Source organism: Clostridium aciditolerans, assembly GCF_016316925.1.
Lineage (GTDB): Bacteria > Bacillota > Clostridia > Clostridiales > Clostridiaceae > Clostridium_AM > Clostridium_AM aciditolerans.
Map to the genome: position 1 here is coordinate 1 of NZ_JAEEGB010000043.1, position 43,766 is coordinate 43,766.

Sequence of the window (43,766 nt, forward strand, 5' to 3'; positions counted from 1 at the left end):
AAGCTTCCAAATGACAATAGACGATATATTCGCTGTTGGTAAGGGTGTTCTTATAGGAAGACCAGAATAATAAGAATAAATACTTGATGTTAATTATTAAGACTACCGTTTTCTAAGCGGTAGTCAACAACTATAGGTGTACATATTAATAAATATTAAAAATAAACTATTTAGAAAGACAGGTGTAAAAAATGAAAATAGTTGACGTTATTTGTGCAGAAGGAAAAACTGGATTTTATTTTGATGACCAAAGAGCAATAAAAAAAGGAGCAAAGCATGATGGATTTACATATGTAGGAGAGCCTGTAACAGACGGCTTTACTAGTGTAAGACAGGCAGGAGAAGCTATATCTGTTATGTTAGTGCTTGAAGACGGTCAAGTAGCATACGGAGATTGTGCTGCTGTTCAATATTCAGGAGCAGGCGGAAGAGACCCACTATTTTTAGCAAAAGACTTTATACCAGTAATAGAAAATGAAATAGCACCAAAGCTTATAGGAAGAGAATTAAACAGCTTTAAAGCTCTTGCTGAAGAGTTTGATAACATAAAAGTTAACGGAAATAGATTACACACTGCTATAAGATATGGAATATCTCAAGCAATACTTGATGCTGTAGCAAAATCACAAAAAATAACTATGGCTGAAGTTATAAGAAATGAATACAATCCAGAAGCTGAAATTAAAAGAGTGCCAATATTCACACAATCTGGTGATGATAGATATGATAACTCAGATAAAATGATCATAAAAGGTGCAGATGTGATGCCTCATGCACTTATAAACCACGTAGCAGAAAAGCTTGGATTAAAGGGTGAGAAATTATTAGACTATGTAAAATGGTTAAGAGATAGAGTGCTTCAATTAAGAACATCAGAAAATTATAATCCAATATTCCATATAGATGTTTATGGAACAATAGGAATGGCATTTGACTGTAATACAAAAGCTATGGCTGACTATTTAGGAACTTTAGAAGAAGCTGCTAAGCCATTCCAATTAAGAATTGAAGGACCTATGGATGTAGAAGATAGACAAAAACAAATGGAAGCAATGAGAGATTTAAGAGCTGAAATTGATAGCAGAGGAATAAAAGTTGAATTAGTTGCAGATGAATGGTGCAATACTGTTGAGGATGTTAAATTCTTTACAGATAATAAAGCTGGACATATGGTTCAAATCAAAACTCCAGATCTTGGAGGAGTTAACAATATAGCTGATGCTATAATGTACTGTAAAGAACATGGTATGGGAGCTTATTGTGGAGGAACTTGCAACGAAACTAATAGATCTGCTGAAGTTACAACAAACATAGGTATGGCTTGTGGAGCAAAACAAGTACTTGCAAAACCAGGAATGGGTGTAGACGAAGGCTACATGATAGTTAACAACGAAATGAACAGAGTACTTGCATTAATAAATAGAAGAAACAAATAAGCAGATTTTTAGTTATGAAAAGGCGGTTTTAGAAACTGCCTTTTCATATATAATTAAGGCATCTTCAAAAAATAACTAGTCAGTATGCTAGTTTATTTTCTTTCAGATGCCTAAATCTAAACTTCATGAAAAGGAGAATAGTTTAATTATGAGAGAGATAAATGTATCAGAGGTAACAAAGGCAGTAAAAAAATTATGTATAGACGCAAATTATTATCTTTCAGCGGATGTTAAAAATAAGATAGAAGAGGCTGCAAAAAATGAAACATGGGATATGGCAAAAGGTATTCTAGATAAAATTCTTACTAATGTACAGATTTCTAAAGATGAAGATATGCCGATTTGTCAGGATACAGGAATGGCATGCGTTTTTGTTGAAATAGGTCAGGATGTACATTTAGCAGGTGGAAGTATAGAAGATGCAATAAATGAAGGCGTAAGACAAGGATATGAAGAGGGATACCTAAGAAAGTCTGTAGTAAAAGACCCTTTAGATAGAGTTAACACAAAGGATAATACACCTGCAGTAATATACTATGATATTGTACCAGGAGATAAATTAAAAATTATTGTAGCACCAAAGGGATTTGGTTCTGAAAATATGAGTCAGTTAAAAATGTTAAAGCCTGCAGATGGGCTAGATGGTGTGAAGGAATTTGTTCTTAAGGTAGTAAAAGAAGCAGGCCCTAACCCATGTCCACCAATAGTTGTAGGAGTTGGGATAGGTGGAACTTTTGATAGAGCTGCTAATCTAGCTAAAAAAGCACTTATTAGACCTTTATCAGAGAGAAATAGTAATCAATTCTATGCAGACTTAGAAAATGAACTATTGGAGAAAGTAAACTCCATTGGTATAGGACCACAAGGATTCGGTGGGAAAACTACTGCTCTTGCAGTAAATATCGAAACATATCCGACACATATAGCAGGGTTACCTGTGGCAGTAAATATAAATTGTCACGTTACAAGACACTCAGAAGTAATACTATAAGTAGAGTGAACAATCTAAATTGGAGGGATAGCAATGGATAGGAGAATAACAACTCCACTAACAGAGGAAAAAGTTAAGGAGTTGAAAGCTGGAGATAGCGTTTTAATATCAGGAATTATATATACTGCAAGAGATGCCGCTCACAAGAGATTAGTAGAACTTTTAGACAAGGGGGAAAAGTTACCTGTAAATGTTGAAAACTCAATTATATACTACGTAGGCCCAACCCCAGCAAAGCCAGGCCAGCCTATTGGATCAGCAGGTCCGACTACTAGCTATAGAATGGATTCCTATGCACCAAGACTTTTAGAAATTGGTTTAAAAGGCATGATAGGAAAGGGATTGAGATCAAAAGAAGTTGTAGAATCTATGAAAAAGAATAAGGCTGTTTATTTTGCAGCTATAGGAGGAGCAGCTGCGTTAATGGGTAAATCCATAAAAAGTGCAGAAATAGTTGCTTACGAAGATTTAGGTTCTGAGGCAATAAGAAGACTTGAGGTAGAGGATTTACCTGTAGTTGTAGTTATAGATTCAGAGGGAAACAACCTTTATGAGATGGGACAGAAAGAATATCTTAACTCAGTAAAGTAAATTATAATTAAGAATTGATAACTATTTCATGTTGTTATCAATTCTTAATTTCTGATTATCAATGTTAGGAGGATTTAGAATGAGAATAAACAAAGTGGCTAAAGCCGGAACGCTTGAATCTAATGATATAATGATTATGGTTATGCCTAATGAAAAAGGTGGAGTAGAGCTCCAGCTTGAAAGTATTGTTATAAAACAGTTTGGAAATCAAATAAAAAGCACAATATTAGATAAACTTAAAGAAATGAATGTAGAAGATGTAGTTATAAAGGCACAAGATAAGGGTGCATTAGACTATACAATTAAAGCAAGAGTGCAAACTGCTATAGAAAGAGCTGTATAAATTTTTATTGAAGTTCGAGGTGATATAAATGAAAAAATTAAGAAGAACTATGCTTTTTATGCCTGGAAACAATCCAGGAATGCTTCAAAATGCATCAATTCTTGGAGCTGATTCTGTAATACTTGATTTAGAGGATGCAGTAAGTCTTACAGAAAAGGATAGCGCAAGAATCCTTGTAAGAGAAGCGATTAAGGTTTTAGATTATTCAAAAGTAGAATTAGTTGTAAGAGTAAATCCTCTTGATACAGAATATGGTTTAAAAGACATTGATACAATAGCAAGAGTAAAGCCGGATAGTTTAATGATTCCAAAAGCTACAGAAGAACAAATACAAATTATAGACAATACACTTTCAAAGATAGAAAGTGAAGAAGGATTTGAGCAGGGAATAATAAAGCTTATACCAATTGTAGAAACGGCTTATGGATTAGAGAATGTATATAGCATAATTAATTCTTCAAAAAGAATAGTTGCTGTTCTTTTAGGAGCAGAAGACTTAACTTCTGACTTTGGAATAAAAAGAACCAAAGAAGGAGAAGAAATATTCTATGCAAGAAATAGAGTTTCAACTGCATGTAGGGCTGCCAGAGTAGATGCTATAGATACTCCATTCACCGACACGAATGATTATGAAGGTCTTGCTAAGGATACAGCTAAGGCAAAGAGTGTAGGATTTACAGGAAAAGCATCTATAAATCCAAGACAAATTGATACCATACATTCAGTTTTCGCACCAACAGAACATGATATTAAGCACTCATTAAGAGTACTTGAAGCAAGAGATGAAGCAAAAGAAAAAGGCCTTGGAGTTTTCTCATTAGATGGGAAAATGGTGGATGCTCCTATAATAAACAGGGCAACAACAATTGTTGAGCTAGCTAAAATGTTAGGACTTATTTAGTAATTAATTTTATAAAGAGAGGGATTAGCATGAAAAATGTACTAGGAAGAGAGATTCCTGATTACATAGAAGGTTATGGAGAAGTAAAGCCTTTTCAGGGAGCCTTTGCAAACTACGGCACTAGAGAAAAAGTAGGTGTAAAGGTAAGCAGTGTAAAACCGGGAGAAGAAAAAGTATTAAATAGTATTGATGAGGCATTAGACAAGATTGAATTAAGAGATGGAATAACTATATCTTTTCACCATCATTTAAGAAACGGTGATTTTGTACTTAATAATGTAGTATACGCTATTGCAAAACGAGGAATAAAAGATATAACTATTGCTGCAAGCTCAATATTCCCAGTTCATGAGCCTCTTGTTGAGCACATGAAAAATGGAGTAGTAACAGGAATAGTTGCAAACTACATATCGGGACCTGTTGCTAGGGCTATATCTGATGGATATTTAAAGAATCCAGCAGTTATGATGACTCATGGAGGAAGACCTAGAGCAATCGAGAGCGGAGATTTACATATAGATATAGCATTTATTGGCGCACCAACAGCGGATACTTACGGAAACATAAATGGAGTATATGGAAATGCTGCCTGTGGATCACTTGGATATGCAGTAGCAGATGCTGAGTATGCTGATAAAGTAATTGCGATTACAGATAATTTAGTGGCCTATCCTGCATGTCCAATAGAAATAAGTCAAATTTATGTAGATTATGTTGTGAAAGTTGACTCTATTGGGGATCCAAAGGGTATAGTATCAGGTACTACAAGAATAACTAAAGATCCTGTAGGACTTAAAATAGCTAAGATGGCAACTAAGGTTATAGAAGCATCAGGGCTTGTTAAGGATGGTTTGTCATTCCAAACAGGAGCAGGTGGAACTTCTCTTGCAGTTGCAGCGGAACTTAAAGAATTGATGAAAAACAAAGAAGTAGTAGGAAGCTTTGCTGCTGGTGGAATAACTGGCTATATAGTGGATATGCTAAAAGAAGGATTATTTAGAAATCTATTTGATGTTCAATGTTTTGACTTGGATGCAGTTGAATCATATAGAGATAACCCTAAGCACCAGGGTATGTCAGGCTCTATGTATGGAAATCCTCATAATAAAGGCGCTGTAGTAAACAACTTGGACGTAATGATACTTGGAGCTACTGAAATAGATACTGACTTTAATGTAAATGTAACTACAGGTTCAGACGGAGTTATAATGGGTGGATCCGGTGGACATAGCGATACAGCAGCTGGATCAAAACTGGCTATTGTGGTTACAAACCTTATAAAAGGAAGACTTCCAATTATAAAAGATAGAGTTACTACAGTAACTACCCCAGGTGAAAGTGTTGATGTGGTTGTTACTGAAAGAGGTATAGCTGTAAATCCTAATAGAAAAGATTTAATAGAAAAATTAAATAATACAAATTTACCAGTTATGACTATAGAAGAATTAAAAGGATTAGCTGAAAAAATGACAGGGAAACCAGAAGCTATAGAGACATCAGATGAAGTTGTGGCTATAGTAGAATATAGAGATGGAACAGTTATAGATGTAGTCAGAAAACCAATAGCTTAGGAGCATGTTTATATACCTTAAATTAAAGGAGAGAAAATAGATGTTTGATTTAAAACTCCAGAAAATAAATTTAAAGAACCAATATGAGAAAAATGAGGTATATAAATTCTTAGAAGAGTTTGGATTAACTTTAGACAAGGATGTAGACTATACTATTGTTTTAAGAGATATAAATGATAATATTCAAGCAACCTGTTCTAAAGCTAAAAATGTTTTTAAATGCTTTGCAATATCAGAGGATATAAGAGGAGAGAATGTAACTTCTTCTCTTATATCTAATTTAATAGATAAGCTTTTTGAAGAAGGAATTTTTCATAGCTTTATATTTACAAAGCCAGACAAAGTTAAAGTCTTTAATTCACTTAACTTTAAAACTATACATGAAGTAAAAGACGCAGCACTATTAGAATATGGCATATATGATATAAATAAATCATTAGATGATATGGCAATAAAGTATAGCATAGATAATTCTATAGAAAAGGGAGCTTTAGTAATGAATTGCAATCCCTTTACAGAAGGTCATAGATACCTAATTGAGCAAGCATCAAAAAGTTGTGAAAAGGTATTAGTATTTATTGTGGAAGAAGATAAATCTCTTTTTTCATTTAAACACAGATATGCTATTGTGAAGGAAGCGGTAAAGGATTTAGAAAATGTAACAGTTATTCCAGGCGGTGAATATATTATATCTTCTGCTACCTTTCCTTCGTACTTCATAAGGAAAGAAGACGAAAAACTAAAGGCTTATGAAAGTATAGACTGTGGGATATTCGGAAAATACTTCTGTAGTAAATTCAATATAATAAAAAGATTTGTAGGACAGGAACCTTATTGCAATGTTACTAATACTTATAACCAAACTCTAAAGGAGATTATGCCTCAGTATAAAGTAGAACTTATTGAGTTGGAAAGAAAAAAATATGATGGATATTATATAAGTGCGTCTAAAGTTAGAGAACTTATAAAAAACGATAAAATAGAAGAAGTAAGAAATATTGTACCAGAAGCAACCTGGAACTTTTTAAATTCACATGAGGGAAAGGAGATAGCTGGGAGAATAAAGAGCAGCAATTCCCCGCATTAACTATGAAGGAAGATAGTACTAAATTAAAAAACGAAGTAGACATGATAAAAGATATGCTAACATTTATAGACGCTTCTGTAGATTCAGAAGCGTTAAATGATTATACAATAAGATATACTAAGCAATATATACCAGAGGATATACTTGCTGAAAGAGAAGAAAGGGTTTACGTGCAGGAAGAACTAATAAAAAAATATAGTTCTTCTCTTATTTGTATTAGAGTAAACTATCCAGGGGTAATTAAAAATGACTATGTTTCAATTGGAATAATGAAAATTTTATGTGATATGGTTATCAGGGAGTTTAGAAATCACATTTTATATAAAAAGTTTAATATAACGGCTGAAGGCCCTATATTTACATTAGTTGTAGATGAATTAGCCATGGATATTAAAAACAGGACTGTAGGTATTGAGGAGAATCACCCACTAGGAAGATTTGTTGACATAGACGTATATGATAAATATAATAGAAGTCTAAGTAGAAAAGACTTAGGACTAGATAGAAGAAGCTGTTACATATGTGACAACTATGCACATATATGTGTGAGACAAAGACAACATAGTGAGAAAGAAATTAAGGACTTTATAAAAAACAGTTACAAGAGTTTTTTATAAACTACAAAAACTATACAATAGATATATAATTATTATATTGGTGATATCAAATTACTGCATTCAGGAGGAAAATAGATTGGGATTCAGAGATAGGAATAGTAGTTTATTTGGAAATGTTGCTATAAGAACTAAAATAATTATATTTTGCGTTTTAATCTTGATAGCAGGAGGAATAGTTTGCAAAGAAGCAATTAACAATAGCAATGCTAATAGAAGTATTATAGAAAAACAAGATAGCAAGACAGATAATACTCCATCGGCAACTATCAAGGGTTCTGATAGCTCACAAAATACAAAGAATGAAGCTCAAAAAATTCAGGAAGAAAAAAATAAAAGACTAGAAGAACTGTACGAGCAAAGTTCAAAAGCCTTTAGTGAAAAACGATATGATGACACTATAAGCACGGCAGATGATATTATAAAGGAAGATGCGAACTTTTATAAAGCCTACAATATAAAAGGAATTGCTCTGTGTTATAGGGGAAATTATGAAGAAGGTATAAAGAATATAGATAGATCACTGGAGTTAAAACCAGACTTTGGATATGCAAGATTTAATAAAGCACTAGCATACGAACTAAAGGGTAACTATGATGATGCTTTGAGTTGGTATGATAAGGATTTAGAAATTGAAAACTATATATGGAGTTACTATGGTAAGGCTAGCATATATGGAAGAAAAGGGGATGTAGAGAATACAGTAAAATACTTAAAGATAGCTATAAGTATGTCTCCAGAAATTAAAAAGTTTGCTAGTGATGAGGAAGATTTTAATCCAGTAAGGGACTCTAAAGAGTTTCAGGATTTAATAAAGTAAAAATAATCCCCAAGGATTTTTAAACATTGGGGATTATTTTCTTTTGTAGCTGTGGATAAAATTAAATGCTTTCAATGTTAATATTATATTTTTTACACTTTAAAGCTACAGTTCTATGGGTTATGCCTAAAGCCTTACCAGCTTTGTTATAGCTTTTATATTTTTTCATAGCAAGAGCTATTATTTCTTTTTCATAATACTCTAAGGGATGAAGTTCTCCATTTTTTAAATTTATTAAACTAGACCGTTCTGGGCTTGTATTTACAATATAGAAAGGTAAATCTTTCTCTGTTATTATAGTATCATCACACATATTTATTGCTCTTTCTATAATATTTTCAAGCTCTCGTATATTACCAGGCCAATGGTATTCTTGAAGGTGTATTAAAGATTTATTATCTATACCTGATACACTTTTATTTAACTTATTACTTATCTTATGAATAAAATGTTCTGCTAAAAGATTTATATCTTCTTTTCGTTGTCTTAAAGGTGGGAGCATAATACTTATAACATTTAATCTATAATATAAATCTTCTCTAAAGTTATTTTGTTCTATCATTTTTTCAAGGTTTCTATTAGTAGCAGCGATGATTCTTACGTCTACAGTTTGAGTGGTAAGCCCACCTACGCTTTCAAACTCTCTCTCCTGCAACACTCGTAGAAGTTTAACTTGCATTGAAAGGGGCATATCTCCTATCTCATCTAAAAAAATAGTTCCCCCATTTGCTATGTTAAATTTACCTGGTTTACTTTTTATTGCCCCAGTAAAAGCACCTTTCTCATAGCCAAAGAGTTCGCTTTCAAGTAGATTTTCAGGAATAGCGGCACAATTTACTCTAACAAAAGGCATATCTTTTCTGATGCTGTTGTTGTGAATAGCTTTTGCTATAACCTCTTTCCCTGTACCACTTTCACCACGTATCAATACTGTAGATGTAGATTGGGATGCTTTTTGAGCTATTATAAGACAATCCTTGAGAGAGCTGCTGCATCCTATAATAGAATCAAATGAACTTACGAGTTCAGTGTGTCTTTTTAACTCCTCTTTGTAATAATTTAATTCTTCTTCTGATTCTTCTAGCTTTTTTACAATATCTTTTAATTCATCTACTGCCTGAAAAACACCTAAGGCCCCTATAACTTTATTATTAGAAAATATGGGGGACTTACTGGTGATAACAAGACGATTGTTTATATATTGAGTTTCACCGACTTTACGTTTTTTAGATAAGACAATATTAGTAAGATCAGTAGTTGGAAGAATATCCTTAACATACCTTCCAATAACATCATTTGCTTTTTTATCAATAATTTTTAAGGCATAATCATTCATAACTGTAATATAGCCATCAATATCTATAACTAGTATACCCACTGGTATGTTTTCAACAATCTGTTCATATGCAATAGTATTTTCTTCGATAATATCGTCAATTTTAGATAGAACAGAGTTATTGGTAGCCATGTCCTTGGTGATAAAGTTACAGAGATCAATTACTGATTTTTGCCCATTTATCGAATCTTCTTTACATGAGATTTCTATTATTTCATCTTCTCTTATCTTTAAGGAAATTAACGCTAACATACTTATAGCTAAAGGTTCTTTAGAAGATAAGTTTCGTATATAAAGATTTACGCCGTATTTGCTTTTGAGTTCAGCAACCTTGTGAACTATCATTGCAGCTATCCTTGTATGAATTCCATTATGAATAGGAACAGTTATACTATTTTTATACATAATTCCCCCCTATTTGATAAAAAGTATCATATACATCGGAAAAGTTGATAAAAATTATCAATAATATATTAACCTATATAAATCAATAAGTCTAGAATTTTTATAAGGAATTTTTGGCAAATTTTTATTAATGTATATGTTTACGTTGATAATTTTTATCAAATTATTTTTCTGCAAATTTTTTAAATTTATAATATTAATTTAAAAAATTATTTATAATATGTAGTTTAGATTGAGAAGAATAAAGGCATATACAATATAAAATAGAAAATAATATTCTTGTAATGAAATTTTTGAATCTTTGGCATAGGAATTGCTTAAATAATATTGATATTGAATTTAAGATTACTTGGAATTAAGAGCTGAATTTAAATAGATAATTATTTATTTTGAGGAGGAAGAAAAATGAAAATAGGTATTGCAGCTTCAAAAGGATATGCTATAGGTACAGTCGTATTAAAAGAAGAAAATGAATTAAACATAGAAGAGAGAGCGGTAGAGAATGTAGAGGCTGAAAAGGCGAGATTTAAAAAAGCTCTAGAAGCTTCTAAGGAACAGCTATTAAATATAAAAGAAAAAGCAGCAAAAGAAATGGGTGCAGATAAGGCGGCGGTTTTTGAAAGTCATGCGATGTTATTAGAGGACCCAGAATTTGCAGGTGCTGTTGAAATGGGAATAGAGAGTAATAAAATCAATGCTGAAAAAGCACTTCAAGATGTTGTAGATATGTACGCTGGAATATTTGCAGCTATGGAAGATGAATATATGAGGGAAAGAGGCGCTGATGTAAAAGACGTTGGAAAAAGAGTTCTTGCAAACTTACTAGGTAAGATATCAGGAGATTCAGATTTAATGGCAGATAATACAGTAGTTGTTGCACATGACTTAACACCATCTGATACTGCTCAGCTTGATAAGAGCAAGGTTGTAGCTTTCTTAACTAACATAGGTGGAAGAACTTCACATAGTGCAATAATGGCAAGAACTTTAGAAATTCCAGCTGTAGTTGGATTGCAAGATATAACTTCATCAGTAAAAAATGGAGATACCATTGTTGTAGATGGTATCGAAGGAGTTGCCATAGTAAATCCAGATGTTGAAACGATAAAGAAATATGAAGCAAAAAAAGAAGCTTTCAAAAAAGAAAGAGAAGAACTTAAAAAATTAGTAAGCGTTAAAACTGTTACTAAGGCTGGAAAACGTATTGAAGTTGCAGGAAACATAGGAAAGCCAGAAGACGTCCATCAAGTGCTAGCAAACGGTGGAGATGGAGTAGGTTTATTTAGAACTGAATTTTTATATATGGATAGAGATGATATGCCAGGCGAAGAAGAACAATTTGAATCATATAAATATGCAGTAGAAAAAATGGAAGGAAGACCAGTAGTCATAAGAACACTTGATATAGGTGGAGATAAAAAACTTCCATATTTACCGCTTCCAGAAGAAATGAATCCATTCCTAGGTTATAGAGCTATAAGAATTTGCCTAGATAGAAAAGATATATTTAAAACTCAATTAAGAGCATTACTTAGAGCTTCAGCCTTTGGTAATCTTAAAATAATGTTCCCAATGATAGGATCATTAGAAGAGTTCCTAAAAGCTAAAGAGATTCTTAAAGAGTGTATGGAAGAGTTGAAAAAAGAAGGAAAAGATTTCAATGAAAATCTTGAAACAGGAATAATGGTTGAAATACCTGCTGCAGCAGTTTGTGCAGATGAACTTGCTAAATATGTAGACTTCTTTAGTATAGGAACTAACGATTTAATTCAATATACTTTAGCAGCAGACAGAATGAATGAAAAAATATCATACCTTTATAATCCAATGCATCCTGCAGTATTAAGACTTATAAAAATGACTATAGAAGCAGCGCATAAAGAAGGTAAATGGTGTGGAATGTGTGGAGAGATGGCTGGAGATGAAAAAGCTATAGCTACATTAGTAGAATATGGATTAGATGAATTCTCTATGAGCGCATCTTCCATGTTAAAAGCAAAACAGTTGATAATGCAAAATTAATTATATAGTTTACTTAACTTAACAAAAATAAAATCTAAGCCTGATTTTTATCTAGCTTAGGTTTTATTTTTGTTAAAATATCAACTCTAAGGTCTAATTTTAGTATATAATATAAAATATAGAAGTAAAAATATTATTATTTGTACTGTATAAGGAGGAATTTATATGAAGAACTTGAAAATAAAAATATGTGTACTATGCTCTGTATCAGTGATATTAGCTTTTGGACTTACTGCCTGTTCAAATAAACAAGATAAATCTGCTGTTGTAAACAATGAGACACCAGTACAACAAAATAATAATAATCAAAAACCTAATGATAGCCAAAACAACTCTAAAGAAACAAAAAATAATGCAAATACTATTACTACCCAAAATGCTAATGTACCTAAAATTGTAAAACAACAAGCGTCTAAAGAAACTAAGATAAATTTTAATACACCATGGGTAACTAGCAGCAATGGAAATAATGCAGCTTGCATAGAGGGAAGGGGCGCAGAGGCATTAGAAGAAGGTGTAGGAAAAATATTTGTAAAGAATAATAATGGAAATATATTTAGCTTCGAAATAGCGGATAATCAAAAAATTTCACCAAGATATATAGAATGGGTAGATAATGAAAACTTAATGGTAATAATAGGTTCTGCTCACGGTACTGTTTCTAAAGGTGGAAATTTATATTTACTTAATGTTACTACAGGGAAATTATCACTAATTTTCGAAACTCCAGATAAAAAACAACAAATTATGTCAACGAAAACGAATGGTAATAATATAAATCTAAAGGTAAATGTTTATGATGATGACAACTATAATAAATCACATATAGAAGATTGGACTATTTATTCTTTTGATATAAGCTTAAATAAACAAATGGAAGTAAAAAGCTCTACAGGAAAACTTATATATACAATTAATGGAGCTAACCAGTAGATAAACCAAGGAGAATAATAGATGGACAAATCCAAAAAAGTATACATTAAAGCATTAGAAAAATATAATAATGGATATATTGATAAGGCTATAGAACTCAGTGAAGAGAGTATTTCGTTAGATATAAAAAATGCTGCAGCTATTAATTTAAAAGGTCTACTTTATTATCTAAAAGGTGATTTAGACACTTGTCAAAGGCTTTGGAAAATGAATTATCAACTAAACAAAGACGGAGTTTCGGAAAGATATTTGAGCGATAGCAAAAAAGATAGCGAAAGACAAAAACTTTATTGTGAATCTTTAAGGCTTATTAAGGAATTAAAAATAAATGATGCTTTAGAAATTTTGGAGCAGTGTTCGCAAAGTGATTATAATTATATAAATGTAAATAATTATATAGCAACTTGTTGTATAAATAAGGGTGATTATGATAAAGCACTTTCTCACATTGAGAAAGTGCTAAAAGTTGACAAAAATAATGATATGGCTAAAGGAAACAAGAATGAATTAAGAAAATTAGGCATGGTTAACTCAAAAGTAGATACAAAGAAAATAGCATGCGCGCTGGGTGGAATAGCATGTATATTAGCTTTCACTTTAGTATCAATTAATTTTGCAAAACATGATACTATAAGCAGGTTATTTATGAATATAAATAATATTAAAAGTACTTTTAAAAATAATAATAAACCAAAAGAGACTAGTAAGGGTGCCATAAAAGAAAGTGATGTAGCAAAAAATAATACAACAAGTATCAAATCAGAAACTCAAGTATTTCCGGCAGATAATATAAAAAATGATATTGAAAACAAAAATTTTGAGAATATATATAATGAATACATGAATTGGAAAGATAAGAGCCTATCTATCAATGATAAGCTTACTATATCAAAAGCTTATGAATTATTACTTCAAGAAGGCATAAGTTACTTTTATAATAAAGGTTCTGAATATATTAATGCAAAAAATTATTTAGAAGCTAAGGAATATCTTTTAAAGGCTTATAATTTAGGGGGACAAAGTTATTTGTATTCTCATATAATCTATATGCTTGGAAGTAGCTATGAATTATCCGGTGATGCTGAAAATGCTATAAAATATTATACACAATATGACGAAAATTTTAGCAATGGAGATTATGAAGAAACTATTCTTTATAACTTGGTAATAATATATAAAGATGTAGATAAAGATAAAGCAAAGAGTTACAGCCAAAAACTTATAGATAAATATCCGAACTCTATTTATAACAACTCTATAACAAAGGGGCTAGTAAGTAATTAGGCTAGTAATATTTTAATTTTATAATATTAATAAATATTTTGCTCATACATATAATTAAAAATAAAGAATAGACTAACTATGTAAAACAATATAGTTTATTTATTTGGATAATAATTATTAAAAACCATTGACTATGCTTTTTATATAGGATAAAATTAATATATAGCATACCTAATAGGGGTATGAGCGGAGGTGGAACTATGATAAAAGAAATTAAAGACGAAAATTTTTCTAGCACCATTGAAAGTTCTTCAACGCCTGTAGTTGTAGATTTTTGGGCTTCTTGGTGTGGACCGTGCAAGATGCTTGCTCCAGTAATAGATGAAATAGCTTCAGAACTTGATGGCAAGGCTCAATTCTTCAAATTAAATGTTGATGATAATCCTGTTACATCAACTCAGTATAGAATTTCAAGTATACCAACTGTAATGGTATTTAAAGGTGGAAATATAGCTGAGACTATAGTAGGATTTAGGCCTAAGGAAGCTATAAAAGATTTGATAGAAAAACATATATAAACTTATTTTTATCAATTGACAGAGGACAATTGACAATTGACAGAGAAGGAGGATTTTTCTACGTTACACTACGAAAAATCTTTAATTTATAATTTAAGTCTATGTTTCACATTAGCGAAACATGAACTTGAAAATATAATAGTTTTCTGACGCAAGGAAGAAAACTCACCTTCTCTGTCCTCTGTCAATTGTCCTCTGTCCTCTAAAAAATAATAAATCGTATTATTTTTATAAGTTAAGAATATATACTCTACAATTAGGGAGTGAAAAAAATGAGATATGATATAGCTATAGTAGGTAGTGGCCCGGCAGGTTTATCAGCAGCAATAAATGCTAGAATTAGAAATAAAAATATTATTTTATTTGGAAGTGCGGATTTTAGTAATAAGTTAATTAAAGCTCCTAAAGTAAATAATTACTTAGGCTTTTATGATATTACAGGGACTGAGTTAAAGGCTCAGTTTGAAAAGCATATGAATGTTATGGATATAGGTGTAACCACTGAGAGAATAAACAATATTTATGCAATGGGTGATTATTTCGCTTTAATGGTAAATGAAAAAATGTATGAGGCAAAGTCAGTTATTATTGCTACAGGCATGGAATATACAAAGCCATTGAAGGGAGAAGAAGAATTTTTGGGAAGAGGAGTAGGATATTGTGCAACCTGTGATGCGCCTCTTTACAAAGGAAAAGTGGTAACAATAATAGGATATAATAAGGATGCTGAGGAAGAAGCTAATTACGTAAGTGAATTGACAGAGAAATTATATTACGTACCTATGTATAATGGAAACTATAATTTGAGAAATAACATTGAAACTATTAAGGATAGACCGCTAGAGATACAAGGAGAAGATAGAGTAAGCAAAGTAATATTGAGAAATGGTGAATTAACTACTGACGGAGTATTTGTACTAAAAGATAGTGTAGCGCCAAACCAACTCGTTCCAGGGCTTGCTATGGAAAATGAGCATATAAAGGTAGATTTGAATATGAAAACTAATATTCAGGGATGTTTTGCTGCAGGTGACTGTACAGGTAAGCCTTATCAGTATATGAGAGCTGCAGGTCAAGGTCAGGTAGCAGCACTAAGTGCTGTTTCATATTTAGATTTAATTTAGATAAAATTAAATAAATAATAAGCGGAAAATATACCATTATTTATTTTCATGCAATTTAATAAACAAATAGCCTCATGCATATACTAAGATATGCATGAGGCTATTTATATATGTGCTTAGCTCATTATAGCTAAAACAAAAATATGTCTAGTTAACTACAAAGAAAACGTGGTTTCCAATGGTTTTAACGTTCTTTTTATTTATATTTTTCATCCATTGAGATGTAGCTATTTTAGGATTGTAGAAGAAAACTGCCTTTTCAGTAGGATCTTCTCCTTTTAATGCTTGAAATACTGCCTTATAACAATCTTCATTAGGAGCTGCATTTATATTTCCATTTATTACACAAGAAAAAGCTCCTCTTTGTTTAACTACACCTTCTACGGTTTTAGGGAATTCTGGATATTTTAAGCGATTTAGTATTACAGAAGCAACAGCTACTTTGCCTTCAAAAGGCTCACAGTTACTTTCTGCATAAACTACTTGAGCCATTAAGTGTATATCTTTTTGAGTAATATATACTTTTTGGTCTGAGCAGTTAAAAACTTGAACTACTTGATCTTGTTGATTAAACAATGTCGAATCCGAATTATTTGAATCCATGGCATTTACCTTGTTAGCACATAAAAACAAAAGTGTCAACAAGATTGTTATAAAAAAAGTAATTTTTTTCAATATAATCCTCTCCTTTTACCTACGGGGTTAGCTGACGGGTTCGGTAAAGGCATAACCTACGCAAAATACGATTCACCCCAAAATTTTGGTTTCCCCGTGTTTAATAAAAAACTTAGGCTAATGGTATTGTACCCATTAATTCAAAAAAAATACAGGGTATAATTTTTTTTATTAATATTTTATAAAATAAGCTTGAGTATTGAAATAAATAACATTAAATAGTGTATAATTGTAGATAGGTATTTTTATAAGGGCGGTGAAATGGGTGGAAATATTAGATATTGTAGTTAATTCAATTAAAAATATGGGTATATCTTCCATAATGGATATATTGGTAGTTTCATATATTTTTTATAAAGGTTATATGTTGATGAGAGAAACTAGGGCTGAACAACTTTTAAAGGGAATAATATTTATAATATTACTTATTCCGGTCAGTAGCTTTCTCAATTTGACAATGCTAAATTGGATTCTAACTAAAACATTAACGATAGGAGTTCTTTCATTTATCATCATTTTTCAACCAGAAATACGTCGTGCTTTAGAGCACTTAGGAAGAACTGCATTTAATGATAAACACATTTTAGAAGATGAAGAAACGATGGAAAGAGTTATAACTGAAGTTGTAAATTCTATAGAAAATTTATCTGATACTAGAACAGGTGCATTACTAGTAATTGAACAAATGACAGGCTTAGGAGATATAATAAATACTGGGACTAAGATAGATGCAATGGTGTCTTCTGCTCTTCTTGAAAATATCTTTGTAGTTAACACTCCGCTGCATGATGGAGCTACAATAATTAGAAATGATAGAATTGTGTCTGCAGGATGTTTTTTGCCACTAACTAATAATCAAGAAATAAACAAAAAGTTAGGAACCAGGCATAGGGCAGCTATTGGGTTATCCGAAAACTCTGATGCCCTAGTTATAGTGGTATCTGAAGAAACCGGTAATATTTCACTTGCGGTAAATGGTGTTCTTACAAGAAATTATACGAAAGAAAGACTTAAAGATATTCTTATTAGAATAATTAAGAGGAGACAGCAAAAAAAGCTGACTTTTAGAGAGCAGGTGATGGGATGGAAGAGAAAAATAAAAGGCAGCAAATAATAATTAGAATATGCTGCGTTATCGCATCAACTATACTATGGTTGTATATTTTTAATGTAGAAAACCCTATGAGAGAGCGTAAAATTTCTGTACCAGTACAAGTAACGAATAAGGATATATTAGCACAATCAAAGCTGGTACCAGTGGGGGAAGAACAGTTAAATGCAACCCTGACGATAAGAGGAAATGCTTCGGATATATATTCGGTAAAGGCTGAGGATTTTAAACTGGAATCGGATGTAGGAGGATATGTAGTAAAAAAAGGAGAAAACAAAATTCCAGTTACGGTGAGAAAAAGTCCTGAAAACGTAAGAATAGTAAATAATGAGAATTTGTGGGTGACAATAACACTAGATGAGCTAAAGCAAAAAACTGTATCAGTTAAGGTAATAACTGAAGGTAAAGCCAAAGAGGGATTTTTTGCAATGCAGCCTATATTAAAAAGTACTGAAGTAGAGATAAATGGTCCATCAGATGCAATTAAATCTGTAAGCAGTGCAGTTGCTAGATGTGATTTAAAGAGTTCTACACAGGATGTAAAGGCGCTAGTATCTCTTCAGCCAGTGGATTCTTCTGGAAATGTAGTAAATGGTGTATCTGTAAAACCAGATTCTATACAAGTAACTGTACCAGTTAAAAAAATTAAAAATGTACCTATAAATTTAAAATTGCAGGGGAATTTAAGCAATGAGGGAAATATAAAATCTATAATTCCTGTACCTGACACAATAGATATAGCTGGAGATGAAAAAGTAGTTTCAAATATAAATGCTTTAGATACAGAAAGTATAGATGTAAGCAAGTTATATAATAAAGATACTGCAGAGGTTAAAATTGTTATTCCTCAGGGTGTTACTCTTGTAAATAGCAATGGTACAATTAAATTAAAAATTAATTTAGATAAAACTGTGCAGAAAGACTTTAATTTAAATATACAGACAAAGAATTTAGGGAATAACTATGCTGTAAGCTTAGATGTTGATAAGGTGAATATAACTGTTTCTGGCTCAGAAAATATAGTAAATAACTTAAAACCAGAAAATATTGAGTGTTATGTAGATTTAAATGCTCTATCTGAAGGAGAGCATGTTACTAATGTTATCGTAAACTTACCTAGCGGAATATCTAAGGTAGCACAGAATCCGCCTACTGTAAAGGCAGTAATAACTAAAAAAAATATTGGAGGGTAAAAATGCCAATCAAAATTAATAATATAACAATTAATATAGATGAAGATATAGAAGTTCTAAGAAATAAAGTAGCAAAAAGGTTAAAAATATCTGTTAACGATATAGAAAACTTTAAAATAATAAAGGAATCAATAGATGCTAGAAAAAAAGATTTAATTAAGTTTAATTATGCTGTTGAAGTAAAGTGTAGTAATGAGTTAAAAGTAGTAAATAGGATAAATGATAAGGATGTTAAGATACAAGAGGAAAGACATGAAGAGGATTTTAAATTTGGCACTAAAAAAATGGCGTATAGACCAGTTATAGTGGGAATGGGACCTGCAGGTATGTTTGCAGGTCTTTTGATGGCGCAAAAAGGATATAAACCCTTAATAATAGAACGTGGGGAAAAAGTTGAAGAGAGAACAGATACTATAAATAAATTTTGGAATACAGGAAGCTTAAATACTGAATCAAATGTTCAATTTGGAGAAGGTGGAGCAGGAACTTTTTCTGATGGTAAACTTACAACAAGAATAAAGGATACTAGATGTGATTTTGTGTTAGATGAGTTAGTTAAAGCGGGAGCACCTGAAGAAATTATATATAGTGGAAAGCCACACGTAGGAACCGATATATTAAAAATTGTTGTAAAAAATATAAGGGAAAAGATAATAGAGTTAGGTGGAGAAATCAAATTTAATAATAGACTAGAGGACTTAATTATTAAGGATAAACAATTGAAGGCAGTTATAGTAAATGGAGAAGAAATCCCATGTGAAAGCTTAATATTAGCTATTGGGCACAGTTCGAGAGATACATACGAAATGCTATATAGAAAAGATATATTTATGGAGCCAAAGGCTTTTGCTATAGGTGTAAGAGTTGAGCATTCTCAAAAGCTAATAAATTTAAATCAGTATGGAAAATATGCTGAACATCCTAGGCTAAAGGCTGCAGATTACAGGCTTACACATACAACTAAAGCAACAGGCAGAGCTGTTTACAGCTTCTGTATGTGCCCAGGAGGAAAAGTGGTAGCCGCTGCCTCGGAAGAAGAAAGACTTGTAACAAACGGAATGAGTTACTATAAGAGAGATGAAGATAATGCTAACTCGGCTATTGTAGTTACCGTAGGAGAGCAGGATTTTGAAGGGAATACACCGCTGAAAGGTATGGAGTTCCAAAGACATTACGAAAAGCTGGCATATACGCTAGGTGGAGGTGGATACTATGCACCTATTCAGTTAGTAGGCGATTTTTTAGATGATAAAGTATCTACTAAGTTAGGTGATATAAGGCCAACGTATAGACCAGGTTATGAATTCAAAGATCTAAGAAAATGTCTTCCAACTTATGTTTCCGAATCACTAAAAGAGGGGTTAGCTAATTTTGATTTTAAAATTAAGGGTTTTGCAAGCAACAACGCAATTTTAACTGGAATTGAGACTAGAACTTCTGCTCCAGTGAAAATAACCAGAAATGATAGACTTGAAAGTATAAGTTTACAAGGCTTATATCCTTGCGGAGAAGGGGCTGGCTTTGCTGGTGGAATAGTGTCTGCTGCAGTAGATGGGTTAAAAGTTGCAGAAAGTCTAATGAAAGAGTATTGTCCATTATATTAAATTTTCTGAAAAATACTTTTTTGCGATATATCTGCTAAAATATAAATGAGTATATTAAAACGGTTTCATGGAGGTATTATTATATGGATATTAAATATCTTATTCTCGTAATAAATCCTGGTTCAACCTCTACAAAAATAGCATTATTTAGCAATGAGCAGTGTATAGCTTCTGAAAATTTATCACATAGTGTAGAAGAAATAAAGAAGTTCAAGAGCATTTATGAACAAAAAGAAATGCGTACAGAAGTTATAATGGAGTGGCTTAGAAAAGAGAATGTTTCCATTGAAAGCTTATCAGCAGTAGTAGGTAGAGGTGGACTTTTAAGACCAATGCCAGGTGGGACTTATAAAGTTACAGAAAGAATGCTGGAAGATTTAAAAATAGGTTATCAAGGTCAACATGCTTCGAACCTTGGTGGAATAATTGCATATACAATATCTAAAAAAACAAACATACCTGCATTTATTGTTGATCCTGTGGCAGTTGATGAAATAGAAGATGTAGCTAGGATATCGGGATTACCGGATATCCTACGAAGATCACTTGTTCACGCATTAAATATAAAAGCTGTTACTAGGAGAGTGTGTACTCAGTTAAATAAAGACTTCAACAAAAGTTCCTTTGTTGTAGCTCATATAGGTGGTGGAATATCAATATCACCAGTTAAAGACGGCAGAATAATTGATATGAATAATGCTAATGAAGAAGGACCTTTTTCTCCAGAGAGAGTAGGGGGAATTCCTGTAGGAGATCTAGTAAAGCTCTGTTACAGTGGTAAATATACATATGATGAACTAAGGAAAAAGATGATAGGTCAAGGTGGACTTACGGCATATTTAGGAACTAACGATGGAAGAGAAATTAATAGAAGAATAGATGAGGGGGATAAAAGAGCAGAGTTTATTCTGAATGCCATGGCTTATCAAATTGCTAAAGAAATAGGAGCTATGTCTGTAGAATTAAAAGGGCAAATAGATGCAATAATATTGACAGGCGGTATGGCTCACAATAAAAAACTTACAAGTTTTATAGAAGAAATGGTTAAATTTATTGCTCCTGTGACAGTAGTTCCAGGAGAAGATGAGATGTTAGCATTAGCTCAAGGTGCATTAAGAGCACTAAAGAGTGAAGAAATACCAAAAGTATATGAGGAAGAGGTGTTTATTAATGATTAAAAATTTTGCAGAAGTTTTACAAAAAGCTAAGGATCAAGAAACAAAAAAGGTAGCAGTTGCAGTAGCTCAAGACAAGCCAGTTCTTGAAGCTATTAGAGATGCTAAAGAGCAAGGAATAGCGGATGCTATACTAGTTGGCGAAAAGTCACAGATAGAAGCTATTGCAGCAGAAATAGGAATGGACTTAAGCAATTTTGAAATTGTTGATGAAAAAGATAGTGTAAAAGCTGCATTAAAAGCTGTTGAGTTAGTTTCATCAGGAAAAGCTGATATGTTAATGAAGGGACTTATTGATACAGCAAACTTCCTAAGAGCAGTACTAAATAAAGAAGTTGGATTAAGAACAGGAAAATTAATGTCACACGTTGGTGTATTTCAGTTAAATAATTTTGATAGATTATTATTCTTAACAGATGCCGCATTCAACATGTATCCAGAACTTAAAGACAAAGTAGATATAGTTAAAAATGCAGTAACTGTGGCTCAAGCAGTTGGAGTAGAAAAGCCAAAGGTTGCTCCTATCTGCGCTGTAGAAGTTGTAAATCCTAGTATGCAGGCAACTGTAGATGCTTCAATACTTTCAAAGATGAATGACAGAGGCCAAATAAAAGGATGCTTCATAGATGGACCACTAGCGCTAGATAATGCGTTATCAGAAGAAGCAGCAGCACATAAAGGAGTTACAGGACCAGTTGCTGGAAGAGCAGATATATTATTAATGCCTAATATAGAAGCTGGAAATATAATGTATAAGACTTTAACTTATACAACAGAATGCAAGAGTGGAGCATTATTAGTTGGAACATCAGCACCAGTTGTTTTAACTTCAAGAAATGATAGCCATGAAACAAAAATGTACTCAATAGCCTTGGCAGCATTAGTTGCTACTCAGTTAAAAAAGAAATAGTTTAATTACATATAAAATTACAAATTATTCACTTAAGTTTAAAGGAGGAAAAACAATGGCTTATAAATTATTAATAATAAATCCAGGATCAACATCAACTAAAATAGGAGTTTATGAGGATGAAAAACAAATATTAGAAGAAACTCTAAGACACTCATCAGAAGAGATAGGAAAATATGCTACTATATTTGATCAATTTGAATTCAGAAAAGAAGTTATACTACAGGTGCTAAAAGAAAAGAATTTTGATATAAACACGCTAGATGCAATTGTAGGAAGAGGCGGACTTTTAAAACCTATTGAGGGCGGAACTTATGCTGTAAACGAAGCTATGCTTGAAGATTTAAAAATTGGAGTTCAAGGACAACACGCATCAAACCTTGGTGGAATAATAGCTAATGAAATAGGTAACTCCTTAAATATACCAGCATTTATAGTTGATCCTGTTGTTGTAGATGAAATGAATGATGTTGCAAGAATATCAGGAATGCCAGAAATTGAAAGAAAAAGCATTTTCCATGCATTAAATCAAAAGGCAGTTGCAAAGAGATATGCAAAAGAAAATAATAAGTCATATGATGAATTAAACTTAATAGTTACACATATGGGTGGTGGAGTATCTGTAGGAGCTCACAAAAATGGAAAAGTTGTAGATGTAAACAATGCACTAGATGGAGAAGGTCCATTCTCACCTGAAAGAAGCGGCGGACTACCAGTTGGAGATCTTGTTAAGCTTTGCTTCAGCGGCAAATATACTATTGATGAATTAAAGAAAAAGATAAACGGTAAAGGTGGAACTGTAGCATATTTAGATACTAATGATTTCAGAGTGGTAGAGCAGAAAGCATTAGAAGGAGATGCTAAATCAAAGTTAATATTTGATGCGTTTGTTTTCCAGATTGCAAAAGAAATAGGTAAATGTGGAGCAGTTTTATGTGGAAAAGTTGATGCTATATTATTAACTGGAGGAATTGCATACAGCAAGGCTGTAACAGCAGCTATAAAAGAAATGGTATCATTTGTTGGACCAGTTGTAATTTATCCAGGAGAGGATGAACTTTTAGCTCTAGCACAAGGTGGACTTAGAGTACTAAATGGAGAAGAAAAAGCTAAAGAATATAAATAGTTTAATAGGTAATGCTAGAAGTACAGAACACATTCTTTTTCTGTACTTCTTTTTATATGCGAACTTTTTTATACCTGAACTTCTTTTAGATGAAGCAAACCAAAGAATTAGCGTAGTTTAAAAGCTGGAGTGAATTTTTATGCAAGATTATAAATAAAAATCATATTAGAAATTTTGAATATTTTATGATATAATATAAATGTGATAAAAAAATGGTCAGAAGAAAAATATTTTAAAGCAAAAAATTCATAAATTTCTACAAAAGTGAAATTCAGTAATGAATTTTATAGTAGACAATGAACTTAACCTTTGCTAAAATTAAACTATATGGACATAATTTAAGAACATAATAGGTTAAGTTGTACTCCGTATGAATACGTTTACGGGAAATTGCAGAAAAAAGAGTTGTTGTTCACTAATCTGAGAGGTGATATGGTGAGTAGAATAAGAATATTTACAGGACATTTTGGAAGCGGCAAAACTGAGATATCTATAAATTATGCAATAAAGCTTGCAAAAGAAGGTAAGAAAGTTGCAATTGTTGATTTAGATATAGTAAACCCTTACTTTTGTACAAGAGGAATCAAGAAAGAGCTTGAAGAGTATGGTATAAGAGTAATTGCTGCAGATCCTAACTTATCAAACGCAGAATTAATGGTGGTTCCGCCAGAAGTTTTATCTGTTTTTAATGATAAGAGTTATGAAGTAATCATGGATATCGGTGGTGACGATCAGGGAGCTGTTGTGCTTGGACAGTACAATAGATACTTAAGAGAAGAACCTTATGATATGTACTTTGTCATAAATAATAATAGACCTTTAACATCAAATAATGATGATACACAGGATTATATGAGAGTTATACAAGCAGCTTCTAGGCTTAAAGTAACCCATTTAATATCTAATACTAATATGTCTTATGAAACTGCAGTAGAAGATATTATTACAGGTGATAAGACAGTAAAGGAGCTATCCGAAAAACTTAATATACCTCATAAATATACTGTTTGCAGAAGAGACTTGATTGATGAGGTTAAGGGTAAGGTGCAAGGCGAACTTTTACCAATAGATATATATATGAAACCGCCTTGGAGATAAAGTAAAATTTTATCATTTCAAATTTGCTAGAAATAAAATTTATATAAATAGGGTTGAAAAACTCAGTAATTTTCTAGAACAAAAGCTATCTAGTAAGAATTGCTCAAAAGATTTTCAATTACCAACATTAAGGAGGGAATTTCTTATGCCAAATGCAAAGGTAACTTTTAGAGAAGAAAGATGCAAAGGCTGTGGACACTGTATAGCTGTATGTCCAAAGAAGATAATAAACTTTGCTGATAAACTCAATGTAAAAGGATATCATCCTGCAACTGTTACAGAGGATAAGATGAGTGAATGTGTTGCGTGTGCTTCATGTGCAAGAATATGTCCTGATTATGTAATAACAGTTGAAAAAGAGTAAGGAGGGCGTTTTATGGGAGAGAAAGTATTAATGAAGGGTAATGAAGCCATAGGAGAAGCTGCCATAAGAGCAAATTGTAAGGCTTTCTTTGGTTATCCAATTACCCCACAAACTGAGGTTGCTGCTTATATGGCAAAGAAAATGCCAAAAATAGGTAGAACATTTATCCAGGCTGAAAGTGAAGTTTCTGCTATAAACATGGTTTATGGTGCAGCTGGTACTGGAGTTAGATGTATGACATCATCAAGTTCACCTGGAATAAGCTTAAAAGCAGAAGGTATATCATACATTGCAGGTGCAGAGTTACCTTGTGTTATTGTAAATATAGTTAGAGGAGGCCCTGGTCTTGGAAGTATTCAACCAGCTCAATCAGACTATTTCCAAGCTACAAAAGGTGGCGCTCACGGAGATTTTAATATGCCTGTATTCGCACCAGCTTCAATACAAGAGATGGTTGACCTAATACAAGATGCTTTTGATGTAGCGGATATGTATAGAACTCCTTGTATGATTATGGGAGATGGAATGCTTGGTCAGATGATGGAACCAGTTGAGTTCAAAGAAAAACAAGCAAGAGAGCTTCCAGAAAAAACTTGGGCAGCCAATGGACTAGGTGGAAGAACAGAACATAATGTTATAAATTCATTATACTTAGAGCCAGAACTATTAGAAGATCATAACACACATCTTCAAAAGAAATATGCTGCTATAAAAGCAACTGAAGTTAGATATGAATTATTTAACTGTGAATCAGATTGTGACTTAATATTAGTTGCATACGGAACTACATCAAGAATATGTAAGAATGTAATTAAGATGGCTGAAAAGGAAGGAATAAAGTTAGGTTTAGTAAGACCAATAACTTTATGGCCATTCCCAGTTGAAGCTTTTGAAAATACAATAGATAAAACTAAACACGGCTATTTATCAGTAGAAATGAGCTGTGGACAAATGGTTGAGGATGTAAGACTTGTTGCAAGTGGAAGAAAACCAGTTGACTTCTATGGAAGATCAGGCGGTATGGTTCCAGATCCAACAGATATCCTTAACAAAGTTAGAGATATAGTAGGAGGTGCAAAGTAATGGCTATAGTATATCAAACTCCAAAATCATTAATAGATGTGCCAACTCACTATTGTCCAGGATGTACTCATGGATTAATCCATAAATTAGTTGCTGAAGTTATGGACGAGCTTGGTATATTAGATAAAACTATAGGTGTAGCACCAGTTGGATGTTCAGTTTTAGCATACAAATATTTTGCATGTGATATGTTTGAAGCTGCACACGGAAGAGCACCTGCAGTTGGTACTGGTATAAAGAGAACAAACCCTGATAAAGTAGTATTTACTTATCAAGGAGATGGAGACCTTGCAGCTATAGGTACTGCTGAAATAGTACATGCAGCAGCTAGAGGAGAAAATATAACTTCAATATTCGTAAATAACTGTATATATGGTATGACTGGTGGACAAATGGCGCCAACTACATTACCAGGTCAAGTTACAGAGACTTCACCATACGGAAGAGATACTAAACAAGCTGGACACCCAATAAGAGTTGCTGAAATGATCTCAACTTTAACTGGTGCTTGCTATGTTGAAAGAGTTTCTGTAGACACAGTTCCAAATACATTAAAAGCTAAAAAAGCTATAAAGAAAGCTTTCCAAAATCAGTTAGATGGAAAAGGATTCTCAATGATAGAAGTACTATCAATTTGCCCAACTAACTGGGGATTAACACCTTCAGAATCAATGCAATGGTTAAAAGACAACATGATACCATATTATCCTCTTGGCATTAAGAAGGATACAACTGAGGAGGTGAAATAAAATGGCATCACAACAGATAATTTTCGCAGGTTTTGGTGGACAAGGTATATTATCTATGGGTAAATTTCTTGCTTATGCAGGAATGGATGCTAATTTAAACGTTTCATGGTTACCATCATATGGTCCAGAAATGAGAGGAGGTACAGCTAACTGTTCAGTTATATTAACTGACGAGGGCATAGGCTCACCAATAGTTACTAAAGCTGATAGTATAGTTGTAATGAATAGACCTTCTCTAGAGAAGTTTGAAGACTTAGTAGAAGCTAATGGTGTTATAGTATTAGATTCAGATTTAGTGGATGTAATGCCTACAAGAACTGATTTAAATGTTATAGCAATCCCAGCTCAAACTATAGCTCAAGAATTAGGAAGCAAAACAATAGCTAATATGGTTCTTTTAGGAGCACTTGTTAAGAAGACAGGAATAGTTAGAATAGAAGCTTTACTTGATTCATTAAAGGCTCATGGAAAAGAAAAATTCTTTGAAATAAACAAGAAGGCTATTGAAAGAGGAATTGAATACGTAAAATAGTTTACTTAAGTTTGACCATCCGAAGTAATTTCGGATGGTTTTTTATATTAGTTTTAAGCTAGTTAATACCTGTTGTGACTGTAAGTAAATTGTAATATAATATTATAATGTAGTTAATATTGTTGAAAAAAATAATATATTAAGATAAAAGAGAGAGGTATTGATATGCATAGAATGTTTGGAACCGACGGAGTAAGAGGTGTCGCAAATAAAGAATTAACAGCAGAATTAGCATATAGATTAGGCAGAGCTGGAGCCTATGTGCTTACTGAGGGAGCACATAAACCTAAAATATTAGTAGGAATGGATACAAGAATATCCGGAGACATGTTAGAAAGCGCATTAGTTTCAGGCATATTATCTGTAGGCGCAGAGGCTCTTTGTGTAGGAGTGATACCAACTCCTGCAGTAGCGCACCTAACTAGAAAGTACGGAGCAGATGCTGGAGTTGTTATATCTGCATCTCACAATCCAGTAGAATATAATGGAATAAAATTTTTTAATGGACAAGGATACAAGCTATCTGATGAGTTAGAAGATAAAATACAAAGTGTTATAGAAAGCAACTTTGAGGGAGTTCCACTTCCAACAGGAGAAGAAATAGGAAGGAAGATAGAAGAGTCTGGCGAAGCAATTGGAGACTATGTAGAGTTTGCCAAATCAACTATAGATATAGATTTAAAAGGATTAAAGGTGGCATTGGACTGTGCTAATGGAGCTTCTTATATTACAGCAGTAAAAGCATTTAAGGAATTAGGTGCTCAAGTGTATGTTATCAATAATGATCCAGATGGAATTAACATAAATAAAAATTGCGGATCAACTCATCCTGAAGAGTTAATGGATTATGTGGTTAAAAAAGGATGTGACATCGGTTTAGCATTTGATGGAGACGCAGATAGATGCCTTGCAGTAGACGAAAAGGGAAACCTAATTAATGGTGACTTTATTATGGCTATTTGCGGTAAACATTTAAAAGAGACTGGCAAATTATATAAGGATATTGTTGTTGTAACTGTAATGAGTAATTTAGGATTAGATATAGCTTTAAATAAAGAAAATATAAAGACAATAAAAACTAAGGTTGGAGACAGATATGTTCTTGAGGAAATGGCTAAGGAAGGATACAAGCTTGGTGGAGAGCAATCAGGGCATATTATATTCTTGGATTACAATACTACTGGAGACGGATTGGTTACTGGACTTCAACTTGGAGCTATAGTTAAGAAAAGTGGAAAAACCCTATCAGAATTAGCTTCGATGATGAAGGAACTACCACAGGTACTTGTGAATGCTACAGTACCAAATAATAAAAAGAATATATACTTAGAAGATGAAGAAATAGTAAACGAAATAAAGAAGATGGAAGAAAAGCTAAATGGATGTGGACGAGTATTAATAAGACCTTCAGGTACAGAGCCATTAGTTAGAGTTATGCTTGAAGGAGAAGTTCAAAGTGAGCTTGATGAAATGGCGCACAACTTAGCACAACTTATTGAGAAAAAAGCAAATAGTTAATATATAAATAAGGTTTAAAGTGAAAATTTAAGGTAGTTTTCATATATAGAGTTACTAGGCAGAAAGTTAACTTATACGCCGGGATATGTTTCCAAGCTTCAGCACGTTAAAAACTTTTAGCCAGTCTAAAGCTTGTGCTTTAAGACAACCTAAGAACTTTCGAGAACTCGCTCCGCTCAAACAACTCTAAAGTTCTAAGATTCTCTTAAAACCCTTCACTAAGACTGGTACAAAGTTTTTAAATCTACTTCAGCTTTGGAAATATATCCCTCTGTATAAGTCAACTTTCTAGTTAGTTTTCATATGATATAAAGACACAGGCATAGACCTGTGTCTTTTTTTGCTATAAATATTATGCTTAATATATAGGGTGTATTTTAAATTATTTAGATAAATTTAATATTTAATGATAGAAAGTTGATATTATATTTGTATTATTATATGAAGAGCTCTTTAAAAATAATTTTATCTTATAAGAACATAAAAATTGCAGGAAGTATAATGGAGGGGAAAATGGGGATAAATGAAGATAATTTCATTAGAGAATTAAACAATAAAAATCCTAAAGCTTTAGAATACGCATTTAATAGCTATTGTGACTATATATACAATGTAGTATTTGGGGTATTTGGTTCAGAACAATATTCTACTTATATAGACGAATGTATTAATGATATATTCATGTGTCTATGGAATAACATAGAAAGCTTTGATGAAGAAAAGGGAAGTTTTAAGTATTGGTTTAAAGCAGTAGCAAAATATAAAGCTATAAACTATAAAAAGAAGATAATTAAAGATGCCAATATAGAATGTATAGAAGATTATATGGTTGAAGCAAAAAATCAGGTAGAAGATTTAATTATATCTAAGGAGAATAAAGGTGAGGTTGTTAATGCTATAAAGGAGCTTAAAGAAATAGATAGAGAAATCTTTATGAGAAGGTATTTAATACAAGAAGATATAGTAGATATAGCAAGATATCTAGGAATAGATAGGAGTATAGTTGACAACCGACTTTCTCGTGGAAGAAAAATTTTAAAAGAAAAACTTACTTTTTTAAAAAAAGGAGGTTGTATAAATGAATAGAGATGTTTTGGATGAAAAAGATATCCTAGAATTATTTAATTATATTGAGAAAGATGACAAAGAAGATGAATATGACGACCTAAAAATAAATGAACTACGAAAGAAAAACTTAAGGGAAAATTTAATGAAACAAATTAGCAGTGAAGGTAAAGTGAGAAGATTTAAATATAAAGCAGCAGCTGCAGCTGCGATATGTATAATATCAGCTAGTGTTCTAGTAGTACCAGCTTTCGCAAAAAATATTCCTGCATTAAATTCTATAATTCAGAGTTTTAACGATAAGAATGGAGAATATCAAAAGTACACTCAATCAATTAATAATAGTGTAACTGATAAGGGTATAACGTTAACTATTAATGAAGTATTATGTGATAATAATGAGTTAATTATGGGATATACGATAAAAAGTGATGGGAACATTAAGGATGTTATTAAGGATAAGATGGTCGAAAATTACAGACCTTTCTTCTTAGGGCACTATTTAAAGATAAATGGCAAAGATGGATTTGGTAATGGTGGAGATGGAGGGAAATATGTAGATAATCATACCTATGTAGGATCATGCGAAATTAATGTGTCAGATAAAAATCTTCCAGAAACTATAAATATAGACTTGAATATAAGAGATATAGGTGGAATAGAGGGAAACTGGAAGCTAAGCTTTAGCTATTCAAAAAAGGAAATACTTAAAGAAACCAAAGTATTTAAACCCAATACAAGTGTAAACTTTCCAGAAGCAGCTATCAATATAAAAAGAGTAACCTTTACTCCAATAAATACTTCTATAATGTTTACTGGTAAATATACTAATAAGGATTATAAAGATTTAGAGAAAAGAACAAAAGCTTTTGGAGAAGAGCACTATGCAGGAGAGATGAAATATGGTAATTGGTTTGTCTATGATGACAAGGGGGTAGAAATCCAATGGAAGGAATTCCATACTAGCAGCGAAAAACATTCTTTATTTAGTGATTTTTATGGTGAACTAAAATGTATTCGAATGAAAAGTATTCCTAAATATTTAACGATTATACCTTATAGTCTTCCTAAATTTGATAGCAATTATAAGATGAAAGAAGAAAGCAAAGCTATTAATGGGCAGTATCCGTTAGAAATCTCCCAAGGTAAGATTGGGAAGACTATAATTAAAGAAATAGAACTCAAAGAAGATAGAACTATAGTTAGGTATAATGTAGAAGGTTTAGCTCCGCTTACACAGGCAAGTAGTCTATTTATTAAAGACACGGAAAATAATTATGTTGAGTATAAAAATAATTCTGACCTCATTAATGTAGGTAATAGAAGAAAAGATGAAAATAAGCCTAATGAATATGTTGTGGAGTTTGAACCTTTAGATAAAAATAAAAAATATACTATAGGAACAAGGAATTTTGATGATTTTGATATAAGAGAGGATTTAAAATTTAAAATAGATCTTAGTAATAAATAGCGGATAAGGAGTTGTATATATCTATATATTGCAACAATATATAGATATATACAACTTTTAAATTTAAATAAACTATATATGTTTAATAGAGTAATTATTTTAAGCTATTGGTATTAAAATGAACTTAATATTAATTTTATAAAAAATATATTGACCAAATTATTAAAGTAGCCATATAATATAGGAGCAACTTGTTTTATGCTACATTGATTTAAATAATTGGGGAGGTGAATAACAGAGAGTAGGCTTATAGTGTTTATAAGTTAAATTTTAAAGCGCCAGAACTTAAGTGAGGTTCTAAATCTATGATTTAGTTAACCGAACTTACACAGATGTGTAAGTGATAATTTAGAAACGTCCGGGTAAGTTGGACTAGCTAAGTTGGAATTTACACGCCTGTGTAAGTTCCAGCAACCAAATCTTTGATTTTGGCTGTCACTTAAGTTGACGAGGATGGGGAGTATCGATTCTTCGGCGGGTGCCCCACGGTATCGCACTACCGTTAGCGGTTGATAAAATCGGAAAGTGATTTCCGACACAATATCAACCTGGTGTTAAAACCTAAGCATCCAACCTAACTTTGTGTTTGTTGGAAAGCTTACTTCTTCATGCAGCATGAAGAGGTTTCGTCATTAGCGAATTTAAAATCATAAAAGCTTATTTAATCCTTTCATTTTTTGATATTTAGGAAGGGCTTTATAAGCGTGAAATTAAAATTGTGAATTTGAGTTCGCTATTCTCCAAAAGGAGAATTATAAATTTAAAATGAGAAAGGAAGATTATTTATGTGCGGAATAGTTGGTTTTGTAGGAAAGAGAGAGGCTTCACCAATATTAATTGAGGGGTTAAGCAAATTAGAATATAGAGGATATGATTCAGCAGGTGTAGCAATACTTGATGGAGATAAATTAAATGTAACAAAATGCAAGGGAAGACTTGCTAATCTTGAAGACAAACTTGAAACAACTCCATTAAAAGGTTGTGTAGGTATAGGCCATACAAGATGGGCGACTCACGGTGAACCATCAGATTTAAATTCACATCCTCATACTACTGAGGATGGAACAATCAGTGTAGTTCACAATGGAATTATAGAAAACTATATCCATTTAAGAGAATGGTTAATGACAAAGGGATATAACTTTGCTTCAGAAACTGATACAGAAGTTATACCTCACTTAGTTGATTATTTCTACGATGGAGATCTAACTGATGCTGTTATGAAGGCTGTTGCAAAGATGGAAGGAAGCTATGCTATAGGTGTAGTTTGTTCCAAAGAGCCAGACAAAGTTGTAGCTGTAAGAAAAGATAGTCCATTAATAGTTGGATTAGGAAAAGAAGAATCATTTATAGCTTCAGATATACCAGCTATATTAAATCATACAAGAGATATTTATCTTTTAAATGATAAAGAATTTGTAGTTATGACTAAAGATGGAGTAAAACTTTTATCAGAAGAAGGCGAAGAAATAAAGAGAGATATATATCATGTAACTTGGAATGCAGATGCAGCTGAAAAGGGTGGATTTGAGCATTTCATGATAAAAGAAATTCATGAACAGCCAAAAGTTATAAAAGATACAATGACATCAAGAATTATGCCAGGTAAGCCTGTAACTCTTGATGATATAAAAATAACAAAAGAGCAAATAGAAAATATAGATAAAATATATATAGTAGCTTGCGGAACTGCTTATCATGCGGGGGTTGTAGGTAAGTATGTAATAGAAAAACTTGCAAGAATACCTGTAGAGATAGAAGTTGCTTCTGAATTTAGATATAGAGATCCAATCATAAATGAAAGAACCCTAATGATGGTTATAAGTCAATCAGGAGAAACAGCAGATACTTTAGCCGCACTTAGAGAAGCTAAAAAACAAGGTGCTAGAGTAATCGCCGTAACTAATGTTGTTGGAAGTTCTGTATCAAGAGAAGCTGATGATGTATTATATACTTGGGCTGGTCCAGAGATCGCAGTTGCTTCAACAAAAGCATATGTTACTCAGCTTATAGCTATGTATATGATAGCATTATTCTTTGCTGAAAATAAAAAGACTATAAGTGAAGAAACTATAGATCAAATAAAGAAAGAAATGCTTACACTGCCAGAAAAAGCAGAGAAGGTATTAGAAAATAAAGAAACTATACAAAAGTTTACTGCAAAAACTTATATGCATAAAGATATGTTCTTCTTAGGAAGAGGTCTTGATTATGCAGTAGCTATGGAAGGATCATTAAAGCTTAAAGAAATATCATATATCCATTCAGAAGCTTATGCAGGTGGAGAACTAAAACATGGTCCAATAGCTTTAATTGAAAAAGGAACTATTGTAATAGCAGGAGCTACTCAAGAAGACTTGTTTGACAAGATGGTAAGTAATATAAAAGAAGTTAAAACAAGAGGAGCTAATGTTCTAGGAATTACTTGTGAAGGACATGATGAAATTGAAAAGACTGTAGACTCTGCATTGTATATACCAAAAGTAATGGATATACTTTCACCAGTAGTTTCAGTAATTCCACTACAATTATTATCATACTATATGGCTATACAAAAAGGCTGTGACGTTGACAAGCCAAGAAATTTAGCAAAGAGCGTAACAGTTGAATAGTTTTTGTAAAAAATTAACTATTAGTTATAGATAAATGAGTTCGTTCAAATAGAAGAAAAGTTGTTCAAAATAGAGAGAAAGCCAAGGGAAATATGGCTTTCTCTTTTTTCATTGGATAGAAAAAGAGAAAGAGAAATTAATTATAAGTTGAATAGCCATGGTACCAACGATATTCTAAAATACAATACTTTGATGAATTAAAGTGGAATTTATAGTATACTATTATTGAATTAGTAAATTAAAGGGAGGTGTACTAGATGAAAAAGTTCAAGAATATTCTTGTAGTTGTGATTTGTGTAAGTATAGCGTCTCAGGTTTATTTTAACTTTTTAATCCAAGGTTTTACTATATCTTTTTCAGTTGTTGTATTTTCTATATTTCTTTATAATTATGTTGGATTAAACCCAATGAAAACAGCGATAATCACAGGAATAATCACGTCATTTATTCATTCGAGTGTTATGGATTTTGATAAAATCCCTAAAATGATGACGCCAGAGATGGCATTCTTTGTTACTTATGGAGTTATGTTTTATTTTTTATATTACAAGAATAGGAAAAAGGATCTGACAAAATTCATGATTTCAATATTTTTCTGCGATCTTTTTTCAAATATTGTTGAATTAAGTATTAGAACTCAAATAACTGGGATAAATAGCAATATGATAAAAGATCTTTTAATAGTAGCTTGTATAAGATCTTTAATGACTTTAATTATATTAATAGCAATGAAATATTATAAATCATTTCTTATAAAAGAAGAACATGAAGAACGCTATAGAAGATTAATATTATTAACTTCTGGATTCAAAAGTGAAATATACTTCATGAATAAGAATGCTGCTGAAATAGAAGACGTAATGAAGAAATCATTTTCAGTTTACGAGATTGTTTCAGAGAATCATTACCCTGAAGAATTGAAAAATCTTACGCTTGATATTGCTAAAGATGTTCACGAGATTAAAAAGGATTATATTAGGGTTATGAGAGGACTTGAGGAGATAGCTAATAATAAAATAGATATTGAACGCATGAAGATAAAGGATATTATAAATATTCTAGAAATAGATACAAAAGACTATATAATTACTAAAAATTTGGATATTGAACTTGATTTCAGAGTTGAATGCGAATTTTATGTTCTTGAACATTTTTATTTGATGTCAATTATAAGAAACCTTATTTTTAATAGTATAGAAGCTATAGATAATAAAAAAAGAGGATTGGTTAAACTAAAAATTGAGAAGATTGGAGATGAATATGTCTTTTCTGTATTTGACAATGGAACAGGTATAAGTGAAAGTAATTTTGATTTTATATTTAATCCTGGCTTTTCTACTAAGTATAATAAGGAAACTGGTAGTATATGTAGAGGTATAGGACTTACTTTGGTAAGAGATCTGGTTCAGGATATTTTTAAAGGAAGTATATCTGTACAATCTATAAAAAATAAAAGTACAACTTTTACAGTAAAAATACCGACAATTTCATTTAGGAGGTAGGCATAATGCGATATTATATTATTGACGATGATGTTAATATTGTTAAGATACTGACCAATTTGATTGAAGAAAACGGGTCAGGTGAAGTAATAGGCAGCTCCAATGATGGAGAGACAGCGCTTAACGAAATATTGATTTGCAATCCGGATATTGTATTAGTTGACTTACTTCTACCTAAATTGGATGGTAATAGTTTAGTAAGAGAAGTAAAGCTGCTAAAACCCAAGATTAAATTTATAATGATTTCTCAAGTATCAGATATAAAGTTAGTAGAGGATTCCTATAATTCAGGAATTGAGTTTTTTATTAGTAAGCCTATTAATAAAATTGAAGTGGAGAAAGTTACAAGTAAGGTTGCTGAAAAAATTGAAATTGAAAATATGCTTTATAATATAAAAAAAGTATTCAAAGATATGAATCCTCAAAAAAAACCTCAAGATAATAAGGACAATAATATGAAAAGAATCAAGCATGTTTTAAGTAAGTTTGGAATGCTAGGTGAAAAGGGAACAAATGATATTATTAAAATCTGCATGTATTTGTTAGAAACAAAAAAATCATTTGAAGAATGCAATTTTAATGATTTGTGCTGCATTATTGGGGATAGTCCTAAAACAGTGCAACAAAGAATGAGGAGAGCAATTAAGACTGGATTGACGAACCTTGCATATATAGGAATAGAAGATTATTATAATGAAAGCTTTCAGGAATATTCAAAGGGTATGTTTGATTTTGCAAGTGTTAAAGCCGAGATGGATTATATTAAGGGGAAGAATAAAACAGGCGGAAAGGTAATAATAGGAAAATTCTTTGAGGGATTGCTGTTACAATGTGAAGACTACTAGGGATTCCTTGATCTCATATATTGAATTTTATACCGTTGAAGACTTGTTTACAGACAATTCGGATAAATGATTCGATACTATCAAATGCTTTTAAAATTTAGAATTTTAAAAGCATTTCGTTTTTTGTGTGAAGAATTGTGAAGAAATGTGAAGCATTTTGTAGTCAAGCTAGTATAATCAAGTCAATAATTACAGCTAAACATTAATTATAATTTATAGGGGGCTATCGTATGAGGTCATTTTTTAGAAAAAAAGACGTAAACGCTATTTTAGACAGCAATAGAAACAGCTCTACAGAGCGAACTTTAGGTGCATTTGACGTAACATTAATGAGTATTGGTGCAACAATTGGAACTGGTGTAATGGTTTTAACTGGTGTTGTTGCTGCAAGAGATGCAGGTCCTGCTGTTGTTCTATCATTCATCGGCTCTGCAATTGCATGTATACTTGTAGCTCTATGTTATGCTGAATTCGCATCATCAATTCCAACATCCGGTAGTGCATATGCTTATATCTATGCATCATTAGGTGAATTCATTGCCCACCTAGTTGGATGGTCACTTTTTATCGGATATACAGTATGTACTGCAACTGTAGCCGGTGGTTGGTCGGCATACTTTAATAGCTTGCTAAAAGAGTGTGGAATTAATCTACCTAGTATGTTTATTAATATTCCAAGTCAAGGGGGACTATTTAACGCCCCAGCAGTTATCGTAGTATTATTCATTACACTTCTTCTATCAAGAGGTACAAAAGAAAGTAAAAAAGTAAATAATGTTATGGTATTTGTGAAACTTGGTGTTATAGTTCTATTCGTAGCTGTAGGTGCATTTTTTATAAAGCCAATAAATTGGCACCCATTTATGCCATTTGGTATTAAGGGAGTATTTGCCGGTGCAGCATCTGTATTCCTTGCTTACGCAGGCTTTGATGCAGTTTCAACTTCTGCCGAAGAAGTAAAGAATCCTCAAAAAAATCTACCTATAGGTATTATTGCTTCAATGATAGGTTGTACAATTATATACATTATAGTTTGCCTAATTCTAACAGGTGTTACACATTACACTAACTTAAATGTTGGCGATGCTATGGCTTATGCATTAAGCTCTGTTGGACAGGGATGGGCAGCATCTATACTTTCAGTTGGAGCAGTTGTGGGAATTTTAGCAGTTATTCTTGCATACGTTTACGGTTCATCACGTATATTATTTTCAATGAGCCGTGATGGATTACTTCCTAAAGCTTGGTCTAATGTAAATCAAAAAACAAATGTACCTGTACTTTCAACTTGGTTAGTAGGATGTCTAGCTGCTTTACTTGCAGGAGTTATAGATCTAAAACAATTGGCGGATCTTGCTAATATGGTTCTTTTAGGAACATTCTCACTTGTAGCATTATCTGTAATTGTACTTAGAAAAACTCATCCAAACTTAGAAAGAGGTTTTAAAGTACCTTTAGTACCAGTAGTACCTTTAATGGCAATAGCATGTTGCTTATTCCTTATGTTCAGTTTATCAAAGACAACATGGTTATATTTTGGAGTATGGAATTTACTAGGAGTAGTTGTTTACTTTGTATATTCACGTAAACATAGTTCATTACAGAACAAGGATATCTCTGAACCTGCATTACAAGAAAAAAGTGCTTAATTAATTGAGTAATTATATATGTAAATAAAATTGATATAGTGTTTTAGAGGTCAGGAATTTCTAATCAGAAAGTGATTAGAAGTGCCTGACTCTTTTTTTACTTATATATAGAAAAATTGTAATTAAATATTAATGTATAAAAAATATTATATAAAAATTTTTCAAAAAGGTGTTGCAAATTAATAATTATTATTATATAATATTAATTGTAAGAAACGAGAAAATAAAAATTAATTAAAAATATAAAAATGATATAATCGGGAGGAATTTAAAATGAAAAAATTTGTTTGTTCAGTATGTGGATATGTTTATGAAGGAGAAGCAGCACCAGAAAAATGCCCACAATGTGGAGCTGGTAGTGATAAGTTTGCTGAAAAAGTAGAAGGGGCATTAGCTTGGGCTGATGAGCATAAAGTAGGAATAGCTAAAGATATAGATCCAGAGGTTATAGAAGGACTTAAAGCAAACTTTATGGGCGAATGTACAGAAGTAGGAATGTATTTAGCAATGAGTCGTCAAGCAGATAGAGAAGGATTCCCAGAAATAGCTGAAGCTTATAAAAGAATAGCTTTTGAAGAAGCAGAACATGCAGCAAAATTTGCAGAGTTACTTGGAGAAGTTGTGGTAGCTGATACAAAGAAGAATTTAGAAATGAGAGTTGAAGCAGAGCACGGAGCATGCCAAGGTAAAAAGGACTTAGCTACTTTAGCTAAGAAGTTAAACTACGATGCAATCCATGATACAGTACATGAAATGTGCAAAGATGAAGCTAGACATGGAGCAGCATTTAATGGATTGTTAAACAGATATTTTAAATAAAAATTACTCTTAATCAATATAAAATATAATAAGGTCAAATTTAACAAAAAACCTGTATCTAAATTTAGATACAGGTTTTTTGTATAGTAATAATATGCTTTATCATGGGAAAAACTTAATATTAAGGAGGTAGTTTTTATTGGGCAGTAAATTAGTAAAAGATATAAAAAACTTAGCATTTCGATTTAATGATGATGAAGTTTTAGCTTTGGCATCTCAGTTAGCATATAGTTTAATATTTTCATTTTTCCCATTTATAATATTTTTAATGACTTTCGTTGGTTTTAGTCCAATAACTAGTAGAGATGTGATAGAGGTACTACAACTAATACTTCCACTTAGTGCTGTAGATCTTGTGAAAAATACTATAGTAGAAGTAGCGGATACGAAACATGGGCATTTACTATCTTTAAGCTTAATTGTTACTATATGGTCTGCTTCTGCTGGGTTTAATGCGGTAATCAGAGGACTTAACAAGGCATATAGCGAACGAGAAGAACGATCGCTGATAAAAGTGCAGCTAATAGCAGTTTTATCTACTTTTGCTTTAACCTTTATAATAATATCAACCTTTTTATTATTAGTGTTTGGAGAAGTAATAGGAAATGCACTAGCTACTAGCTTGGGAGTATTCTATATTTTTGCAACTATATGGAATAAACTAAGATATCTTATTATGAGCATATCTGCCATATTTATTTTTGCAGCCTTATACCGATATACACCTTGTAGAAGACTTACATGGAAGGAAGTTATGCCAGGTGCTATTTTTTCAACTATAACTTTAACTATAGTATCCTTAGGATTTGCATATTATGTAAACAATTTTGCGAATTATTCAAAGATATATGGAAGTATAGGAACTGTAATAGTGATTCTAACATGGTTATTTATACTATCAGTAATAGTATTAATGGGAGGAGAATTAAATGCCACTCTTGCTTTTGATAGAGAGGGCAAAGAAAAACCGAAAGGCGTTAGATATTAAAAATATAGGGTTTCAATTAGAAACCCTATAAAATGCTATATGAAAAAGTTATCAGACATAATGTCTTTTATAGTTTTACCACTTTGTATTGCAGATATTATTTTACCGGACTTTTTGGTATCTCCAAGTAGTATACCTCCAATTAGCTTATTGTCATTGAAAAATAATTTTTGATATATACCCTTTTGAGAGTCTAAGGAAGATAAAGCTTTGGATTCCGAGCTAAATGTACCACAGGAGAATAATTCAGTGTCCATAGCTGAAAAAATTACAGATGATACAAAGTCAGTGAAATAGGATTCATCACCTACAGCATTAGCACCTGCGGTTTTTCCCATTTCGATAGAAGCTTGCCAGTTTCCATAAACTTTTCCGTTATATTCACAAATATCTCCACATGCATATACATTTTCAACAGATGTCTCCATCTTATCATTTACTACTATTCCTCTATCAGTTTTTATACCGCATGTTTCAGCAAGAGCTTTATTCGGACGTATTCCTATTGAAAAGATTACTATATCTGTATCAAGGGATCTACCACTTGACAACATAACTCCATTAACCTTATCATCTCCTAGTATTTCTACAGCAGAGTCTTGAAGTATTACGCTAACACCAGATTTATCAATAGAAGCACTAAATAACTTAGCACCGTCTTCATCTAATTGACGAGAAAGAAGTCTGTTTGCAAATTCTACTACAGTTACGTCAAGTCCACAGTTTTTAAGCTCCCAAGCTGCTTCAAGGCCAAGCAAACCACCGCCTATAACTACTGCCTTCTTGGAATTTGATATATAATTCTTAATTGCATCAGCATCAGATAAGTATTTTAAACTGAAAACACCTTTTTTATCAATTCCTTTAATCGGAGGTACAAAACTGGAACTTCCATTAGCTAATATAAGCTTATCATAAGAAATTTGTCTTCCATCAGATAATATTATTTTTCTATCTTCTCCATTAATTTTATCTACATGTGAATTTAAGCACAAATCTATATCGTTATCTTTATACCAACGCTCAGGAACTACATAAAATTCGTCGTCAGATATTGAAGATGATAAATAATCAGATAGCTGAGGTCTAAAATAAGTTAAGTTATTTTCAGATGATACCATTATTATTTTACAATTTTTGTTTCTTTTTCTAATAGTATCTGCTGCAGAAAAACCTGCTGCTCCATTTCCTATTATTAAATAAGTTTTATCATCATCATTTCTAAATTCAATTCCTGACTCAACAACTTCTACGAATTGCTCTGAACTAGCTCCACATACAGAACATGTTTCAGGCGGCTCCGTACCCTCGAAAACTACTCCGCATATTAAACATTTCCATTTTTTTGATGTAGATGGCTTATTAGGCTTATTAACTTTGATTATATTTTCATCTATTTTTTGTGCAAAACTTTGTCCAAAGTGATAAGCATGAGTTAGATCCTCTTCAGAAGGTTTAAAATTCACCCTGAGTCCTGGAGAAAAAACATCCATTTTTAATTGTTTAAGTCTGTTCTCTATATTACTAACAGATTCACCACTCCAACCATATGATCCAAAAGCAGCAGCAGTTTTTCTACCATGAACTATAGGGTTAAGCGATATTAATATATCTAATATAGGTTTTAGTGCATCGCCATTTATTGTAGGAGAACCAAATATTACTCCATGAGATTTTTCTATACTACTTATAATGTCGTTTATATTATGATGTATTACATCAAACAATTCTACTTTAAATTCACCAATTGAATGTATACCTTCTTCAATTTTTTTTGCTAAGGATTCTGTATATCCATATGCAGAAACATAAGGAATTACTATATGCTTACTTTCAGATGGTTTTTCAGAATCTAAGCTCCACTCTTTATATAGTTTTATTATTTTAGAAGGATTGTCTCTTAGAACCGGACCGTGTCCAGGACATATCATGTCTATATTTAAATCTTTAATCTTATCTATAGCATCTAAAACATAAGATTTAAATGGGCCCATTATTGCAGTGAAGTAATATTTCAATGCATCCATATAATTTTCTTGGCTTTCATTTAAATCATTAAATATATCTTTATTTGAGTAGTGGCTTCCAAATGAGTCGCAGGTAACTAAAAGGTTATCTTCAACAATATAGGTATACATAGAATCTGGCCAATGTAAAAATGGTGCAGATATAAATTGCAAAGTTTTATTTCCTAGACTTAATGTATCACCATGTTTAACTGTAATAGAGTCAAATTCTCTATTTACTATACCTCTCATAAATCTAAGAGCTGTAGATGAACCTACGAGTTTAGCTTTTGGAGCTAGATCCAATAGTTTAGCTACTGAACCTGCATGATCTGGCTCTGTGTGATCAATTACTATATAATCTATATCTTTTATATCTGTGTTTAAGGAATTAAGTCTTTCTAAGAATTCATCAAAAAATTTTTCTTTAACTGTCTCAAATATAGCGGTTTTTTCACTACCCTTTACTAAATATGAATTATAGGTAGTTCCATAAGGAGTATACATTATTATGTCAAAGATTCTTAAGCTAGGATCTAGAGCACCTACCCAGTGAATATCCTTTTTGATTTCAATGGCATTCATTTACTTATCCCCCATTTCAAATTATTGATATTTAGTTTTAATTAATAATTAATATCCATAAAAATATTATAATATATAGAAAGACTAAAATCAATATTTGGTGGAAGATAATATAATCATAAAATATAAAATAATTTTATGATTAGTATATTTTTTATTTATTGAGAAAAAATATAGGATATGTATTTATGCTTAAAAGAATTTTCTAGAAGGTGATATTGTGAGAAGTAAAGATTATATGAGAAAGATTTATAGAAATTTTTCGGAGTTTATTTCAGAATGCTCTAGCCAGGAGCTAGAATACTTCATTTTTGATTCAAAGTTTACAACAATGTTTAATCAAAGAATAAATGAATTGATCAATGATATAAGAGCTGAAGGAAAGAAAAGTATAGAGCTGTCAATAATTTTTAACACTGAAGGAGAGATAGCGTTAATAGATGGCTATATCATAGGTCGATACATATCCAATAACTATGATATGCATATGGAACAATATTATAAGGAAACATCATTGAACAATATAGTAAAACACGTAGTGAATGGCAATAAAAAATCTAAAAAGGATTTTTTAATACTTTCTTATGAAATATTATATAATACATTAAATAGTATATATTCCGACATAAAATTCAAAAAAGATACGCTACAAGGTTATATAAATGCATATGATTTGAAGCATTGTGTTGGTGATGATTGTGCTTTAGTTGTTGTAACGATATTAATAATGGAAGATATTTGTAAATTTTTAAGAATTAATGAAGAAATTTTAGATGAATCTATCTGTTATATAGGACAAAAAAGAAATAGTCAAAATAGATAGAATTTCGACAAACACATTCAATTAAAAGGTAAATAGTTACATTAAAGTAATATACATGGTGCCATAGATGATGTTACAAGCTTTTTGATGTCACATAAAAGAGATAAGTTGTAATTAACCTTATCATGAAATGACATATTTCTTTTATTCAGTATGTTAAGATAATCATGAAGTTAATTATGGGGGGAACAGCACTATGGTAGTAGAAAATTTAATAAGAACAGAAAGTAGAGACAATGTAAAATATGTTTATCTCTACAGATTATTAAGGTTATTCTAATTTTATT

General features: G+C 31.8%; 38 protein-coding genes and 1 riboswitch. Of the genes, 35 read left to right on the forward strand and 3 right to left on the reverse strand.

Annotated elements, in window-relative coordinates:
- Positions 1-191 precede the first annotated feature (191 nt).
- The 9 genes from I6U51_RS22100 to I6U51_RS22140 all read left to right on the forward strand — a co-directional run bounded on the left by I6U51_RS22100 (position 192) and on the right by I6U51_RS22140 (position 8,354).
- A complete protein-coding gene (locus I6U51_RS22100) occupies positions 192-1,436 on the forward strand; it encodes a methylaspartate ammonia-lyase (protein ID WP_211144728.1) in 1,245 nt (414 codons plus the stop codon).
- A 148-nt stretch (positions 1,437-1,584) separates the two neighbouring features.
- Positions 1,585-2,427, forward strand: a complete 843-nt coding sequence (locus I6U51_RS22105; protein WP_211144729.1) for a fumarate hydratase — start codon at positions 1,585-1,587, stop codon at positions 2,425-2,427.
- 33 nt (positions 2,428-2,460) lie between these two features.
- The gene (locus I6U51_RS22110) at positions 2,461-3,018 is read left to right on the forward strand and encodes a Fe-S-containing hydro-lyase (protein WP_211144730.1); all 558 of its coding nucleotides are present in this window, start codon (positions 2,461-2,463) and stop codon (positions 3,016-3,018) included.
- A 79-nt stretch (positions 3,019-3,097) separates the two neighbouring features.
- Positions 3,098-3,361 carry a citrate lyase acyl carrier protein gene (gene citD / locus I6U51_RS22115; protein ID WP_211144731.1) on the forward strand — a complete coding sequence of 88 codons (264 nt, stop codon included), beginning with the start codon at positions 3,098-3,100 and terminating at the stop codon, positions 3,359-3,361.
- A 28-nt stretch (positions 3,362-3,389) separates the two neighbouring features.
- Positions 3,390-4,262, forward strand: a complete 873-nt coding sequence (locus I6U51_RS22120; protein WP_211144732.1) for an HpcH/HpaI aldolase/citrate lyase family protein — start codon at positions 3,390-3,392, stop codon at positions 4,260-4,262.
- A gap of 29 nt (positions 4,263-4,291) precedes the next feature.
- Positions 4,292-5,833 carry a citrate lyase subunit alpha gene (gene citF / locus I6U51_RS22125; protein WP_211144733.1) on the forward strand — a complete coding sequence of 514 codons (1,542 nt, stop codon included), beginning with the start codon at positions 4,292-4,294 and terminating at the stop codon, positions 5,831-5,833.
- A gap of 40 nt (positions 5,834-5,873) precedes the next feature.
- On the forward strand, positions 5,874-6,920 hold the full coding sequence (gene citC, locus I6U51_RS22130) for a [citrate (pro-3S)-lyase] ligase (RefSeq protein WP_211144734.1): 1,047 nt from the start codon (positions 5,874-5,876) through the stop codon (positions 6,918-6,920).
- 2 nt (positions 6,921-6,922) lie between these two features.
- Positions 6,923-7,537 carry a citrate lyase holo-[acyl-carrier protein] synthase gene (gene citX, locus I6U51_RS22135; RefSeq protein WP_211144735.1) on the forward strand — a complete coding sequence of 205 codons (615 nt, stop codon included), beginning with the start codon at positions 6,923-6,925 and terminating at the stop codon, positions 7,535-7,537.
- A gap of 76 nt (positions 7,538-7,613) precedes the next feature.
- On the forward strand, positions 7,614-8,354 hold the full coding sequence (locus I6U51_RS22140) for a tetratricopeptide repeat protein (RefSeq protein ID WP_211144736.1): 741 nt from the start codon (positions 7,614-7,616) through the stop codon (positions 8,352-8,354).
- 61 nt (positions 8,355-8,415) lie between these two features.
- Here the strand turns inward: I6U51_RS22140 and I6U51_RS22145 are convergent, their stop codons facing one another.
- The gene (locus I6U51_RS22145; RefSeq protein ID WP_211144737.1) at positions 8,416-10,095 is read right to left on the reverse strand and encodes a sigma 54-interacting transcriptional regulator; all 1,680 of its coding nucleotides are present in this window, start codon (positions 10,093-10,095) and stop codon (positions 8,416-8,418) included.
- Positions 10,096-10,500: 405 nt separating this feature from the next.
- On the opposite strand from I6U51_RS22145, the gene ptsP reads away from it, so the two are divergent.
- The 5 genes from ptsP to I6U51_RS22170 all read left to right on the forward strand — a co-directional run bounded on the left by ptsP (position 10,501) and on the right by I6U51_RS22170 (position 15,976).
- Positions 10,501-12,117: a phosphoenolpyruvate--protein phosphotransferase gene (gene ptsP / locus I6U51_RS22150; RefSeq protein WP_211144738.1), complete on the forward strand. Its 1,617-nt coding sequence runs from the start codon at positions 10,501-10,503 to the stop codon at positions 12,115-12,117.
- Between the two features lie 165 nt (positions 12,118-12,282).
- Entirely contained in the window at positions 12,283-13,050 is a 768-nt protein-coding gene (locus tag I6U51_RS22155; RefSeq protein WP_211144739.1) for a DUF4652 domain-containing protein, read from the forward strand.
- A gap of 21 nt (positions 13,051-13,071) precedes the next feature.
- Positions 13,072-14,334 (forward strand): tetratricopeptide repeat protein, encoded by a 1,263-nt coding sequence (locus tag I6U51_RS22160; RefSeq protein WP_211144740.1) that lies wholly within the window; start codon positions 13,072-13,074, stop codon positions 14,332-14,334.
- A 200-nt stretch (positions 14,335-14,534) separates the two neighbouring features.
- Positions 14,535-14,852, forward strand: a complete 318-nt coding sequence (gene trxA, locus I6U51_RS22165; protein ID WP_211144741.1) for a thioredoxin — start codon at positions 14,535-14,537, stop codon at positions 14,850-14,852.
- A 272-nt stretch (positions 14,853-15,124) separates the two neighbouring features.
- Positions 15,125-15,976, forward strand: a complete 852-nt coding sequence (locus tag I6U51_RS22170) for an NAD(P)/FAD-dependent oxidoreductase (protein WP_211144742.1) — start codon at positions 15,125-15,127, stop codon at positions 15,974-15,976.
- Positions 15,977-16,123: 147 nt separating this feature from the next.
- Here I6U51_RS22170 and I6U51_RS22175 read toward each other — a convergent pair whose 3' ends face one another.
- Entirely contained in the window at positions 16,124-16,651 is a 528-nt protein-coding gene (locus tag I6U51_RS22175) for a cell wall hydrolase (protein ID WP_211144743.1), read from the reverse strand.
- Positions 16,652-16,653: 2 nt separating this feature from the next.
- Positions 16,654-16,780, reverse strand: a riboswitch (cyclic di-AMP (ydaO/yuaA leader).
- Positions 16,781-16,916: 136 nt separating this feature from the next.
- Here I6U51_RS22175 and cdaA point away from each other — a divergent pair.
- The 20 genes from cdaA to I6U51_RS22275 all read left to right on the forward strand — a co-directional run bounded on the left by cdaA (position 16,917) and on the right by I6U51_RS22275 (position 40,065).
- A complete protein-coding gene (gene cdaA / locus I6U51_RS22180; protein WP_178906947.1) occupies positions 16,917-17,765 on the forward strand; it encodes a diadenylate cyclase CdaA in 849 nt (282 codons plus the stop codon).
- Positions 17,735-18,955, forward strand: coding sequence for a CdaR family protein (locus I6U51_RS22185; protein WP_211144744.1), 1,221 nt, complete (start codon positions 17,735-17,737; stop codon positions 18,953-18,955). Before cdaA ends, I6U51_RS22185 begins: the two co-directional genes overlap by 31 nt.
- A 2-nt stretch (positions 18,956-18,957) precedes the next feature.
- The gene (locus I6U51_RS22190; protein ID WP_211144745.1) at positions 18,958-20,559 is read left to right on the forward strand and encodes an NAD(P)/FAD-dependent oxidoreductase; all 1,602 of its coding nucleotides are present in this window, start codon (positions 18,958-18,960) and stop codon (positions 20,557-20,559) included.
- Positions 20,560-20,648: 89 nt separating this feature from the next.
- Entirely contained in the window at positions 20,649-21,737 is a 1,089-nt protein-coding gene (gene buk / locus I6U51_RS22195; protein WP_343069845.1) for a butyrate kinase, read from the forward strand.
- Positions 21,730-22,644 (forward strand): phosphate butyryltransferase, encoded by a 915-nt coding sequence (gene ptb / locus I6U51_RS22200; RefSeq protein ID WP_178906943.1) that lies wholly within the window; start codon positions 21,730-21,732, stop codon positions 22,642-22,644. Before buk (I6U51_RS22195) ends, ptb begins: the two co-directional genes overlap by 8 nt.
- Before the next feature lie 55 nt (positions 22,645-22,699).
- Positions 22,700-23,770, forward strand: coding sequence for a butyrate kinase (buk, locus tag I6U51_RS22205; protein WP_211144747.1), 1,071 nt, complete (start codon positions 22,700-22,702; stop codon positions 23,768-23,770).
- A 435-nt stretch (positions 23,771-24,205) separates the two neighbouring features.
- Complete coding sequence (locus I6U51_RS22210) at positions 24,206-24,868, forward strand: nucleotide-binding protein (protein ID WP_211144748.1); 663 nt, start codon at positions 24,206-24,208, stop codon at positions 24,866-24,868.
- A 145-nt stretch (positions 24,869-25,013) separates the two neighbouring features.
- On the forward strand, positions 25,014-25,232 hold the full coding sequence (locus I6U51_RS22215) for a 4Fe-4S dicluster domain-containing protein (RefSeq protein ID WP_178906941.1): 219 nt from the start codon (positions 25,014-25,016) through the stop codon (positions 25,230-25,232).
- A gap of 12 nt (positions 25,233-25,244) precedes the next feature.
- Entirely contained in the window at positions 25,245-26,315 is a 1,071-nt protein-coding gene (locus I6U51_RS22220; protein ID WP_211144749.1) for a 3-methyl-2-oxobutanoate dehydrogenase subunit VorB, read from the forward strand.
- Complete coding sequence (locus I6U51_RS22225; RefSeq protein ID WP_211144750.1) at positions 26,315-27,064, forward strand: thiamine pyrophosphate-dependent enzyme; 750 nt, start codon at positions 26,315-26,317, stop codon at positions 27,062-27,064. The genes I6U51_RS22220 and I6U51_RS22225 overlap by 1 nt, the downstream gene beginning before the upstream one ends.
- A 1-nt stretch (position 27,065) precedes the next feature.
- Positions 27,066-27,596 (forward strand): 2-oxoacid:ferredoxin oxidoreductase subunit gamma family protein, encoded by a 531-nt coding sequence (locus I6U51_RS22230; protein WP_211144751.1) that lies wholly within the window; start codon positions 27,066-27,068, stop codon positions 27,594-27,596.
- Between the two features lie 165 nt (positions 27,597-27,761).
- Positions 27,762-29,114, forward strand: a complete 1,353-nt coding sequence (gene glmM, locus I6U51_RS22235; protein ID WP_211144752.1) for a phosphoglucosamine mutase — start codon at positions 27,762-27,764, stop codon at positions 29,112-29,114.
- Positions 29,115-29,627: 513 nt separating this feature from the next.
- Positions 29,628-30,200 (forward strand): sigma-70 family RNA polymerase sigma factor, encoded by a 573-nt coding sequence (locus I6U51_RS22240; protein WP_211144753.1) that lies wholly within the window; start codon positions 29,628-29,630, stop codon positions 30,198-30,200.
- Positions 30,193-31,650 (forward strand): DUF4179 domain-containing protein, encoded by a 1,458-nt coding sequence (locus I6U51_RS22245; RefSeq protein ID WP_211144754.1) that lies wholly within the window; start codon positions 30,193-30,195, stop codon positions 31,648-31,650. The genes I6U51_RS22240 and I6U51_RS22245 overlap by 8 nt, the downstream gene beginning before the upstream one ends.
- 785 nt (positions 31,651-32,435) lie before the next feature.
- On the forward strand, positions 32,436-34,262 hold the full coding sequence (gene glmS / locus I6U51_RS22250; protein WP_211144755.1) for a glutamine--fructose-6-phosphate transaminase (isomerizing): 1,827 nt from the start codon (positions 32,436-32,438) through the stop codon (positions 34,260-34,262).
- A gap of 257 nt (positions 34,263-34,519) precedes the next feature.
- Positions 34,520-35,764, forward strand: coding sequence for a sensor histidine kinase (locus I6U51_RS22255; protein WP_211144756.1), 1,245 nt, complete (start codon positions 34,520-34,522; stop codon positions 35,762-35,764).
- Between the two features lie 5 nt (positions 35,765-35,769).
- Positions 35,770-36,609 (forward strand): DNA-binding domain-containing protein, encoded by an 840-nt coding sequence (locus I6U51_RS22260; RefSeq protein ID WP_211144757.1) that lies wholly within the window; start codon positions 35,770-35,772, stop codon positions 36,607-36,609.
- A 230-nt stretch (positions 36,610-36,839) separates the two neighbouring features.
- A complete protein-coding gene (locus I6U51_RS22265) occupies positions 36,840-38,258 on the forward strand; it encodes an amino acid permease (RefSeq protein WP_211144758.1) in 1,419 nt (472 codons plus the stop codon).
- Positions 38,259-38,531: 273 nt separating this feature from the next.
- Entirely contained in the window at positions 38,532-39,077 is a 546-nt protein-coding gene (locus I6U51_RS22270; protein ID WP_178906930.1) for a ferritin family protein, read from the forward strand.
- Positions 39,078-39,216: 139 nt separating this feature from the next.
- Positions 39,217-40,065 carry a YihY/virulence factor BrkB family protein gene (locus I6U51_RS22275; RefSeq protein WP_211144759.1) on the forward strand — a complete coding sequence of 283 codons (849 nt, stop codon included), beginning with the start codon at positions 39,217-39,219 and terminating at the stop codon, positions 40,063-40,065.
- A gap of 35 nt (positions 40,066-40,100) precedes the next feature.
- Here I6U51_RS22275 and I6U51_RS22280 read toward each other — a convergent pair whose 3' ends face one another.
- Positions 40,101-42,656, reverse strand: a complete 2,556-nt coding sequence (locus tag I6U51_RS22280) for an FAD-dependent oxidoreductase (protein ID WP_211144760.1) — start codon at positions 42,654-42,656, stop codon at positions 40,101-40,103.
- 220 nt (positions 42,657-42,876) lie between these two features.
- Here I6U51_RS22280 and I6U51_RS22285 point away from each other — a divergent pair, with 220 nt between their 5' ends.
- Positions 42,877-43,479 carry a hypothetical protein gene (locus tag I6U51_RS22285; protein ID WP_211144761.1) on the forward strand — a complete coding sequence of 201 codons (603 nt, stop codon included), beginning with the start codon at positions 42,877-42,879 and terminating at the stop codon, positions 43,477-43,479.
- Positions 43,480-43,766: the final 287 nt, after the last annotated feature.

Excerpts from the sequence above, each read along its gene's own strand:
- I6U51_RS22280 (WP_211144760.1), bottom strand. The coding sequence starts at position 42,656 with ATGAATGCCATTGAAATCAAAAAGGATATTCACTGGGTAGGTGCTCTA.
- citX (WP_211144735.1), top strand. The coding sequence starts at position 6,923 with ATGAAGGAAGATAGTACTAAATTAAAAAACGAAGTAGACATGATAAAA.
- I6U51_RS22220 (WP_211144749.1), top strand. The coding sequence starts at position 25,245 with ATGGGAGAGAAAGTATTAATGAAGGGTAATGAAGCCATAGGAGAAGCT.
- ptb (WP_178906943.1), top strand. The coding sequence starts at position 21,730 with ATGATTAAAAATTTTGCAGAAGTTTTACAAAAAGCTAAGGATCAAGAA.
- I6U51_RS22240 (WP_211144753.1), top strand. The coding sequence starts at position 29,628 with ATGGGGATAAATGAAGATAATTTCATTAGAGAATTAAACAATAAAAAT.
- ptsP (WP_211144738.1), top strand. The coding sequence starts at position 10,501 with ATGAAAATAGGTATTGCAGCTTCAAAAGGATATGCTATAGGTACAGTC.
- I6U51_RS22100 (WP_211144728.1), top strand. The coding sequence starts at position 192 with ATGAAAATAGTTGACGTTATTTGTGCAGAAGGAAAAACTGGATTTTAT.
- I6U51_RS22225 (WP_211144750.1), top strand. The coding sequence starts at position 26,315 with ATGGCTATAGTATATCAAACTCCAAAATCATTAATAGATGTGCCAACT.
- citC (WP_211144734.1), top strand. The coding sequence starts at position 5,874 with ATGTTTGATTTAAAACTCCAGAAAATAAATTTAAAGAACCAATATGAG.
- I6U51_RS22260 (WP_211144757.1), top strand. The coding sequence starts at position 35,770 with ATGCGATATTATATTATTGACGATGATGTTAATATTGTTAAGATACTG.
- glmS (WP_211144755.1), top strand. The coding sequence starts at position 32,436 with ATGTGCGGAATAGTTGGTTTTGTAGGAAAGAGAGAGGCTTCACCAATA.
- I6U51_RS22160 (WP_211144740.1), top strand. The coding sequence starts at position 13,072 with ATGGACAAATCCAAAAAAGTATACATTAAAGCATTAGAAAAATATAAT.
- I6U51_RS22245 (WP_211144754.1), top strand. The coding sequence starts at position 30,193 with ATGAATAGAGATGTTTTGGATGAAAAAGATATCCTAGAATTATTTAAT.
- I6U51_RS22185 (WP_211144744.1), top strand. The coding sequence starts at position 17,735 with ATGGAAGAGAAAAATAAAAGGCAGCAAATAATAATTAGAATATGCTGC.
- I6U51_RS22170 (WP_211144742.1), top strand. The coding sequence starts at position 15,125 with ATGAGATATGATATAGCTATAGTAGGTAGTGGCCCGGCAGGTTTATCA.
- I6U51_RS22145 (WP_211144737.1), bottom strand. The coding sequence starts at position 10,095 with ATGTATAAAAATAGTATAACTGTTCCTATTCATAATGGAATTCATACA.
- I6U51_RS22255 (WP_211144756.1), top strand. The coding sequence starts at position 34,520 with ATGAAAAAGTTCAAGAATATTCTTGTAGTTGTGATTTGTGTAAGTATA.
- trxA (WP_211144741.1), top strand. The coding sequence starts at position 14,535 with ATGATAAAAGAAATTAAAGACGAAAATTTTTCTAGCACCATTGAAAGT.
- citF (WP_211144733.1), top strand. The coding sequence starts at position 4,292 with ATGAAAAATGTACTAGGAAGAGAGATTCCTGATTACATAGAAGGTTAT.
- I6U51_RS22270 (WP_178906930.1), top strand. The coding sequence starts at position 38,532 with ATGAAAAAATTTGTTTGTTCAGTATGTGGATATGTTTATGAAGGAGAA.
- I6U51_RS22265 (WP_211144758.1), top strand. The coding sequence starts at position 36,840 with ATGAGGTCATTTTTTAGAAAAAAAGACGTAAACGCTATTTTAGACAGC.
- I6U51_RS22230 (WP_211144751.1), top strand. The coding sequence starts at position 27,066 with ATGGCATCACAACAGATAATTTTCGCAGGTTTTGGTGGACAAGGTATA.
- citD (WP_211144731.1), top strand. The coding sequence starts at position 3,098 with ATGAGAATAAACAAAGTGGCTAAAGCCGGAACGCTTGAATCTAATGAT.
- I6U51_RS22120 (WP_211144732.1), top strand. The coding sequence starts at position 3,390 with ATGAAAAAATTAAGAAGAACTATGCTTTTTATGCCTGGAAACAATCCA.
- I6U51_RS22155 (WP_211144739.1), top strand. The coding sequence starts at position 12,283 with ATGAAGAACTTGAAAATAAAAATATGTGTACTATGCTCTGTATCAGTG.
- I6U51_RS22190 (WP_211144745.1), top strand. The coding sequence starts at position 18,958 with ATGCCAATCAAAATTAATAATATAACAATTAATATAGATGAAGATATA.
- buk (WP_211144747.1), top strand. The coding sequence starts at position 22,700 with ATGGCTTATAAATTATTAATAATAAATCCAGGATCAACATCAACTAAA.
- glmM (WP_211144752.1), top strand. The coding sequence starts at position 27,762 with ATGCATAGAATGTTTGGAACCGACGGAGTAAGAGGTGTCGCAAATAAA.
- I6U51_RS22105 (WP_211144729.1), top strand. The coding sequence starts at position 1,585 with ATGAGAGAGATAAATGTATCAGAGGTAACAAAGGCAGTAAAAAAATTA.
- I6U51_RS22215 (WP_178906941.1), top strand. The coding sequence starts at position 25,014 with ATGCCAAATGCAAAGGTAACTTTTAGAGAAGAAAGATGCAAAGGCTGT.
- I6U51_RS22110 (WP_211144730.1), top strand. The coding sequence starts at position 2,461 with ATGGATAGGAGAATAACAACTCCACTAACAGAGGAAAAAGTTAAGGAG.